Here is a 57,671-nt window from a genome sequence, read left to right as displayed (position 1 = left end):
GCGCCCCGTATAAAGCAATGCCGTAAATACAGAGGCCAACTCACGAAAGAGCGCCAATGCTGTGACAGTGCCCACAGATGCCTCTGCCCCAAAGCGCACTAAATTAACATAACCTTGAAACGCAAGCACCATACCAATGAACATGCCGCTCAATAAAATGATGGGTAACGACAAGATGCCCAATTGATACACTTGGCGTGCAAATAATCCTGGTTTTTGGAATAGATAACCGCTGTGGCGCATCACAGCAAAGAAAAACACCACGCTTTCCCCAAGGGCATTGACGCAATCAATGGTCTTTTGCCCGATTGTTTCAATCAATTTCATGACAATAACTCATCCTTCAATGCAACAGTGGGCAGATTAAATGGCATCGGACCATCGGCTAAACCATCGATGAATTGACGCACCTGCACATTCTCATCAGAGCGAATTTCATCGGCTGTGCCGTGCGCAATCACATGCCCACCACTGATGATATAGACATAATCGGCAATGCTGAGCACTTCATCGACATCATGGGAAACAATGATGCTCGTTAAATCGAGTGCATCATTGAGATCTTTGATCAAACGCATCAACACCCCCATCGAAATGGGATCTTGCCCAGTAAAAGGCTCATCATAAAGTAACAATTGTGGATCTAACGCAATCGCACGGGCTAAAGCCACGCGACGCGCTTGCCCGCCGGACAATGATGAGGGCTTTGCATCCTTCAATGCGCGAAGCCCCACCGCTTCTAATTTTAATAACACCAATGTATTAATGAGTTCTTCAGAGAGTTTGGTGTGCTCTCTTAAGGCAAAGGCAACATTGTCATACACCGTCATGTCTGTAAACAGTGCGCCACTTTGGAACAATAATCCCATCTGTTTACGCATCGCATAGAGTTCAGTGCGGGATAAGGTAGACAAATCTTTGCCCATCGCCATAATGGTGCCCGATTGTGGCACCACTTGTTTGGTCATCAATTTAAGCAGCGTGGTTTTCCCCGTGCCTGATGGACCCATCACGGCTGTGATCTTTCCTTTCGGGATCGAAAGCGTCATGCCATCAAAAATGACACGTTTCCCAAAGGAGAGGGACACATCTTGTAACTTGATCATCTCAGGCATGGCAACTCCTATTGATATGGCTGTAAAAATTGATTGAACAACTCAATAATGTGTAAAAACTGTAAGCGATATTCACAGATGGCGGCCGCATCATTCGCACTGCTGCACGTCATCGCTCGTTCTAAAGCAGCGGCAGCATGTTCAGCCTCTGTCAGCTTCATCAAGGCTGCATTGCCACGTAAAGTATGTGCAATGCGAATGAGGGCTTCATAATTGCGCGCATCCATCGGCATCACATCAATGGCCTCACTGAACTCTGACACCAAAGCATCAAAATCCTCTTTGCATGCCATGATCATCTCAACATCCACATCAGAATATTGGTTCAAAGCACGCGTCAATGCTTGATGGCGCTGCAAATGGCCTTTTGCCCCTTCAATCACTTGTGCAGAGACCTCACGATTTTCTAAATGCATGTTGCTGATGTATTCAACAGCAAGTGCCACTTCACCGAGCGCCTCTTGCGACAACTGACGGAGCATAAAATCATCGTTAAAATAACGCGTTAAACTGTGCACAATCGAAAGCATCCCTTCGGCTTTGACCAAATCATAAAGCACTTTTTGTAACTCTGCCAATTTCGCCGCATCTTTACTTTTCGCAATCGCATCACGCAATTGACCATATTGTGCCACAAATAACTTCAAGGCTCGATGTTTTGCATTGATGTATGCCCAATTTTGCGTTTCATTGTAGGACAAAGGTACCGGTTGCTCACGTGTGCCCCAAAGGTCTGCCAAATAGCTTTCAAGCACCCAATATTGGCTCACAAGCTCGTTAAATTCATTGCTTTCCATCGGTTCAGCGATGAGGCGCTCCATGGCATTGACCAAATCTGTCGTTAATACAGATAGGCGTTTTAAGCCCATAAAATCCAGTACTTTAATGAGTTTATGCAAAAATGGCATGAATTCTTCTAAGCGAATGCGCTGCGCTTGATCTAAATAAACACGCTCTAATTGCTCATGAATTTTGATCAAATCATCTTTCAAGGCTTGCCCAAAACGCTTATAAACCGCCGGTGAAATGCTGTAGACATTTTGCACTAAAATGCTCTTTTCAATGAAATGATCACCATTGGCTAACGTGCGCACTGTGGACAATAACGCCTCACTCACATCTGGCGTGATGGCTTGATGATCGAGCAATTGCGCCAAGCGTCCATCTAATTGCGCCAATAAACGGTGCGTTTCTACACTCAACGGGCGCTCGTGATTCAACAGTGCTTGTAAATAAAAAGACAGAAGCGACCAATCACGGCCATTGACTTCAGGCAATGAGGCAGAAATGTCACGACTCAACGCATTTAAAGCATTCAAAGGGCCTTCCATCGAATTTGTGCGAATGAGCTGCAATAATTGCTTTTGATACAAGGTGCGCAGCATTTTAATGAGGGTTAAATTGAGCTCTTCATTGACCTCTGCACCCGCATCAAAGCCTTCCACCACATCACTTTCTTGCATGCGCCCAAGGTCTGTGAAAATATCAATGCTCTGCTCTAACAACAAACAGTAACGGAGCACAAAATCTTCTGCATCCCCTTCCCCAAAGGCAGACAATGCTGCCACATGTTTACCCGCTTGCGTGGTGTATTGCGCGGCATGATCCCAAGACAATACGGTAAATATCCCGGCGATCTCTTCTAATGCACTGGCAATCGTGGCTTTTTCTTCCGCTTCATCCTCGGAATCTTCTAATAATGTTTCAAGGGTGTCACGCAATAACTCAGCGGCAACTTTTAATTCATCCACAACGTCTGCATCAGTTAGTTCAATGGTCTGTGTCATGCCTCTTCCTTCAATCCTCTATTTAACTGATCAATCTCAGATATGATCAACATCAATTCTTGTTCCACTTCGCGATACGCCACCACAGAATCATTGGTATTGCTCACAACGCTTGAGAAGAACGCTTCTATCATCCATGCGGTCTGTTTGACATCCGCAATTTTATCTTTACGCTCCGTAAAATACGCGAGCTGTTTTTTTAAGGTTGAACGCAGTGTCTCTAAGTGCTCATCACCACCTTTTTTCACGAGGGACAAATCGTGGGAAAAGGCTTGTTCAAGGTAATCATAAGTATTTTGCATCTCTTTGATGATGTCGCTGATGCTGTGTGAAGACTCTCGCACCTCGCGCCCTTTCGCTAAAATGCGATCGCTCTCATTGTTCAATGAAGCGACTAAATCTAATTGCGTCATCAAGCGCTCACGCAATGTCACAAAGTGATCGACCACCGCCATCACCTGAACAATGCGTTGATCTTTCACATCTTTTTCAAACAAAATGGATAAACGCGCACGGTTTAAACGCAAGAATAAGAAGGCAAAAATCAAGAAAAAGAGCACAATCCCACCGGCAGCAATCAGTGAAATTAAACGCACATATTGATTCATCGATTGAATGTAGGCTTGCTGACCTTCATAAGCGGTGTCGATCGTGGTTTGCAATAGGCGCTGAATGGTGTCCTTTTCATCTTGCAATTTAGTGCGCATTTGATTGAGGAGCACTAAGCCTCTGGCATCTTTAATGAGACTTGACACATCGCGTGCTAATTGATTGAACACAAATTGCGCCTCTAAAATGCTCTCTTCTTCTAACGAGCCACGAATGCTTTGTACGCCCTCTTGTGGCGAGCCCATCATCAAGACATTTAAGCCCTTTTGCACCACCGATAAACTTTCAGTCAATTCTGAGATGGTTTGAATGTCCACTTTCGCTTGGCTATTGATGACGCGCGTTAAATTCGCATGTAAACGCACCACCGCATTGGCCAATTGATCAATGTAGCGAATGGTTTCTAAACTCACGGAGCGCGCATCAGACAGCTGACTTGATACGCCACTTAAATCTTGATATAAGGATTGACTGGCCGCATCCGCGCGCTGCTTTAAGCGAATGGCATTATTGACAACGTTTAACGCATTGTTTTGTTCTGCCAATTGCTGCTGAAAGTTTTGCCAAATGTTCAGCACATTGTTGGCATCAATCCCTTCAACCTTTTGCAGATTTTCTGAGATGGTTTGCATGCGCGCTTTTAAAAACGCTTCCTCAATGTGCCCACCTTGGGCTTGAATGTCGATGTAATGATCAATGTCCCGCACGGCATCATACACGGTGGATAAATGCGCCACATCTTGGTTGCTCTCATATTTTGGTAACCGCATAAAAGCAAACACAATCAAACCCACCAAAAAGAGGCCGCAAATGAAAAATGCAATGGTCAATTGCTTGCGCTGTTTCTCATATGGTGTGGTGGTGATCGTCTTTGCTGCGCCCACATCCGCCATCACTTCACTCACAGTCATGATCCTTTAATTATTTATATTTTTCTATCACTTTAATTAAATCATCACGGGTAAAGGGTTTTGTAATGAACGCATCACAGCCCGCTAATTGCCCACGTGCCTTATCAAATGCACCATCTTTACTCGTGAGCATGATGACAGGGGTTTTAGAGATGTCAGAAGGCGAACCTTTAATGATTTGGCAAGTGTCATAGCCATCGAGATTTGGCATCATCACATCCATAAAAATCAAATTAGGACGCGCCTCTTCTAATCCTGACAATGCACTGAAGCCATCGACTTCAGAGATGACTTCAAAGCCCTCTTTGCTTAAAATCAACTCTGCCGTTTTACGCACAGTGCTACTGTCATCGACCACCATAATCTTAAAATTATCCGCCATTTTTATATTCCATTATCCCATTTGCAGAAAAACATGTGTAATGCGTCATTATATCGTTAAATAAAACTTTCACTACGGGTTTTGAGCAAATTTATCACGTAAATAGCGAAATAGTAATGTTCGGCTGCGGGATTTCCCACCTTTCTTGATCTCGGATAAGGAATTTCTCACCAATTGGCGCATGTGTTGGAAATCAATCTCGCCTAATTGCTCAATAATCTCATCGTGCACCGCAGGATCATTGTTCAATAATCGCTCAACTTTATTTTCCACCCATTTCTCGATGCCCTTTTGACGCTCACTGCCCGCTTGCATGGCATCTAAACGGCGCACCACCAATTCATAATCCTCATCATCTAATTGACGCATGAGTTTACCAATCAATTGTTTTTGACGCTTTAAGCCGCCGCCATGACGAATGGTTTTCGCAAGCAAAACAGCATCCACTAAAGTACCCGGTAAATCTAAAAGATCTAAATCACTTTCAGAGAGCGCCATCAAAGATTCACCAAAATCCTGCTTAGCTTCCGCTTCTCTTTTCAATTGGCTTTTGCTTGGGCCATCGTATTCAAATTCTTCTTCGTACATGTTAATTCTCCTCATAGCAAAAAGCCTGCAACAATGTGCAGGCTTTCTTTAAGATGGCGTCCCCACGGGGATTCGAACCCCGGTTGCCGCCGTGAAAGGGCAGTGTCCTAGGCCTCTAGACGATGGGGACAGATTTTGGTTAATAGATGTCTAGTCATCTCTCGCTAGCAACGAGTACTCTACCAAGGAGAGCTTTAACTGAATCGCTTCAGTTGCTATGTGTAATACGACAACCTTAAAAACTTCTTAAAGTTGGCGTCCCCACGGGGATTCGAACCCCGGTTGCCGCCGTGAAAGGGCAGTGTCCTAGGCCTCTAGACGATGGGGACATCGTATTGGTGGAGCTAGACGGTTTCGAACCGTCGACCTCTTGCATGCCATGCAAGCGCTCTACCAGCTGAGCTATAGCCCCAGATTTAACTGGTGCAGTTTACTTCAAAACCTAGCCAACTCATGAATCAAGTTGGCGTCCCCACGGGGATTCGAACCCCGGTTGCCGCCGTGAAAGGGCAGTGTCCTAGGCCTCTAGACGATGGGGACATTCCGTTTTGAAGTTAGTTCGTCTAACTGAGGTGTTGCATAATATCAAAAATTTTCAGGGTGTCAACTTTTTTTTGAAAATTTTTTAAATTTTTTTTAAATCACACCAGATTTCTCTTTTTGTTCTGCGATTTCTTTGCAATCAATACACAATTCAGCCGTTGGTCTAGCCTCTAAGCGTTTGATTCCAATCTCAATCCCACAGGTTTCACAATAGCCATAATCATCAATGGACAATTTGTGCAATGTTTTCTCAATTTTCGCGAGCAATTTTCTTTCACGGTCACGCGTGCGCAATTCTAAAGAGAATTCCTCCTCTTGGCTTGCACGATCATTGGGATCAGACAAAATTGTGGCACCATCTTGTTGCATGTTGTTCACAGTTTTTTCACTTTCCTGCATCAATTGAGCACGCCAACCATTTAAAATCTGACGAAAATGTTCTTTTTGGCGATCATTCATGTACTCTTCGCCATCTGCTAATTCGTAAGGCTTAAAGTTCTTAAAAACGGTTGGATTATTATTCATTTAAATATCTCCATACATATGTCTTAAATAGTGGCGTATCAAACCACAATTTTCAAAAAAATAAAAGATTTAAATGCATTTTTGATGCAATTTTACGCTCATTACAACTCTTTATACTCACCATCAATGATGTTGCGTTTTGTTGGTTCTGCTTTTGGGCGCATATTTTCATACATATGTTGTGCCTGTTGTGCTTGGGCAGCCTGTGCCGCTTGCATCATTTTTTTGATCTTGCGGACTTTGAAGTATAAATAGACATAAAAAATCACCGCAAGCACCGCGCCGACAGCTAAAATACCCAAGCCTAAAGGAATAATCAACAACAAAAAGCCAATTGAACCCAACGTGATCAAAATTTTCTGCCAAAGGCTTGCTTGTTTGCCATTAATATAGAGCTCTCTCATATGCCCTCCTATGTGCATTCCTATCCTAGAGAAGGCATAGTATAGTATGCAAAGGCTTTTTTAAAAAAAGCTTTTACAAAATTTACGACTTCCACCCGAATAGAAGGATTTTTCATGACAAATCAACTCACTATTACATTTCCTGATGACTGGCACATTCATCTGCGTGATCATGATGCACTGAAAACAACCGTTGCGCATGCGGCTCAAAGCTTTCGACGCGTTGTGGTGATGCCAAACACCAATCCACCCATTAAAACTGTGGACGATGCCAAAGCATACCGCGACCGCATTTTAGCCAATGTGCCCGACGGCGTTCCTTTTGAACCGTTGATGACGCTATATTTAACCCCTGAAACCACGCCAAGCATTGTGGAAGCCGCCAAGGCTTCAGGCATTGTCCATGCCATTAAATTATATCCTGCAGGCGTCACCACCAATTCAAGCGCAGGCGTCTCTTCCTTAAGCAACTTATATCCTGTCTTTGAAACCATGGCCAAAGTGGGTTTACCCCTTTTAGTGCATGGCGAAGCAAGCGACCCGAACATTGACATTTTTGACCGTGAAGCCATCTTCATTGAGCAAGAACTCAAGCCATTACATGCTGCAATTCCTGATTTACGCATTGTGATGGAACACATCACCACAAAAGATGCCGTAGAATTTGTACAAAGCACCAATGCCAACATCGCCGCAACCTTAACACCACAGCATTTGCTATTTAACCGCAATACACTACTTTCCGGCGGCATCAAACCCCATCTTTATTGCTTGCCCATTTTAAAGCGCGAAACCCATCGCCAAGCGTTGATCAAAGCGGCCACCAGTGGCAATCCTAAATTCTTCTTAGGCACGGACAGCGCGCCGCATGCCCAAAGCGCCAAAGAGAGCTGCTGCGGCTGCGCCGGTTGCTATTCCGCACTCACGGCAATGTCTCACTACGCAGAAGCCTTTGAAATGATGAATGCACTGGATAAACTCGAAGCCTTTGCTGGTCACTATGGTGCAGATTTCTATGGTTTGCCGCGCAATACTGACACCATCACTTTAGTGCGCGAAGATTGGACGCCACCGGAATCTTATCCTTATTTAGAGAATGATCGCCTCATTCCGCTCGGTGCTAAGCAAACCCTTAAATGGCAGGTTAAATAAGATGATCACGCGCCGACAAACTTTCATCGCACTCGCTGGCCTTGTGCTGTGGGCAGGATTGGCGCTGCTGATTTTAATGCAAGCATTAGGGCTCAAATTTCACACACAATTTAATGTGTTTTATAGTGCTTTGAGCCTCTACCATCATCGCATTTGGCCACTTTTAATTGTGATCAGCATTGTGATGGGTTTTTATGGGATTGTGGGCTTACGCATTCGGGCACTGCCCTACTCATTCAAGCTGCGCGCTGTCATTGCCTTGCCGCCTCTGTTGCTATTGTCGAGCTTAACGTATCTCACCATTTATGGGATTCAATTTTGGCAAGCCCTCAATGTGCCGCTTGATCAGGGTTTATTTGCCATGCGCCGCTTTGCTAAGAATTTTTCTGCCAAAGACATTGATGCCGCGCTCGCAACTTTGCCCCACCACATCGACACATTGATCTATCCAAGCTATGCAGCACTGACATTTCTTGTGCTCACCATGTTGCTTTTACTGATTCTGCCAAGGCGCCATGATTGAACGCTCGATTGTCTGGATCGCGCCGATTGTGGTGATCGGTTTACATGCTGCCATTGCGGCACTTTTTTTTCAGCATGAAAATCATCAATTGCAGCAAGATCATTCTGCAATGGCACAGGCCATCCATTCATCTGAACCTCAAAGCTCAAGCACTCAAACGAATGCTGAGCGTTACATCATCATGACGATTGACAGTGATTGGTTTTTTCCAAAAGCCATTGATCATGCTGTTCTCCTTGCCATCGAGCCAGAAGCGCCGCTCATCATTGCACCGCCGAACATCGTCAAATCCACCCCACAAAATTCACCACCCACCCCATCGCCTAAATCGCCCTCAAAGCCTGCTATTCATCAAAAAAGTAACGCAACAAGCAATCCCATCAAAACACCTTCTCATGGCGGCGGGCAAAGCTTACAAGATGGTCCTGCGGGCTTTATCAATGGCAACAGTCATGCCAGTATTGATCGCAACATTAACCGATGCTATCCCTTAATTTCTCGGCGCCGCGGCGAGCAAGGTCGCGTGATCGTGCGTATTTTTGTCAATGAAAAAGGAGAGCTTGTGAACAAAAAAGTGGTGCAATCCTCAGGTTTTTCCCGTTTAGATCGCTGTGCGCTTGATGCCATTACAGATTTAAAGGTCAAACCTGCCATCAAAGGCGGCAAAGCGGTGTCGAGCCATTTTGATCAACCCATTGAATTTAGGCTGCGTTAATCATGCTTGCGTTATCTGTGGATCAATTATCCGTTCGCTCTCATCACACCTTGCGTTTAGATCATCTCTCCTTTACGGTGCCACAAGGCAGCCGATTGGCCATCATTGGCCCAAATGGCGCGGGTAAAAGCACGCTGCTGCAAGCCCTCTTAAAACTCATTCCAAGTACGCATCAATCCTTAACATGTTTTGGGCAGAACATTGATCAACTCTCCCGCAAAGCGCTCGCTCAATTCATCAGCTATGTGCCGCAAATGCAGCCTGACCTTGCGGTTACCGTGTTTGATTGGTGCAGTTATGGGCGCATGCCCCATCAATCCCTTGGTTTTTCTTTGACGGATCAAGAGCAATCCCTCATCCATACTATGCTTGCACGCACAAATCTGACGCATTTTGCGAATACGCCGCTCAATCGTTTAAGTGGCGGTGAGCGTCAGCGCGCCATGATTGCCGCAAGCCTTTGCCAAGAAACGCCGCTCATTTTACTCGATGAAGCCACCAATTTTTTGGACCCCAAACAAGCCCATAAGCTTTTATCATTGATGAGGGATATTGCAACCTCACTCAATAAAACCATCATTGCTGTAACGCATGATGTCAATGAGGTGACCCATTATTTCACTCATTGCCTGGCCATTAAAGCTGGGAAAATCTGTTTTATGGGCGAAGTGCAGGATGTTGTCCATCAACAAAATTTAGAACGGCTCTATGATCGCCCCTTTATTCAAGCGTTGAGTGAGCAAGGAGTGATCTTTTGGTGAGTCGCCGTTGTTCTCTCTTACTCTTAGCCATATTGAGCGTATCTGTCCTCGTCATTGCCCCTTTTTTAGGGTTAGAGAATCTTTCACCGCGCGCAATCTTTGACGGTGATGCTAGCAGTGCCCAAATCTTTTGGCAATTGCGTGTACCACGTGTACTCACTGCATGGCTCATGGGTGCAATGCTTGCGTTATCCGGCTTAGTCTTTCAAGCGATTTTACGCAATCCCCTCGCCGAACCTTTCACTCTTGGAATTGCAAGCGGCGGCGCATTAGGTGCGGCCATCTATATACATTTAGGCTTATCGCTATCCTTGAGCCTATTTTCTGGGCTCTCTCTATTTGCCTTTATGGGCGCGATGGTGATCACCTTTGCCATTTACCTTCTCAATCGCCATGCGCTTGAATCTGTCACGCGCCTTGTGTTGGTGGGCGTCATTTTCAGCTTCTTTTGCAGCAGCCTTGTGATGGTGATGCAAGCCGTTGGCCGCCCGCAAGACAGTTACCGCTTAATGCAATGGATGATGGGCTCGATCAGCCATGTCACAGTGACAGAAATCCTGCCGCTTAGTATCATCATGCTCATCAGCACTGTCATCATTGCCCTATTGAGCCCACGTTTGAATGTCTTGAGTGCAGGACACATCATCGCAAAAACACGCGGCATTGAGCCAAAATACGTCTTCATTCCCCTCTTTATTTTGGTCAGCCTAATGATGGGGATGATGATCGCCATCAGCGGGCCGATTGGCTTTGTGGGCTTAGTGGTGCCCCATGTGGTGCGCCGCTTCATTGGGGCGGATCACCGTTATTTATGGATCGCGGCGCTGCTCCTTGGCGGTGCCTTATTGGTCATTGCTGATTGGATGGCTCGCGTGCTCTTTGCCCCTGCGGAATTGCCCGTTGGCGTCATCACTGCCCTATTTGGCGCACCTTTTTTCATCTTCATCTTGATAAAGGATAAAAAATAACTATGCTTATAGGTTTTTATTTGCCCATCAAGTAGGATCATCCATCACATGAAAACCCATCAATTGTGCGCAGCCTTAAGCGCCGCGTTACTTGCCCCCGTTGCCTTTGCCGACGATGCCATCAATGTCTCTTCTGAGGACAACACCATTGTCTTCACCGCCAATCGCGCAGATCAAGCCTTAGATACCGTGGGATCAAGCATCAATGTCATCACTGAAGAACAATTGGCTCGCGGCCAATATCAACGTGTGAGCGATGCATTGGCGACATTACCCGGCATCAATCTTTCGACCGCTTCTGCCAATGGTGAATCTAATGTATTCATTCGCGGACTTGGCAGCCAAAATATGTTGGTGATGATTGATGGCGTCATTGTTAATGATCTCTCCACACCTGCAGGTGGCTTTGACTTTAGCAGCTTAAACACCCTTGATATTGATCGCATCGAAGTGTTAAAAGGCCCACAAAGTACGTTATATGGCTCAAGTGCCATGGCGGGCGTGATTCAAGTCTTCACCAAAAAAGGTGGCCCACAACGTACCACAGTTACGTTAGAAGGTGGCAGTTATGAACATGTGAAAACAACCATACAAACGCAAGGCATGACCGATACATTGAGTTATGCCTTTGCCGCGGGGTTAGAACAAGAACATGGCGTTTCTGCGGCGGATGCTAAGCTTCCTGGTAACTCAGAGCGTGATCACTATAAAAATCGTAATCTTTCAGGTTATGTGAATTATGCGCCCACGGATTTCATCAATTTTGATGTCATGCTCCGTTATGATCGCAGCAAAACAGATCTAGACAATGGTGCAGGTGCTAACCAAGATAACTTAGATTACTATCAAAAAGCCGAGCGTTATTTAGGTCGCTTTGCCATCAATACCATCAACTTTAATGAGCAATGGTTAAGCTCATTGATTTATGATGCGAGCGAAACAAAACGTGATTATCATAACATGCCATTCACCAGGCATGCTCAAAGCAGTTTTAAAGGTACAAAACAGAGCATCACATGGCAAAATACATTGGCATTTATCCCGAACTTCCAAACATTATTAGGGGCAAATTTCACGAAAGAATCCATGAGCAGCACTTCCCCTTATGGTGATTTCCCTAAACGCCACATCACACAAAAAAGCCTCTATGTGGATCAACATTTAAACTTCGAAAATCGCTTTTTTAATACTGTGGGCATCCGTTATGAAGATCACTCAAAATTTGGGGATAAACTCACGTATCGTTTAACCTCTCGCTTTAATGTAAATGATTATTTAGCCCTCAAAGGCAGCTATGGCACAGGCTTTAAAGCCCCCACTTTATTTCAATTGTATGATGTGGAAAGTGGCAATCAACACTTAAAGGCAGAAAAAAGTAAAGGCTTTGATGCAGGCATCGTTGTGACGCCATGGCAAAACACCAGCCTTGAATTGACCTATTTCCAACAAAAAATTAATCAACGCATCACATGGGTCAGCAATCCTGTTACGTATAAAAGCACATACTTAAACCGCGATTATACAAAAACAAAAGGGGTTGAATTTTCAGCAAATACGACACTCAATGATCAATGGGCACTTGGGCTCAACTATACATATACTCATGCTCGCGATTATGCCACGGTCAATGGACACACATCAGATCAAAAAGCCTTACGAGTGCCTAAACACATGGTAGGTATGCATGTGAATTTTAAACCTTCAGAGCGCATGAACTTATTTGCAGAAGCAAAATATCATGGCAGCGCCACCAGTAATTTTAGCAATCCTGCTTGGGGCGTACAGCAACGCAATTTAAAAGCCTACTGGATGGTGAATCTTGCCGCAGATTATCAAATCAATGACGCCGTCAGCATTTATGGCCGCGTGAATAACTTATTGGACAAGCAATATTACAGCGTTTGGGGATATGGCCAAAAACGCATCAACGGTAATATTGGCGTGAAAGTGGCATTCTAATGAAACATTGGCGATCCTTTGGTTTATTGGCGCTTAGCCTTAACATTACATATGCTGATGTGAGTGAGCGCTGTACGCGCATTGTTTCCCTCTCGCCCACCATTACAGATACGTTGTTATCTCTAGGTTTAGCGAACAACATTGTGGGCGGCACGCGCTATGACTTAATGCCAAAGGATCAGCCGATTGCCAACATTGGCGGCACACTTGATCCAAATTATGAAGCGATTCTGCGCTTATCACCGTCGATTGTTTTTTCTGAATTGTCGGATGACAGCCCGCAATCCTTAAAACTTGCTGCCCTTCATTTGCCCACAGAACATTTATCCTTTCGGGGTTTAAATGAAGTGCGCGCCTCCACCCTTGCCATTGGCGAGATCTGCGGCATTCATGAAGCTGCTGAGAATAAAGTCAATGAACTCGATCAAGCACTCAATGAACAAAAAAGCCCGCCACATCGCACTTTGATTTTTTATACTTATCAAGGTCAAGCGCCCAATGCCTTGCCAGCGCAAGCGGTGGGCCCAAGTTTTCATGAAGAATTAATGCATGCGCTCGGCTGGCAAAATGCTTATCAAGGTGCGCTCAATGCGCCAATGCTTTCCACAGAAAGTGTCTTACAACTCCATCCTGATTTAATTGTGTTGATGAAAGGGGATGTGGGCACAGATTATGATCCTGCCCATACCATTACGATTGAGAAAATCGCGCCCGCTTGGCGTGCATTAGATGCTGTGCCTGCCCTTCACAATCAGCAGGTGTTCGAGATGACGGGCAATGCCACCTTTATGGCAAGCCCTGATGGCATCATTGCAACCCTCAAGGCATGGCGCATCATCTCTGAACGGATCAAATGATTAATGTTTGTGCTCTTTTTCCACCACTTTTTCAGCGATTTGATCGGCAATTTCTGCATCGGTTTCCAATACAACAGGTTTACCGCGCAATACTTTCCACACCACAGAGCGGAACATCCAGCAGTTGATCACCGCCACCGCTAACATCACAGCAATGTTAAAGTAAATGAGATAGAGCTGCCACATGGTTTTAGCATTCGCCATAAAATCCTCTTGCCCAAAATGCATGAAGACAATGACACCAAACGTCACCACATTGGTGAGTAAAAAGATGGACAACCAGAGTTTACGGACTTGTTCTTGCTTTAAAAAGATGGCGGATAATACATAAAATACAATCGCGCCTGCCACTAAAATAAATTCCATGGATTGATCTCCCTTGTTCGTTGTTGTTCAGTTGTCAGTTCGGTGATAACTGTATTAGGGTAATACATTATCTGGCTTTCTGTGTCATCCTAACAAATTAAAAGGCCAATATCTAATATTGATATTGGCCTTGAGCATTCCACCGAATTATGCAGGCGTTAGCCGATGCATTTTTCGGTAATTGAGCACCACAATCACTGCAACAACTAACATGCCCGCGATGTCTGTATAAGACTCCGGCACAATCAACATCAATGCGCCAATGGCCAATACAATGCGCTCAATCGGGTTCATTGCAGCTTTAAAATAGCCTTCCACTGCCGCACTTAAACTGATGACGCCCACAATGGAGGTGATGGAGATCAGTAAAATGGATAAAATGGGCGGTGCTGGGAACTCTGTCACATTCATGCTCGTTAAACCTGTGGTGTCGATGTAGAGCATGGCAGGATTGTAAACAAACATAAATGGCACAATGAAACCTGCTAATGCCAATTTAAGTGATTGCCAGCCTGTTTTCATCGGGTTCCCGCCCGCGATGCCAGCGCCTGCAAAGGATGCGAGCGCAACCGGTGGCGTGATGTTGGCAAATAAACCAAAGTAGAACACAAATAAGTGCGCCACCAACACAGGAACGCCCATGCCAGCAATGGCAGGCGCTGCCATTGTGGCCGTGATGATGTACGCGGGAATGGAGGGTAATCCCATGCCCAATACCATCGAAGCCAACATCGTTAAAAAGAGGGTTAAGAAGAGCGAATCTTTACCGATGCTGGTGATCATTGAGATCATTACACTGGCAAAGCCCGTTAAACTCACAGTACCGATGATGATGCCCACCACCGCACACGCAGCCATAACGGGTAACGATTGTTTGGCACCTGTGATCATGGCATCCATCACATCTTTTGGGCTCATGCGGGTTTCAGGTCTGAACTGACTGACGATGATGCTGATCACAATCGTATAAAATGCCGCAAAGTTAATGGGCACAGACTGAGACAAAAAATAGACCAAGGCAAAAATCGGGATCAATAAGTGACCGCGCGCGAGTAAAACTTCTTTCACGCGTGGCAAATCTGCTTTGGGAATGCCTTTTAGGTTATCGCGCCCTGCTCTGAAATGCACTTGAGCAATCACACCTAAATAATACAATAATGCAGGGAAAAAGGCGGCTAAGGCAATCGTGCTGTATTTAACGCCTGTGGTTTCTGCCATGATGAAAGCGCTTGCTCCCATAATTGGTGGTAAGATTTGTCCGCCAACGGATGCGCTCGCCTCAACCGCGCCTGCAAAGTTTGCATTGTAGCCCACGCGCTTCATCATCGGAATCGTAAATACGCCCGTGCCCACAACGTTGCCCACCGCAGAGCCATTAATGCTGCCCATAAAGCCACTGGAAATGACTGCAACTTTCGCAGGTCCACCTTGTTTGTGACCTGCAATCGCTAAAGCTAAATCATTAAAGAGCTGCCCCATGCCTGATTTTGCTAAAAACGCGCCAAACAAGATGAATAAGAAGATGAAGGAAACCGATGCCCCAATCGCCGTTGAGTATAAGCCTTCCATCTTCAAATACATTTGCCCAAAGATGTCGCCTAAATCATAGGGGCGCGTCAATAAGCGATCGGGCATAAAATCATAGTGACTAATGAATGGATAGAGTAAAAACACCAATGCCAAAATGGGCAGAATCCAACCCATCACGCGGCGCGCGCCATCAATCACCAGCGCCACTGTCATCATGCCAAAGGCGATGTCTAAGGTATTTGGAATGCCGCCGCGCGTATTCATGATGGCATCATATTCCACCCACAAATAGGCAAATGATGCGAGCGATGCTGCCGCTAATGCCCAATCATACAGTGGGATTTTGGTGCGATTTTGTGAAGGATACGCAGGATAAATCAAAAAGATCAATGCTAAACCAATCGCCACGTGCGCTGCGCGATACAAGAGCTGCGAAATCGGATAATAAGTGGTGACTAAGTGAAACAGTGAGTACGTCAGTGCTAAGAGCGCGATGAATGTGCGTATATTTTTGCTCGCGGGATTACGTACTAAAGACTCGCGATCAAATTTTTCTAAAATGCGCTGGCCATCATCTATTTGAGATGCTGAAGAGGTCATGGCAAGAATTTTCCTTTAATAATGTCCAAATGTTGTGTTGTGTCGTGGTGAGGGTAATTTCTGTGTAATCATCAAAATCCTGATGAATCGGCCACACTTGATGATTGACCTCAATGGTGGATGCCACATTGCGTGAAATCATCCAATAAAGCACTGGCAGCTGTACATTTGGCGCGGTTTCCACAAAGCCATCGCTCAGTGTGCTTGCTTCATTGTACGGCGTGCCTGCCCCAAAGGTTTTAAATTGTGATCGATACAGATGCAATGCCCCATTTTTCACTTGATACGATTCGCGCCACAATGCGCGTTCCACCGAGTGTATCCATGACAATGTGAAAGATTGTTCTGGCAATTGGCAATGCACATCACCAGATGAAATCATCACACGCGTAAAAAAAGGGTAAAAGTATAGGCTCAGCAGCACAGCTGCAAAGCCCATCATCATTGCTTTACTGTTTTTGAGCTTGCTCATCATAGAACTTTTGGGCACCCGGATGAATCGGTGCCACCATGCCTTGTTGAGCTTTTTCTAAAGAGACATCTTTCACAGCTTGATGTGCATTTTGTAAGTGATCTAAATTGTCAAAAAATGCTTTTGTTAATTTATACACATCATCATTGCTGAGTTTTTTATTCACCACCAACGCATTCATGATCACGGCCGTTGGTACAGCTTCTGCGTTGCCATAGGTATTGGCTGGGATTTCCATTGGCATGAAGTAAGGTTGATCTGCCGCGATCGTTTTGACCATTTCAGGATCAATGGTGACCAATTGCAAATCAAAGCCTTGTGCCAATTCCATCAATGCTGCGTTTGGCAAGCCACTTGTGAAGAAAGCCGCATCCACGCGCCCAGTTCTCAATGCATCGGCAGCTTCTGCAAAGCCTAAATAATCCACTTTCATATCATTATAAGTCATGCCGTGGCCATTGATTAAGGAGCGCGCATTGACTTCAACACCTGAGTTTTGATCCCCAACAGCCACACGTTTACCTTTTAAATCTGATAAATTTTTAATGCCTGATTTTTGTGAGGCTACCACTTGCACAAAGTTTGGATACAAGACAGCAATTTGTTGGACACTGTCAAATTTCTTTTGGAATGGTGCTTCACCATTGACCGCATTGCTCAATGCATCGCTCATCACAAATGCCATTTCTGCTTTGCCTTGATCGATGAGGTTAATGTTCTCAACTGAAGCGCCTGTGGTTTGAGTTTTAGAGTTCGCTTTAAATTGATCTGCGTACACTTCACCAAGTGTTGTAGCGATAATGTTGTATGGACCTGATGCACCGCCCGAGGCAATCGTCACAAAACGCGTCTCTAAACGGTTCGGATCACTCGCTTTAGCTGTCTCAGAAGTGCCTGTATTTGCTTCAGGTGCTTTGGCATCATCTGAACACGCCGCTAACAATAATCCACACATGGTTGCCATCGCAACCTTCTTCATTGAAAACATACTCCCCTCCGATTGTTTATGTATGCTTAATTGATATCTGATTTTAATCAGGTCGTCAATCAAAAGTTCAGCAACATTTTTTTGATTTTTGCAAATCCAATTTGATCTCAATGAGTTGATTCATTGATGAGCATCAAAAAACTTGCAATAATTGACCTACAATTATGATACTGACATGCAACATACTATGTCTAGATTTATTTCGTCACACAATGCGTCAAGAGGGTTTGATAGGTTTGTGAAAGTGCGGCTAAATATTGAGCCGCATCATCGTGATACATTAATGGCTCGCCAAGGATCACATCACAATTAAAAGGCACAAACAGCGCTTCTCCCTTTGGCAATGCTTTACTTAAACCACGCAGAATCACCGGATGCACCGCCACATCAGGCATCTTCTTAACCAAGCAATGAATGCCACGTTTTAATTTAAAGTCGCGATCCTCTGTTAAAGCACGTGTACCTTCTGGAAATAAAATGATGATCTCGCCGCGTTCAAGCGCACTCAACACATTTTTAAAGCTTTGTGCGCTGCCTTTTTCAGAGCGATCCATCGGAATAATGTCAATGCAATGGATGGCAAACCAACGAATCCAGCGATTACGTAAGAAATAATCTGCCGCCGCAACGGGGCGCACGCGATGAATTTGACTGAGTGGATATAAACTCATCAACACCAATGTGTCTAAATGGCTCGTGTGATTTGCCGCTAATATGGCGGCTCCTTCTTTAGGCAAAGGGCTACGTTTAACAATGTTTAACCCCAATCCAATCAACACCAAGGGTTTAACAAGCAATGCAAAAAAGAGCACTTTAATCAGGCGCTTCATACTACCCCCTTCGTTACGAAATAAAAGTAATGGAAAAAGAGCGGCGCTGTGTACATTAAGCTGTCAATGCGATCTAAAATGCCACCGTGCCCCGGAATCAATGCGCCGCTGTCTTTGATGCCTAAATCACGTTTAACGGATGAAAGCACCACGTCACCAATAAAACCAGAAATGGCCAATACAATGCCTGCCATCAATCCTTGTTGCCATGTCAAAATGGTTAAATAAGGCGCTAAACATGTGGCCAATAATGTCGTCACGATGAGCCCGCCAATGAATCCTTCCCATGTTTTATTTGGGCTCACTTTCGGAATGATTTTATGGCGCCCCCAAAGCTTACCGCACACATATTGGCTCACATCATTGAACTGCGTGATGAAAAGCAGATATAAAATCAAACCGGCAAAGCCAGCCGCTGGATGGACGCGATCTAAATTTGCTAAATAAGCAATGTGACTAAAGGCAAACACGCACAGCATCAAGCTCCATTGAATGGTGGCATTTGCTTTAATAAAGCCATCTGTTTCCCCAATCAAAACTGAGCGCATCGGCAACAGTAAAAATAAGTAGACTGGAATTAAAATAATGAACATGCCATACCACTGCACATACGCAAAATAGTATTGCAATGGGATGGCTAAATACGCCCAAAACACCAAACGACGATCCACCGCGCGCATTGGCGTAATGGAAAAGAACTCTTTGAGGGCGAGAAAGCTCATCAATGCAAAAAGGATCGTGATGGCTTTTTGCCCAAGGTACAACGCACCCACCACAATGATGATCATCCACCACCATGATTGCGTGCGCATGGCCAGCTCATTATGCTGCCCTTTTTGACGTTGGCATTTGAGCCAAACGATAAGGCTCGCCACACTCAATAAAGCAAAAAGTGCGATGATCATATGAAAACTGTGGGGTAAAAGATGCGCCATGATTCATTTCCTATGCATTGTTATTTTGAACAGTATTTAATTTAAACTAAACAATGTTTAAATACAACTTAAATTTTAAGCCATTTATATTTATGGCTTAAATTTAATGGCGTTGCTTTAGCCTTTTTTCACTTGAATGGCAAATTGAATCACATGGCACAAACCATTGTGTAGATCACCTTCTGAGCGGATCACTTCCCCTAAAAATAGATGATGAATGCGATCGTTAGCAAAGACGGTAAGAAAATCCTCAACGTCATACAACAATTCAGCCACAGGCGGCCCGCCCGTTTTATAAGCAAGTTGCGCGGTTGAATACACCTCGCCCACAAACCATCCCTCATGCTTTAAGCTCTCCCGAATGCCGCGCAATGTTTTATCTTTCAGTGCAGGTTCAAAATGCCCAAACACACAAAATATATTGTCATAATGCTGTGAAGGCCAAACGGCATCATTGAGATCAATGCATTGTGTCTCGATGGTCAATCCCATGGATTCAGCCCGCGCTTTAGCCTTGCTGAGCCCAACGCTTGAATAATCTTGTAACAGCATCGTCATCGGGCGATTATGGCGCATGGCATCTTCTAAAATATAGAGCGCATTTCGCCCTCCCCCTTCTGCAATTGCAAGTGATGTACCGGAAAACTCTAATTCTGCCACCATTTTGGCAATAAAGGCATTTGGCGCACTGCCATATAAATGCTCATGCGCTGCGTAACGGGCATCCCATTTTTCTTTCATTGTTTCCTCCTTTGCGTGCATCTTAACAAGATTCCTCGCCCACTAAAAATAAGCAGTGTTTATTTTATTTGACAGACAAATAAACATCGCTCAATATAATTAAACACTTCAGGAGAAAATAAGATGATCACCATTTATCAACTCAAACCTAAATTTCAAAATTTACTTCGCCCACTTGTTCATACACTGTATCAGCGCGGCATCACTGCCAATCAAGTGACGATCTTTGCCTGCTTAGGCTCCATTCTCACAGCTGGCATCATCGCTGTCAGCCTGCCCAATTTTACGATCTTATGGCTCATGCCCATTTGGTTATTTGTACGCATGGCGTTCAATGCGATTGATGGCATGCTTGCCCGCGAACATCAGCAAGCCTCGAAACTCGGCGCTTATCTCAATGAATTGTGCGATGTCATTTCAGACACAGCTTTAATGCTCGTTCTATTGCCCATTACAGGCATCAATAGTATTGCCGTATTCAGTGTGATTTTTTTAGCCTTATTGTCAGAATATGCGGGCGTTATGGCGCCCCTGATTGGGGAAAAGCGCCGCTATGATGGACCAATGGGCAAAAGCGATCGTGCCTTCGTGCTCGGCGCATTGTGTGTTGCACTGGCTCTAAACATCATGTCAATGACATTTCTCAATGGCATTTTATGGGCAATGGTTGCGTTATTGATGTTCACCATTTATCAACGCATTAAACGCGCGCTATAAAAAAGCCGCTCATTGAGCGGCTTTTAATGATCGATAGCACTATTGTGCTTCATTCCACGCTGCAGGATATTTATAACCAGCAAACACCTTATGGGCATACGCTTTAAAAGCTTCTGAATTGTAGGCATCCGTCACATCTTTGACCCATTGCGCATTTTGATCGGCAGTTTTAATGGCAGACCAATTGATGTACTCAAAGCTTGGCTCTTGAAATAAAGCTTCGGTTAAGGGGATTTTTGCATCCACAGCATAGTTCCCCGTAATCACTGCAAAATCCACATCCGAGCGCGATCTTGGCAATTGTGCGGCATCAATGGCAATGAATTTTAAGCCCTTAGGATTCTCTGCAATGTCTTTTTCAGATGCAGTGATGGGATTGACATCATCTTTTAACGTAATCCAGCCTAATTGACTCAATAATACAAGCGTGCGCGAAAAGTTACTAGGATCACTCGCCACAGAAATGGTTGAACCCTCTTTAACATCCTCTAAGGTTTTTAATTTACCAGGATACACACCAAGCGGCGCCGTTGGCACTTGGAACAATGGGATTAAATCCACTTTATTGTGGGCAATGAACTGCGTTAAATAGGGTTGATGTTGGAAGATATTGATGTCTAAATCGCCGCTCGCCAATGCATGATTAGGGCGCACATAATCATTAAATTCAATCAATTTAACGGTGTAACCCTTCTCTTCTAATTGCGGGCGCACAGAATCACGCACCATGTCCGCAAACATGCCTGGCGTCGTGCCAAAGGTGATGGTTTTTTTCTCAGAAGTTTGTGTGGTGTCGCTGTTACCGCAACCGGCCAAAATTAGGCTCAATGCTAAGGTTGCTGCCGTGATCAATCGTTTCCCTAATGCTTTCATGATGACTCCTTTAATTGCCTTGCGCCAATCTCGAGCCAACGTAAACATTCAATGATCGATTGCACTGTTTAGCTGTTTTCGCCCGCAAGTTGTGTAAATCGGCGCTATTGTTTAATAGTTCATTATTAATAGCGCGTTCTTCAGCGAGGGTCAATATTTTTTAATAAAAATTTGTCATATCAAATGAGAATGACTATCATTACCTAATTATTGACCAGAGACATCATGATCATGCGTTTTTTTATCCTGCTCTTTTGTGTGCTGATGCCCATCGGCTTTGCACAGCCCATCACCATTGGCAACATCACCACATTATCTGCCCCAAGCTTAAATGATGAGGCGCGTAAGGTACAAGTCTATGTGCCACCTTCGTATGCCGATTATCCCTCACAGACTTATCCTGTCATTTATTTGCTCGATGGCGAAAGTAATTTTCATTATTTAACGGGCATTGTGGAAAAGCTCTCTAAAGCACCCTATCCATCCTTGCCTGAAATGATCATTGTGGGCATCATCAATACCGATCGCACGCGCGATTTAACGCCATCTACGCCCAATATCCCCATCACATCTCATGCCATTGATGGTCAAACGGGTGGCAATGGTGCATTTTTTGATTTTCTAGAAGGCACCCTTCGCCCATTGATCGAACAAACCCATCGCACCAATGGTTATAACATTCTCATTGGCCATTCATTTGGTGGCATCACTGCCCTGAACCATCTATTGAGCAATCACTCCATGAATGCTTACATTGTGCATGATCCGAGCATTTGGTGGGATGATGCATTCATGCTGAAAAAATTTAAAGCCGCGCGCGGACAAGATTTTCACAACATTCAATTGATCCTCACACAAGTTGGGCACACTGAGCGCCGTGATCATTTAACGGATCATTATGATGCCATTGCAGCATTCAATGATTATCTACACAGCCAACCCTTTTCGCGCCTCAATTATCACTATGCGCAATATGAAGGCGAGGATCACGGCTCGATTGTCATCAAAGGCAATTTAGAGGGGCTACGCACACTGTTTGAGGGCATACAAGTCAACATTCGCGCCCTCAATGAAACGCCAACCTTAGTGCAAACCCATTATGAGGATTTAAGTGCCAAACTTGGCTTTACTCTGCAGCCAAGTGAGCCTTATTTAGCGGCTGTCTTGTCATATTTAAAGCGCACCGGCACACCCAAAACCGCGTTGGCGTTTGAAAAATACATCCTCACGCTTTATCCAAATGGCAACATAGCCCAATCACTCTTGCCTTAAGAGGCCTTGAGCTGTTGATACGCCGCTTGCACGCGCTGATGGCGCTTCATGATGTGTTCGGCTTTATCAATAAAATGCTGACGAGAAGCCGTCGCTTCCTCTTCTGCTAAATGCCCAAATTCAAAATGGAGCGCACGCTGCAAAGCACTCTCTAATTGTGAAGGCAGTGCTTCATGCATTGTAAGCAACTGCTGCAAATGTGCACTCGCCAGTAACGTTTCCATCACCTCACTTTGCAACAGTGCATCTAAATACTGATTGAGCCCATCTTGCATCGACAACGCCACCATCACTGCTAAAATCCCAGTGGTTTGCTCTGCATTCGTCATCTCACTGACGCGCTGCTGCACGCCCATAAAACTTTGCAACCCTTCATCAATATTGTTGTCCGTCAAAATGCCTACAGTGCCGGCGGCCAATTGCAGCTTAGCAATGTTCAAAAGGGGCGGATATTGTGGAAAGGGCGTCATCATCACGGCGTCTTTCGGGTACCACACCCATGTTTCCACAGGATGATTGGCAAACACTTCATCATACCGAGCGATGATGGCAGCATTGTCAGCCATGTTTTGCAACACGCGCGGCGCTTTTGCCAACACATCGGCTAAGCAATCGGTGTTTGTGGTGCGCCAACACAATGTCCCATTTTGCGTGACACCTTCATCTTTCACCCAAACCATGGCAGGTTCATTGGCAAGAGTTGCATAATGGCTCGCAATCTTTGTCATGGCATCTGTGCTTAAAAAAGGCTCCGCTAAAAAAGCAGCCTCTAGCGCATCATAATCTTGCCAATAAGCATCGTGCGCTTTTGTTGCATAATCACTGGCAATGAGTGGCGCGCCAAGCAGTGCTGTGTAACGATTACTGACAGATCGCTCATCAACTGCCCACGCGCTTGGCAACCATAATACCGCGCTTAACCACATCCATTTCATGCTGTTTACTCCGGAAACAATAAGCCTGCATCCACCACAAAATCTTGCCCCGTGCAACCACGGCTCTCTTCTGAGGCAAGGAAAAGTGCAATTTTCGCACAATCTTCCACTTCTAGGCGAAATTTCAACATCTGTTTATCTAAAAATTCTTGATGGGCTTTTTCTAAACCTTTCGGATCATCTGCCCACATTTGATCTTGGCGATCTGTACGAATCGCCCCCGGCACCAAACAATTGACGCGGATATTATCCGCCCCAAGTTCACGGGCTAAGGTGCGCGTCATGCCGAAAATGGCAGCTTTTGCAGTGGTATAACACACCATATTTGGTAAACCTTGCATCCATGACGTTGAGCCCATATTGATGATGCTGCCGCCGCCACGTTTTGCCATGATTGGCGCAATGCGCTGAATGGCAAAGAGCTGATGACGCAAATTGATGTTCATGCGATCATCCCAATAGGCCTCTGTCACCTCAAATAAGCTGTGGCGATCATCACGCGCGGCATTATTGATCAACACATCAATGCCACCAAAATGGTGCGTTGCTTGATCAATACACGCTTGATAGGCTGCAATGTCCCGCACATCACAAGGCTGAAAATAGAGATCCGGATGATTCAAGCGTGCCACTAATGCATTGCCCGCCGCTTCATCATAATCAATGAACGCAACCTTTGCCCCTTGCTGCAAAAACGCTTCCACAAAACCTTCCCCAATGCCGGATGCACCGCCTGATAAAAACAGTACTTTGTCCTTTAGGGAGTGATAAATTGCCGTTGTATAATTTTTATTCATGATCATGCTCCTAATGAAAAATAGTGGGCAGGCACCCCTTTAACAGGCGCTTTGCATTGATATAATTGTCCGCTGTGATTGTCTGATGCATCCGCATATTCGCGGGAACTTGTGACAAAAAGCGTGGTTAAATCCTTGCCGCCAAATGCCATCATGGTGGGATAACGACTGGGCACATTAAGGGTTTCGATGATGTTGCCATCCGTATTGCGTACCGTTAAACGCCCTGCGCCAAAATCTGCACTCCAATAGTGACCTTCTGCATCAAATTGCCCGCCATCGGGTTGTCCACCTTTGGCAAAAATACTGCGCTCGCCAATGATGTGGCCATTGCTTGGATCTAACGGATAGCGGTAAATCGTGGCCGTTTGGGTATCTGAATAGAGCATATGGGTGCCATCTGGCGAAAAGGCAATGCCATTGACGATGTGTAAACCAGTATCGATCACTTCAAGCGTACCGTTTGCATGCATGCAACAAAGTACCGCGCCCGCCGCTTCACTCTCAAACACTGTGCCGCACCAAAAGCGCCCCCAAGGATCGACTTTGCCATCATTAAAGCGGCTATGGGCATGATCACTTGGAATGTTCGCTAAATGTTCTATTTTCTCACCATAGGCATTCAATCGATACACACCTGTGCGCATCGCAGCAATGAAACCACCTTCTTTGATTAATCCAATACAACCAATGTTTTCAGCCACAGGCCATGATTGAAGCGCATCTTTGATTGGATCATATTGAATGATGGCATTGCCTAAAATGTCCACATAATAGAGGCATTGATCCCGCTCACTCCAAACGGGGGATTCACCGAGCAATGTTTTCACCATGTGCACTCCTTATTGTTGATTCATCTGGGCTAATTTTCTTATCAATTCATTCTCTTAGTGATCATTACTATAACAGAGATGAAAATTTTATAAAAAAATGGTTGCATTAAATCAAATCAATTGTACTATTATAGTAGTACAGTATTAAGATAATTCAAAAAACACCAAAGGAATGCCATGCAAAATCAACGTTTGAAAATTGCCATCCAGAAATCTGGTCGACTCAGCCAAGATTGCGAAAATCTCCTCAAGCAATGCGGCCTTAAAATCACCATTCAAAAAGATAAGCTCATTGCCCATGTGGAAAATATGCCCATCGACATTTTGCGTGTGCGTGATGACGACATTCCGGGGCTCATTTTTGATGGTGTGGTGGACATTGGCGTTGTGGGGCAAAACGTCCTTGAAGAAGTGGCTCTGAGCCGCGAAGGCAAAATGGACAATCAATACATTGCGTTAAAAGAACTGCCTTTTGGCGCATGCCGTTTATCCATCGCCATTCCTAAAGAACGCCCCTATCAAGATGTGACAGATCTCACAAATCTACGCATCGCAACCTCTTATCCTTATCTGTTAAAGCGCTTTTTAGATGAGAAAAACATCCCCTTTAAAACCTCAATGCTCAATGGTTCTGTAGAAGTTGCCCCGCGCGCAGGCCTTGCCGATGCCATTTGCGACCTTGTCTCAACCGGCGCAACATTAGAAGCAAATGGTTTACGCGAAGTGGATGTGATCTATCGCTCAACCGCTGCCCTCATTCAAACCACCGCGCCGATGAGTGCAGATAAGCAAGCGCTCATCAATAAACTCATGTGCCGCATTCAAGGCGTCACCCAAGCGATTGAATCAAAATACATCATGCTCCATGCGCCAAAAGATCGCTTAGAAGAGATTTGTTCATTATTGCCCGGGGCAGAAACCCCAACGATTTTACCCCTCACCAATGATCAATCGCGCGTCGCGATCCATATGGTGAGCACCGAATCCCTCTTCTGGGAGACGATGGAAGCCCTCAAGGCCAAAGGGGCCAGCGCAATTTTAGTGTTACCAATTGAAAAAATGATGGAGTAGTTGTGATGCGTACAGTTGTTTGGAATGAATTAACCACCGAAAAACAGGCCGAAATTTTACAGCGCCCTGTGCAAATGAGCGCCGAAAGTTTAGAAAGTCGTGTCCGCGCCATTGGCGAAGCGATCGAGACTGAAGGCGATGCTGCCCTGCTTCGCTTTACGGCACAATTTGATGGCACAGAATTAACTGAAGTGCTGTTGCCACAATCTGCCTTTGCCGCGGCGGAGCAAAATCTCTCTGATGAGTTCAAAGCTGCCCTTAAAAATGCGTATGACAACATCTATCAATTCCACAAAGCCCAACAAACGCCGCCGATTACAGTGGAAACGCAAAAAGGCGTGGTGTGCGAAGTGGTCACGCGCCCAATTGAAAAAGTGGGCTTGTACATTCCGGGCGGAACAGCGCCACTGTTTTCCACAGTATTAATGTTGGCCATTCCGGCGCAGATTGCAGGTTGCCAACGCATTGTGCTCGCCTCACCGCCAACGATTGCCGATGAGATCATTTATGCGGCCAAATTATGCGGCATTGACACCATTTACACCATGGGCGGCGCGCAAGCCATCTTTGCTTTAGGCCTTGGCACTGAACAAGTGGAAAAAGTGGATAAAATCTTTGGCCCGGGCAATAGCTATGTGACAGAAGCTAAACGCCAAGTGAGCCAACGCGTCAATGGTGCAGCGATTGACATGCCCGCGGGTCCATCTGAAGTGTTGGTGATTGCGGATGATTCCGCAGATCCCGATTTTGTGGCCTCTGATCTTCTGTCCCAAGCGGAGCACGGCGCGGATTCTCAAGTGATTTTAGTCACCACATCTCAAGAAATGGCTGAACGCGTCAATGCTGCGTTAGATTATTGGCTTGCGCGCCTCTCTCGAAAAGATGTGGCCACCGAATCCCTTCGCCACAGCACCACCATCATTGTGGATGATTTGACGAAAGCGGTGCACGTCAGCAATCAATATGCGCCTGAGCACTTGATTTTACAAACTCAAGCGCCGCGCGATTTATTGCCAAGCATTCAGCATGCAGGCTCTGTCTTTGTGGGGCAATATTCTCCTGAATCCATGGGTGATTATGCTTCTGGCACCAATCACGTTTTGCCCACATATGGCTATGCAAAAACGGTCTCAAGCTTGGGATTGGCAGATTTCAGTAAACGCATGACCATCCAAGAAATCTCCGAAGAGGGATTAAAAGCGTTAGGCCCCATCGTCTCTCTTTTGGCAGAGAAAGAGTTGTTAGATGCCCACAAATTAGCCGTCGATCTTCGTTTAGAGAAAGTGAAGGAGCGCGCATGAACATCGAAAAACGCAGCCTCAATACCTTAGAGCCATATTCTGTCGCGCCTCGTGATGAAGATCCGCGCGCCATCTATTTAGATGCCAATGAGAACCCTTATCCGCAAACCTTTACCCTAACCAATGCAACGTTTAATCGTTACCCTGAATCTCAGCCAACGGTATTGATTGAGCGCTATGCAAAATTTTTGGGTGTACAACCGGAGAATATTCTCGTGTCCCTTGGCGGCGATGAAGCGATTAAGCTCATCATTGAGGCATATTGCAATGGTGATGAAGATGCCATTCTCTGTTCACCACCCACTTTTAGCATGTATGCCATTGACGCTCAAGTGGTGGGTGCAAAAGTGCTCACAGCACCTTTGACACAAGATTTTCAGCTTGATGTGCCTGCCCTTTTAGAATCTATGAAAGATGCAAAAGTGGTGTTCATCTGCTCGCCAAATAATCCCACCGGCAATGTGATGAAGCTTGACGAGATGGAAACCATTTTGCGCGCTGCTGACCATGCCATTGTGGTGGTGGATGAAGCATACATTGAGTTTGCTGATCAACCAAGCTTTGCAAGCCGCTTAGCAGAATTCCCAAATCTTGCAATTATCCGCACATTGTCTAAAGCCTTTGGTTTAGCGGGCATTCGCTGCGGCTTTACGGTGGCCAATCCTGAGGTTATTCGCACCCTTAAAAAGGTGATTGCGCCCTATCCGATGCCTTCGCCCGTTGTGGCGATTGCAGAATCTGCGTTAACGGATGCCGCCATTGACCAAATGAAAGCGAATGTTGCGCGCATTCAAGCCACTAAAAGCCATTTCATCGAAGCGCTTGCCACCCTCGATTGCGTGACCAAGGTTTATCGAAGTGATGCCAACTTTGTGCTCATTGAAGTGACCGCCGCCGATGCACTGATGGCGCACCTTAAAAATGAACACATTTATGTGAAACGTCAATCGGGTGCGTTCAGTGATCTCATTCGCATCAGCATCGGGACAGATGAAGAGATGGCGCGCGTCATCACTGCCCTTAAAAATTTTGTTTAGGAGAAAGACATGCAAAATATTTTATTCATCGATCGTGATGGCACTTTAATTGATGAGCCAAAAACCGATTTTCAAATCGATTCCCTTGAGAAATTAAGTTTTGAGCCGAATGTGATTCCGGCATTGCTTGCACTACAAAAAGCCGGTTACCGTTTTGTGATGGTGAGCAATCAAGATGGACTGGGCACAGAATCTTTCCCACAAGAGACTTTTGATGCACCCCACAATAAAATGATGGCGCTCTTTGAATCCCAAGGCATTACTTTTGATGAAGTGCTCATCTGCCCACATTTTCAAGAAGATGACTGTCATTGCAGAAAGCCAAAATTGGGCTTAGTGCAACGTTATTTAGATGAAAAACTGTTTGATCCGAATCACAGTTATGTGATCGGGGATCGCCCAACGGATGTGGCATTGGCAGAAAACATGGGCATTGCTGCCATTCAATATCATCCTGAGCAACTGCCTTGGTCATTGATTGTGGAAAAATTGGTGCCCATGACTTTATGCAGCGGTGATCGCACCCCAAGAACCGCCAGCGTTACGCGCACCACAAAAGAGACGGACATCAATGTGACGGTTTATTTAGATGAAACCGGTCACAGCCACATTCACACAGGGTTGCCATTTTTTGATCACATGCTCGATCAAATCGCCACCCACGGCGGCTTTCGTTTAGAACTCAATGTGAAAGGTGACATTGAAATTGATGATCACCACACAGTGGAAGACACGGCGATTGCCCTTGGCGAAGCACTGCGTGAAGCCCTTGGCGATAAGCGCGGCATTGCCCGTTTTGGTTTTGTGTTGCCAATGGATGAATGTAAAGCCTCATGCACCTTAGATTTATCAGGCCGCCCGCATTTAGAATTTGATGCCAAGTTTAAACGTGATCAAATCGGCACATTCAGCACAGAAATGGTGTCACACTTTTTCCGCTCACTCGCCTATTCACTCGGCTGCACATTGCACTTGAAAGCCAAAGGCAAAAACACACATCACAAAATTGAATCACTTTTTAAAGTCTTTGGCCGCACATTGCGTCAAGCCATTAAAGTGGAAGGCACAGATTTACCCAGCTCTAAGGGATTATTATGATCATCATTCCAGCATTAGACTTAATCAATGGTCAAGTGGTGCGTTTGCAGCAAGGCGATTATGGCAAGCAAACCACGTTTACGGTTTCTCCCGTTGAACAATTTCAGCGCTACATTGCAGGCGGTGCGAGTTATCTTCATTTAGTGGATTTAGATGGCGCTAAAGATCCCCTCAAGCGCCAATTGACCACGATCGAACAACTGGTTAAATCCGTCAATGTGCCCATTCAAGTGGGCGGCGGCATTCGCACAGAAAAGGATGTCGAAAACTTATTAAAGATTGGCGTCACGCGCGTGGTGATTGGCTCAACAGCCATTCAATCGCCCGAGCTCGTCAAAACTTGGTTTAAGCGCTTTGGCGCAGATCGCTTGGTGCTTGCGTTAGATGTGCGCATCGAACACGGTGAAAAACGCATCGCCATCAGCGGCTGGCAAGAGACATCCCATAAAACGTTAGAATCCGTCATTGATGATTTTTTAACGGTGGGGTTAGAGCATGTTTTATGCACAGACATTTCTAAAGATGGCATGCTCAGCGGCTCAAATGTCGAGTTATATCAAGAAATTGCGGCTGATTATCCGTCCATTCAATTTCAAGCATCGGGCGGCATTGGTGGGCTCAGTGACATCAAAGCCCTTGAACCCACCAATGTTTTTGGCGTCATCGTGGGGCGCGCATTATTAGACAATCAATTTTCCGTACAGGAGGCAATCGAATGCTTGCAAAAATAGTGGCATGTTTAGATGTCAAAGATGGTGTGGTGGTCAAAGGCACACAGTTTAAAAACCATGAAATTATGGGCGACATTGTGGCACTTGCCAAGCGCTACAATGAAGAAGGCGCCGATGAAATTGTCATTTACGACATCACCGCGAGCACCAAAAATGATTTGGTGGATAAATCATGGATTCAAAAAGTCGCCGCGGTGATCGATGTACCATTATGCGTGGCTGGTGGCATTCGATCGATTGAGGATGCACAAGTGGTGTTTGATAATGGTGCACAGAAAATCTCCATCAACTCTCCTGCCTTAGCGAATCCTGATTTAATCAATGAACTGTCAGAAACCTTTGGGAAATCCCGCGTTGTGGTGGGCATTGACTCCTATTATGATCAAGCGCGCGACGATTATTTTGTTTATGCCTTAACTGGTGATCCTGACACCACATTAGAAACCGAATGGCGCACGGAAGATTGGATCAAAGAAGTAGAAAAGCGCGGCGCCGGTGAAATCGTTTTAAACATGATGAACCAAGATGGCGTTCGCCGTGGCTATGATTTGGTGCAATTGGCCAAATTCTCGGCATTGACTTCATTGCCCATCGTGGCATCGGGCGGCGCAGGCGCACCTGAGCACTTTTTAGAAGCTTACACCAAAGGCAATGCTGCGGGCACCCTTGGTGCATCTGCCTTTCATAAAAAAATCGTGCACATTGGCGAGCTCAAAGATTATCTACGCGCCAATGGCTTAACAGCCCACGGCAAAATCAATTGGGAGAAAGTGGGCGGCTTATTGCCCGTGATTGTACAGGATCATCAAACGGCGGAAGTGTTGATGTTTGGCGTGATGACGCCAGATGCCTTGAAAAAAACATTGACTGAACAGGTGGTGACGTTTTTCTCCCGCACAAAAAATCGTTTATGGACGAAGGGCGAAACCTCTGGCAATTTCTTAAAAGTGGTCAATTATACGTTAGATTGTGATCAAGATACGCTGCTCATTACCGTCAATCCCATTGGCAACACTTGTCATTTAGGCAATGCTAGTTGCTTTGATGGCGTTTCAAACCAATTGCCGTGGGTCTTTTTCAGTCAATTGGAAAAATTATTGGAATCACGTAAAAATAGTGACCCTGAAAGCTCTTACACCGCAGCACTCTATGCCAAAGGCACCAAGCGCATTGCGCAAAAAGTGGGCGAAGAAGGTGTGGAAGTTGCACTTGCGGCAACGGTGCAGGATAAAGAGGAACTCGTCAATGAAGCGGCGGATCTCTTATATCACGCAACGGTATTGCTCCATGATCAGGATTTATCATGGCAAGATGTGATTGCGGTCTTAAAGCGCCGCCATGGCCAATGATTGATCCAAATCGATCCCACTCTGATGAGTGGGATTTTTTTAACCCATTAATCTTTGTAATAGCTTTTTTGAAATGCCCGTCACTTCCAATAAACGATCACTGTAGCTGCTGTCGATCACAAATTGATTGATGTCGAGCATTTTTAACACAGGTGAAATCAATTCTGATTGTGAATACCCCAGTGCATCAGCATCTTCACGGGTGATGAGCTTTGGAAATTCCGCACGCAAATAGCTCATGCTTGCAGCGACAAACAACGGCGCAATGTGCAGTTTTGCATGCACGCGGCCAATGTTCCATAAAAAATCCACATACGCTTGATCAAAATTTTCCGTAAACAGACCTTGCAGCCATGCCAAATGCGTGGATTTTAAAGCATCAATGCGACCTTCTAAATAATGCGCCGTTGTCTCATTGCCCTGCAATTGCGCATAAAACTGTTCCGTCAGCTGCCCAAGCTTTGGCAAAACAAGCGGCTGCAATGTGCGCAAAATTTCCACATCTGCTTGTGTAAAATGGTTAATGTCCAGCAATACATCTAAATCTTCATTCGTAATGCCGAATGTATTTTTTATGCTCATCCTTACTCCTTCATTTTGTATTTATATTGGTCAGTTCAACTGACTTTTCTGAGAGTAGCAATGAAATTTTCTAAATTCAAGATTCTTATCATCAGAGAATTTTCTCACATCCTGTTTATTGATTAATATCAACAATATTGATCTCATCTACCCTTAAAAATATTGATAAATCATCATCTTAATTCATAAGATGGCAAGTATATAGGATCAATATGACAAGCACATGACAGGCATGAAATAAAAAAAGACCAGCGATGCTGGTCATTCAATCACCATTAAATAGGCATCAGCTCATTAAACGCTGTAACAATTTTTTCGAGATGCCTGTCACTTCTAATAGGCGCTCGTTGTAACTGTTGTCGATCACGAATTGATTGATGTCGAGCATTTTTAGAATCGGGGACACCAATTCAGATTGCGTGCATCCTAAAGTTTGCGCCGCTTCATAGCTGATTAATTTTGGAAACTCCGCACGCAAATAGCTCATGCTTGCCGCGACAAACAATGGCGCAATGTGCAATTTTGCATGCACGCGACCAATGTTCCATAAAAAATCCACATACGCTTGATCAAAATTTTCCGTAAATAGACCTTGCAGCCATGCCAAGTGCGTGGCTTTTAACGCTTCTAAACGCCCCTCTAAATAGTGAGCAGTGGTTGGGTTGCCTTGTAATTGAATATAAAATTTTTCTGTTAATTCTGGGAGTTTAGACTCAACAATCGGGCGCAATCGGTGGAGTGTCGCCACATCCGATTCAGTAAAATTATTAATATCTAATAAAACATCTAACTCTTCATTTTTAATGCCAAATGTATTTTTTATGGTCACGAACTTCATTCCTTACAATTCACGATTTGCTTAACAAGTTTATAATAGTTCTTTAATGTATGAGATCCATTGATTTACATAAATACGCCTTTCTCATCATTAATTGGGAGTGGTTAATCTTTTAATGCCATTTTATAGTAGCATAAAATTTTTTTATTGTGCCCACACTACTTACTTTTCATTACGCTCAAACCGAAACATCAAAGTTTGATGATAAAATTTGGTCAATTTTAAACAGTGCTATCATTTTATAAAAAAGTCTGTATAATTCACAGGCTTCATTGAATTCTAGAGTCTACATGCATATTTCTATATTTGCCTCACCCTCGCGCGTCAAGCCGCCACGTAGTATTCCGTGAACACCCTCCCTTTTTAATCAAGTTAAGGTGCCTCAAATCACTTTGAGGTAGATATATTATTTATGCTTTTTTCAGACTTAGATCTACATCCTATTTTATTAAACGCGTTAAATGAAATGGGCTATCAATCCCCGACGCCTGTGCAATCTGAAGTATTACCGATTGCATTAACCGGTCAGGATTTAATGGTGAGCAGCCAAACAGGTAGCGGTAAAACCGCTGCATTCTTATTGCCTGTCTTAAATATTTTATTAGACTTACCGGCTGAAAAGCGCCCGTTCCGTCCTAAAGGCGAACGTGGTTTTGGTAAGATGAAAGAGAACATTAAACCTAAAGCATTGGTGCTTTGCCCAACGCGCGAATTGGCGCAACAAGTGGCAAAAGAAGCCATTCGCTTAAAAGGTATGGCCAAAGGCGTTCGCATCTCCACAGTTGTGGGCGGCATGCCATATGGTCAACAAATCCGCGAATTAGAAAACGTGACCATTTTAGTGGCAACCCCTGGCCGTTTGTTAGACTTATACAATCAAAAAGTCATCAACTTGTCAGAAGTTGAATTCTTCGTGGCCGATGAAGCCGATCGTATGTTAGATCTAGGCTTTGCTGAAGACTTAGAACTCATTCACAAAGCTTGTACAAACTGCGAACAAAACTTAATGTTCTCAGCCACATTCCCTAAAAACATCATGCGCTTAGCTGAAGAGATGATGACAGAACCTCATAAAATTGAGCTCTCTTCAAAAAGCATCTTAAATGAAAACATCACACAACAAATCAACTTTGCCGATGACAGATCTCACCAAAGAGAATTGTTAATGCATTGGTTGCGTTCTCCATCTTTAGATCAAGCAGTTGTGTTTACCCCAACGCAAATCGAAAGTGAAGAAATCGCTGAATTGTTAGAAGATGAAGGTTTTTCTGTGACATTCTTACACGGTGGCATTCCACAAAAAGTGCGTAACCGTCGTTTAGAAACATTGCGTAAAGGCCGCACTAAAATCTTAGTGGCGACAGACGTTGCCGCTCGTGGTATCGACATCGCCACGGTGACACACGTCATCAACATTGGTTTACCAATGAAAGCGGAAGATTACGTGCATCGTATTGGTCGTACAGGCCGTGCGGGTCGTAAAGGTGATGCCATCAGCTTAGTGAATGTCCGCGATCATAAACGTGTGCGTGACATCTCTGATTACACTTCTTTCAAAATCGATGTTTTAACGGTTGAAGGTTTAGAGCCAACCTTAGATCCTAATGATTTTAGAGAAAGCCGCAACAAAAAAGGTGGCCGTTCACGCCGTGGTAATGGTGGTGGCAATGGTCGTTACGGTAAATCATCTGGCGGTGCACGCCGTTCTGATCGCGGTGGTGATCGTGAACGCGCCCCACGTGCTGAACGTGAAAACCGTGAACCTCGTGGTGGTGAAGCACGTGCTGAAAAACCAAAAAGAGAACGTAAATCCTCTTCTGAGTTTTTTGATGCACCTAAAGGTGATCGCGATTCTCGTGGCGCTGAAAAAAAACGTTTTAAGTCTGAACGATCAGACCGCCCTGCACGTCCTGCAGGCGACCGTCCTCGTGCCCCTAAAGCACATTCAAGACGCACTCGCTCAGAATAATCTCGAGCTCGTCTAGCCATCTCCTATGCTTTGTGTCTATAATGGGCACTTTAGCATAGGAGATTTTTTATGAAAAACGCTTTAAAAATCATCACACTTTCTGCTGCTGTATTGGGTTTAAGTGCTTGTGCAACCACAGAACCCTCTGCATTTAAAGGCTATGAAACAGCCACTGTAGAAAATTATGTATGCGGTGCGGATAAAGTGACAGCAACCTTCATGAACAATGATCAAAACAGCATTGCCCTAGTCTCTGTGAATGGTGAAGCACCCGTTTTATTGGCCAATGTCATTTCTGCAAGTGGCGCTAAATATGCCGGCGGCATTTACGAATTATGGACAAAAGGCAAAACGGCCACTTTCACCAATTTTATGGGTCAATCCAAAAATGGTGTGGCATGTAAATCTGCCTCTTAATATCAGCTGAATCATAAAAAAAGCATTGTGAAAACAATGCTTTTTTTGTTTCTGTTATTGAATATACTTATTCATCAATTTCAGGATGCTGTAAAATCAACTGTTCCCGACGCTTTTGTAAGCGGGCAATCTCTTCATCGATGCTTTCAATTTTGCCCTCAATGCGATCATAATGGGCTTGCAAAATTTCTTTCGCCTCACGTCGATTCGATGCCACGGGTGTTTCACCACTCAATGGGCGATTGGCCGTCTCTTTCATGTGATACACCGTGATAAAACCAACGCCAGCTATCACCATCAAATAATATGCGGGCATGTATAAATTGTGCGTGGTTTCCACAAGCCAAGCCGCAACGGTTGGGGTAAAACCTGCAATCAATACCGAGATATTAAAGGCAATTGCCATGGCACTGTAACGCACATGAGTTGGGAAAATCGCCGGTAAAATGGATGCCGTCACACCTGTAAAACAGCTCAATAAAGTTGCTAAAACCATCAAACCCAAAAAGATGAGCACAACATTACCCGTATTGATGAGGTAAAAAGCCGGAATGGCGCACATAAACAGACCAATGCTGCCCATCTGCACAAAAATACGGCGGCCAAAACGGTCACTCAACAAACCAATCACTGGCTGAATCACCAAAATACCAAGCATAATGGCAATGATGATCAACACACCATGATCCACGCTGTACTCAAGATTGTGAGACAGATAACTTGGCATGTACGTCAATAACATATAGTAAGTGACATTTGTTGCCATCACTAAACCGATGCACACCAAAATGCTTTTAAAATTATTACGGATGATCTGTAACAACGACTCTTTTTCTTCGCCTTCACCCTTTTCTAAACTTTCGGTATGCTTTTGGAAAGTGGGTGTTTCATCTAGGGCACTGCGTAAATACATGCCAATGATACCAAGGGGGCCTGCAATGAAAAATGGAATTCTCCAGCCCCATTCCTCAAAGCGCTCTTGCCCAAGCAACATCGTGATGACAACCACCACACCTGCACCCAATACAAAGCCTGCAATCGAGCCAAAATCCAACCAACTGCCCAAAAATCCGCGTTTACGATCAGGTGCATATTCTGCCACAAAAATCGCCGCGCCTGTGTATTCACCGCCCACAGAAAAGCCCTGTGCCAATTTAGCAATTAAGAGCAAAACAGGTGCCCAAATGCCGATGGTTGCATACGATGGAATGAGCCCGATGGAAAACGTACTCACGGACATAATGATGATGGTGATGGCTAGAATTTTCTGGCGGCCAAATTTGTCCCCAAGCACACCAAAAAAGATACCACCGAGCGGTCGCACTAAAAATGGAACGGAAAATGTGGCCAAAGATGCCACCAATTGCACGCTTGGGGATGCTTCCGGAAAGAAGACTTTACCCAGCACATAGGCTAAGAAACCATACACACCAAAGTCAAACCACTCAATGGCGTTACCAAGTGCGGCGGCTGTGATTGCCTTTTTAAATTGATCATCCTTGATGATGGTGATGTCTTCTAGCTCAAGGGGTTGAAGATTCTCTGTTTGTGTCGCCTCTGACATTGGTTCTCCTTTCTCATAGATCGGGTCGCCAATCGAAATGCCTTACATACATAATAACTAAAATTTATTATTACCTACATATACAGTGAACGTATCGTGCCATATAATCGGTTTTTATTCTCTGATAATACAACTCAATACTTAATTTTAATCAAAACTACCGATGGATCGTTAATTTTAGGTTACATTAAGATTGACAAACATAAATAATCGTCCATTAGGATAACAAATTTTAGCTCATTTATCATTTAAAATATCAATTAATCCTGTTTTGGCTGACAATTTGGGCACCAAAATGTCGAGCGCTGCGCCACCACACATTTTTCAATCAATGTGCCACAGGTTAAACAGGGTTCACCTTCACGCCCGTAAACAGAGAGCATTTGCGCAAAATAGCCATGCGTGCCATCGGGCTGAATAAAATCACGCAACGTAGTGCCGCCATCTTGAATCGAGCGCGCCAATACTGCACGAATATTGCTCACCAATGCGGTGCATTGCGCTTGTGTTAAATCTTGTGTGCGAGTCAAAGGATGAATGCCGCTCATGAATAATGACTCATTGGCATAAATATTCCCAACGCCCACCACAAAGCGCTGATCCATCAAAAATGCCTTAATCGGCTGCTTTTTGCGGACAATGATGGACTGAAAATAATCGACATTAAACTCATCACTCAAAGGCTCGGGGGCCAATTTTGTGAGATAATCTGGCGTCACATCTCCTTGATAGAGCTGTACAAAACCAAAACGGCGCGGATCATGATAACGAAGCTCCCTTCCATTTGAGAGATGAAACACCAAGTGATCATGCTTTTTTAAAGGCTCATCAGGCAAGCTCACGCGTAAACTGCCGGACATGCCTAAATGCACAATCAAATAAAAGCCTGCCGTGTGAATCATCAAATATTTGGCACGGCGCGTGACATCCGTAATGGTTTGATTTTCCATTAATAAAATGGCATCCTCCACAGGATAGCGCAATGATCGATGATGAATGTCGATTTTCGTGATCGACTCATTGAGCAAATATGGTGCAACGCCGCGCTTGGTGGTTTCGACTTCTGGTAATTCTGGCATGATGATCCCGCTCGTTTGAAAACATGGTAAAATCGCTTCATTGTACTCATAATGGATCTGTTATGCACCACCCTATTCTTCCTTTATCGCGCATTTTGACGCTCGCAGGCTATGCCATTTTATTCATCACACTGTTGCTTGGCATCGTGCTGAAAAAAATTCATTCAGAATTGCCGGAGGGCTTTTTGATCATCATTTGGATTGTGCCACTCCTCTTTCCTTTGCGCGGTTTACTGCAGGCAAAACGTTATACCCACGCTTGGGGCAGCTTTTTGGCGTGTTGGTATTTAGTGGTGGGCGTGGATTTATGGCAAGCGAATCCCGCGATCTCCGCAACAGTTTTAATGAGCACCACCATTTGGTTCACAGGCATGGTGCTCTTTGCACGCTTTTCACCCTTTGATTGGAAAGTGATTCCGCGCCCACGTGGTAAGTGATGACATCCATCCCCACGCATTAAAAAAGGTTGGCATTGCCAACCTTTTTACTTTCACTGTGTGAACATTAATGCATTATTCATACGATAAAGCCACAGCCACCAATTGATCCTCAAAATCAAAAATTTCATCCACAGAAGTGATCGGATGGCGTACACTCTCTTTATTTTCATCAAATGTTTCAATATATTTTTGAGCGCGATTAAAATGCAAACGACAAATGGGCTTACGATTATTGTCATCATACAAAATGCCAAAGTAGCTTTTGGTATCGCGCGCCACGATTTTATTCGGGTCAATGTGTTTACGCACAATTGCCTTCACAATGTTAAAGCCCTCAATCTCCTCTAACGTGGTGACGATGCCATCATCTTTATCCTGATCATCTTCTTGTGTCTCTGTGGCATCCGATGACAAAACCGGCTTCACTTCAACATCGCCCGCCATTGCTGATTTTAATCTTGCATTGATGCGATCATTGATGAATTGTGAAAAAGCTTTAATAATTAAAGGAGAAAACTGCTCACGCACTTTTTGAGTGATTTGCCCATCATACACACGCGAAATGAATACACGCATAAAATCATCTTCAGGTTCTTTTAACTGAGCACCTAAAATCTTTTTTATGGCATTGAGGTATTTCAACTCACCGGCTGAATTTAACACAGACTCCACATCAAAATTATTTTTAGCCAATTTACGCAATTCAGAAATGGCTAAATCATCTAATTCTAATAAATCAATTTCCAAAAATGGCTTCTCATCCATCTTATTTGGACTGTCTAGATCCGTATAAAACTTATAGATTTGACCATTGGTTAAAATGGCAAGTTTTGCAGTGGTTGTGGTGAAATATCTGAACAATTGGGCAGAATGATGCACACTTAAATCTTCATTGATCTTTTTCGCTTCAATCAAAATTTGTAATTCACCATTATGCATGATGGCATAATCGACTTTTTCACCTTTTTTAATGCCCACATCTGCTGTATATTCAGGGATCACTTCACTTGGATCAAAAATATCATACCCCAACACTTGCCCGATAAAAGGTAATAAAAATGCCGTTTTCGTGGCTTCTTCTGTTTGAATTGAATCTTTTTGTTGTCTGATCTTGCCTGACAATGCGGTGAGTTTTTCTGTAAATTCCATATTTATACCTTTATCATTATTTATCATCTTTTTTATGCTGCTTCTAGTGATCATATGAGGTTATCGCATCGATTTCAAGACCGAATGCTCAAGCTTTGTGATCTTCAAAGTGCCGGTGTTTGCAAAGGCAGCCATTGCCCGTGTTGAGTTATTAGGATAAATCCGACTCGACAATGCCGCAATGCCATCATTGACAAACACCTCAATGGAGGATGCATCCATCAATATCCTCAATGTCAGCGCATCTCCTATGGGTAAAGGAATGGAGCGCTCATCATCGCTGCCCGATGCCATATGACTTAAATCCAAAAATAAACGCCCACAAGATTGATCTATATACAACGCTGCATATTCAGAAAAATCACCGGAGGCTGCCAAATACAGCCCTGCTTTGTCTGCGGTTGTTTGCGTCAAATCAATTTGGCAAATGATCTCTGCACTTTTAGTCGAGAGATAGAGATTTTCAATGCCATTCGTTAGATTAATGTGCGTTCGCGTTGTGGGCTCACTTCGTAGCATAGACAATTCCCGTATAGGATTTTGTGTGAGCAAACCTGCATCATTAATCTCAATCTCCCGCGGCACCGTCAACACACCTGCAAACCCATCGGCCGCGCTTGGCATATTCGCCTCCCACATGTCCATCCATCCGATCACAATGCGCCGGCCATCCGCGGACACAAAACTTTGAGGCGCATAATAATCATGCCCGTGATCGAGCTCCTGAAAATCCGCGGTCGCTGTAAATACCCCTGCTGCATATTTGCCAAGCCAATAACCTGCTTGAAAAAGATTACGATAATCATAACCTTTCGCTTGCATGCCTTGAGGCGAACACATCAATACCGCATGATCATCCACAAACATTAAATCCGGGCATTCAAACATATAAACATCCGTACGATCCGTTTGCCAAAAAATTCGCTCAAAGTGCCAAGTATGAAGATCATCCGAGCGATAGAGCAACAGCTCTGCCCCGCGGGATTCATGTGCTGCCCCTAAAATCATTTTATAATCTTTGGCATCTTGCCACACTTTTGGGTCACGAAAATGCATGTAACCTTCAGGGGGTTCAATGATGATGCCTTGTTTATGAAATTTTATGCCATCTTCACTGGTGGCCAAGCACTGCACTTGGCGAATGATGGGCGGCTCCACCGAATCATTCACAATCACATGACCTGTGTAAAACAGATAAAGTAGATCATCCTTCACCAACGCCGAACCTGAAAAACAGCCATCTTGATCATAAGGCTCTGAAGGCGTCAACGCGATCGGCTGAGGCTGCCAATGCACCATGTCATCACTCACCACATGCCCCCAATGCATCAATCCCCATTTTGGCGCATCCGGATGATGTTGAAAAAAGACATGATATTGCCCTTTGAAATACACCAAGCCATTGGGGTCATTGAGCCAACCGCGCTCTGGGGCAATGTGATAATGAGGATACCAACGTTCGATGTTCATGCGTTCTCCGACAAATGATGGATCATACCTTTCATCTTAACAAGGATTCTCACAAACGTCAGGCAATAAAAAAGACCGCAAAACGGTCTTTTTACATTAAGATCCTATCATTTAGATCAATTTTACATACTCTTGCGCAATCAATGCTGAGTTGGCACTGGCTTTGGCTAAATAGGTTTCAAAGTCCATATCGTTGCCTTCATTGTGCGTCACATCACTCAATGAGCGCAGCACAATCCATGGCGTGCCCAATTTTTCACACACGCAGGCAATCGCTGCCGCTTCCATATCCACCGCAACCGCTTGGTCAAATTTGGCCTGAATGCGTTTAAATGCTTCTGAATCTTTGGTCACAAATTGATCACCGGATACAATCAATCCAATGTGATGCGGCACATTCAACTCATTGAGCACAGTTTCAATGCCCGTTAAATCGGCATGACCTTGCTCAAAAATAAAGCGCGGATCCGTGGGCGTATTTGGCCCAATGTCAAAGTCATGATATTGCAAGCGATTGGCAATCACCACATCGCCCACAGATTGACCCAATTTTGTGCCGCCTGCGCTGCCAATATTGATCACTTGCTTAGGTGCAAAAGCTTTGATTAAAGTTGTGGCCGTATAAGCGGCATTGACTTTACCAATGCCAGATTTTGCCACCACAACTGCTTGACCACCGAGTAAACCCTCATGAATTTCAATGCCATCGATCGTTGATGCCACAACATTTTCCATGCGCGCCACTAAAGCACCCACTTCTTCATCCATTGCACCAATGATCACGTGTTTATCATTTGCCATGTTTTTGTCCTTTATATAAAAAAAGCTTTAGTGAAGACTAAAGCTTTTGTTGAATCTTTAAATCTTATTCCGCGCGATTACGCATGTGTGGGAATAATAACACATCACGAATGGAGGCAACATCTGCAAAGATCATGACCAAGCGGTCAATCCCGATGCCTTCGCCTGCTGTTGGCGGTAAGCCATATTCCAATGCTGTGATGAAGTCTTTATCTAAATGCATCGCTTCATCATCGCCTGAATCTTTCTCAGCCACTTGCGCCATAAAGCGTTGGTATTGATCTTCTGCGTCATTTAACTCAGAGTAACCATTGCCCACTTCGCGGCCGCCAATGAAGTATTCAAAGCGGTCAGTGATGAGTGGATTGTCATCATTTTTACGCGCCAATGGTGACACTTCTGATGGATAAGCGGTGATGAATGTTGGCTGCATCAAGTTTTCTTCAACTTTTTCATCGAAGATTTCCATCAAGATTTTACCCCAACCATCTGAATCTTTGAATTTAATGCCGATGGATGTCGCCAATTGTGCAACACCTTCACGGGTATCTAAATCAAAGGCTTTCGCTTCAGGATAATAATGAATGATGGATTCTTGCACCGTCATGCGCGTGGCAGGTTTGCTGAAATCTAATGTCAAACCTTGATAAGGCACTTCGGTTGAACCTGTCACTTCCATGGCCAATGTGGTCATCAACTCATCAGTGAAATTCATCATGTCTTGGTAATCTGCATAAGCCCAATACCATTCCACCATGGTGAACTCAGGATTATGACGAGTAGACACGCCTTCATTTCTGAAGTTACGGTTCACTTCGTACACTTTTTCCATGCCGCCCACAACCAAGCGTTTGAGATACAACTCAGGCGCGATGCGAAGATAAAATTCCATATCTAACGCGTTGTGATGCGTGATGAAAGGTTTGGCATTTGCCCCACCCGGAATCGGATGCATCATTGGCGTTTCTACTTCTTCAAAACCTTTGCTGTCAAAGAAGTTACGAATCGTGCGCATGATTTGCGTGCGTTTACGGAACACTTCACGGGCTTCCATATTCACAATCAAATCCACATAACGCTGACGATAACGCGCTTCAATGTCCGTTAAGCCATGGAATTTATCTGGCAATGGACGAAGAGATTTAGTCAATAAGTCAATCTCTGAGACACGAACCGTCAATTCACCTTTATCAGAGCGCGACACCACACCTGACACACCGATGATGTCACCAATGTCCCAATGCGTGAACTCTTCAAACTTCTCTTGACCGATCAAACCTGTATTTAAGAAAAGTTGAATGTCGCCCGTCTGATCACGAAGCACAACAAAGCCACCTTTGCCGAATAAACGCTTAGACATGATGCGCCCAGCCATTTTTACGTGAATCGCTGCTTCTGCCAACGCTTCCTTATCCATGTTTTCTGCACGCTTGTGTAAATCTTTCGCGTGCGTATCCTTACGGAAATGGTTTGGGAACGCAACAGGCTTTTCCTTTCGAATGGCAGCCAATTTTTCACGGCGTTCGGTAATCAAATGACTTTCGTTTACTTCTTCGGTTTTAATATCTTGACTCATAATTCTTTGACATAAAAGTTAATAAAAAGAGAGGAATCAGCTTGAGTAGTTCGGTGCTTCTTTTGTAATGGTTACATCATGCACGTGTGACTCACGCATCCCTGCGTTTGTAATTTGTACGAATTGTGGTTTCACATTCATTTCAGCAATTGTACCGCAACCCACATAACCCATACCTGCGCGAATGCCGCCCATCAATTGATGCACGATGGGCACCAATGAGCCTTTATACGCTACGCGGCCTTCAATGCCTTCAGGTACGAGTTTATCGGATGTGGTGCCTTCTTGGAAATAACGATCCGAAGAACCTGCACCCATTGCGCCTAATGAACCCATGCCGCGATAAGATTTATATGCACGGCCTTGGTAGAATTCGATGTCGCCAGGTGCTTCATCTGTACCGGCTAATAAACCACCAACCATGATGCAAGATGCACCTGCTGCCAATGCTTTAACCATATCACCTGAGTAACGTACGCCACCATCAGCGATCACAGGAATGTTGCGGCCTTTTAAAGCTTCTGCAACGTTGGCAATCGCACTAATTTGTGGCACACCGATACCGGCAATGATGCGTGTTGTACAGATTGAGCCAGGGCCAATGCCCACTTTAACGGCATCTGCGCCAGCTTCTGCCAAGGCAATCGCAGCATCAGCAGTTGCGATGTTACCAGCAACGATTTGAATGTGAGGATATCTTTCTTTTGTCCAACGCACGCGATCAATCACGCCTTTAGAGTGACCATGCGCCGTATCGATGATGATCACGTCAACACCAGCGGCTGCGAGTGCTTCGATGCGCTCTTCTGTGCCAGCGCCTGCGCCCACAGCAGCACCTACGCGCAATTGCTCATTGGCATCAACACATGCATTTGGGAAAGATTGAGAGCGAGAGATGTCTTTCACCGTCACTAAACCACGAAGTTCATTGTTGTCATTGACAATCACTAAACGCTCAACGCGGTGTTGTTGTAATAAATCTACGATCTCTTCGCGGCTTGTGTGTTCTTTCACTGTGATTAAACGATCACGTGGCGTCATCACATCTTTCACGCGAATGGCTAAGTTATCATGGAAGCGAACATCACGGTTGGTCACAATGCCCATCACTTTGCCCGCATCGATCACCGGTGCGCTTGAGATTTCAAACGTGGTGAACATGTGGCGAAGTTCGGCCAATGTCATATCTGGTGTCACAGTCACGGGATCTGAAATGATGCCGTTTTCGAATTTCTTCACTTTGCGCACTTCGGCGGCTTGTTCTTCAATGGTTAAGTTCTTATGAACAATACCGATACCACCTTGTTGTGCCATCGCAATGGCTAAACGGCTTTCGGTCACTGTGTCCATCGCAGCCGATAGCAGTGGAATGTTTAAACTGATGGATTTGGTCAGTTGAGTCTTTAAAGATACATCTTTAGGAAGGACTTCTGAGTACCCTGGAACGAGTAAAACATCATCGAAAGTTAGCGCTTGCTCAATAATTCGCAACATATATTAGATCCCCTGAAAGGTTGGTTTGCCAAAAAAGATTGGCTCGGGATTTTAACACAGATTGCCGCGAATTGGCTATTAGCTTTCCATCTCAATGTGGTCAATGAGCAATTGTAAAGATCGTCGTCCGCGCCATTCATTGACATCGAGTTTATATAAACATCGTACTTTTTGCGTCTTTTCCTGCCAATCTGAGGCTTTAAAGAAGGCAATCCCATCAAAATAGAGATTGGCCTCAAGATGCTTTAGGGTCAATTTAAGGTGCAGATTTTTTAAAATCTTAACATCCACCACTTCAAAAGTATTGTCAAAAAGCGGTTCTGGAAACATTTGCCCCCACGGCATCGCTGTTTTTAGGATGCCTGCATGTTCAATGGTCAGATCACTTGGGAATAAAGGACCATCGGTATACATCACTTTTTGATCTAAACCGCCCCATAATTTCTCAACTTTTTGATTCAACGCCGCACGAAAATCCTCTAAACGAGATTCATACAGCGTTAAACCTGCCGCCATCGCATGGCCACCAAATTGTTTAATGATGCCTGGATTTTCTGTGGCAATCTCATCGATCACATCACGTAAATGAATGCCTGCAATCGAACGCCCCGAACCTTTTAACAGCTCATCGCTCTCTTTTGCAAAAATAAACGTGGGGCGATCAAAACGCTCTTTGACGCGGGATGCCACAATGCCAATCACGCCTTGATGCCAAGAAGCATCATATAGCGCCAATGCACTTGGCAATGCATCCGCATTTAAAGTGATGGCATCTAAAATGTGTTGGGTTTCTGCCGTCATTGAGCGCTCAATCTCTTTGCGCTCTTGGTTAAACTCAAACAATCGTTCGGCATAATATGCCGCTTGCTGCCTTGAATCTGTCAATAAACATTCAATACCAACGCGCATATCATCTAAACGCCCCGCCGCATTGAGTAAAGGCGAGATGCCAAACGCAATGTCTGTGGTGGAGAGCTCAGATTGATTTTTACCCGACACGGCCAATAATGCCTCAATCCCAACACACGTGCGCCCACGGCGAATGCGTTCAATGCCTTGCTGCACAAGGCAACGATTGTTGCGATCAAGGGGCACTAAGTCTGAAATTGTGCCCAGCGCCACCAAATCAAGATAATCACCGAGATTTGGCGCAGTCTCTTTTGATAAATATCCATGGGTTAAAAGCGCACGGCGCGTTGCAGTGAGCACATAAAATGCAACGCCCACGCCACACAACGCACGACTTTCAAATGTGCTGCCCACTAAATTAGGATTGACGATCACCGCGGCATTTGGCAATACATCGCCCGGCAAATGATGATCTGTGACAATCACCTCAATGCCATATTGATTCGCGCGCTCAATGGCTTCAATGCTTGAAATGCCATTATCCACCGTGATGATGAGCTCTGGCTGATCTTTTGCCACGATCTCTTCCAGTAAAGGCGTTGTTAATCCATAACCATCTAACATACGATTAGGAATGCGATAACGCACCGACTCAGCGCCAAAGGCACGCAGTAAACGCATCATTAAAGCAGTTGAGGTTGCGCCATCCACATCATAATCGCCCACAATCAGAATGCTTTGCTGATGCATCACAGCTTGAGCAATGCGTTCCCCAGCTGCTTCACAGCCTTCTAAAGTAGAAGGCGGACACATATCCTTAAGACTAAAGGTCAAATCTTCGATGGATTGAAAATTTCGGCGCTGCAAGACGCGATTTAATAACGGCACAGTGCTTAAAGTCGCCGCTGTGCTCACAGTGCGTTCAGTAATGATCATTCGGCTAAATATCGATAAGTGAATTTCGGGCGGATCAAGACAAATTTAAATTTCTTATTATAAATAAAACGTTCACCATCCACCGTATCGATGATGACATTTTGAATCAAGCCTTGATCAACCGCCGCAAGTGTTGGCGCTAAGAGCATATTCGCAATCTGTGTGCGGGCATCTAGCCAGCCTAAAATATCATTGTCAGACACTTTGCTGACCAAGCGATCATCCACCACGCAGATGTTTGGATGATTATGCACCATTTGTGAAAAATCAGCCGTTGAGTTGCGAAGCGGAAAATAGGATAAACCTGCGGCATTACCAACACCACGGACAATGGCACTGTCTGAGAAAATGGCAGAATACTCAATCTCTTGGCGATTGAATGCATGCTCACCACCATTGCCCCATGGCCAAAAATCCACAATCGGATCATATTTTTGGCGCATGCGTAAACGATTATACGAATAAGTTTTCAGCCACTGCTGCGCATTGATGAATTGCTCTTGCCAATAGGCGGCATCTTCCCCACTTAAACCATAACTGCCTGAATCGCGATCTTGCGGTGTGATTTTCCAAAGGGGCGTGGAGGTCACTTGATTGTGCTGCTTTAACGAGATGAACCAGTCGCCGCCTGTTGTGACAATCGAGTCTTCAGCAAAGGAGAAATGATGGGCAAAATCCTCTGCCATCTTTTGTACCATGTGCCCACGCAATGCTGTGGGTCCAACTTTTGTGAGCAATGTTAATTTAAACCAGTTGTTTGAGCGCACACGAATGCCACTGGCATCTAAGCCGCAGCGCGCCCACGCCACATTGTCTGGCAAATGTAGATACGTATCTAATGCATCTTTAATCGTATGATGATGAGTTTTATGTGATGTGGATAAACGTAAAAATTTCTCGTACGCACCATCAAGCGCCACAGAGGCAATGTTGCTGCTCCAGGCTTTTGGTAAACGATTTGTTAAACACGGTATGATGAATAAAACTGTACTCATTATTTAGCGACACCACATAAATTCACGAAAGATCATCTAAGTATATTTTTACCCATTAATCTTCTTAATGATAAAGAAATACTCACCATCTTTTACCCAAAATTTCATTAATTGATTAGAAGTTTTGCCTAAAAATGCCTTAAAGTCAATTTCCGAGTGCGGATCTGTGGTCACAACTGTGATTTCTTCGCCCTCATTCATTTTTTGCAATGCCTGTTTTGTTTTCAAAATGGGCATCGGACAGTGTAAATTTTTTAAATCTAAAATTTCCATAATCCTTCAACTGTTATAACGAACACGCCATAATGATGGCATCTTCTCGCCCTTTGGCGGTGGGATAATAGTTTTTGCGCACATCAATCTCATGAAACCCTTCGCTTTCATATAAACGACGAGCCGGAGCATTGCTCATGCGCACCTCTAAAAATAGACTGTAAATACCTTTATCCTTGAGGATCGCTTTGAGGTATTGTAATAATTGTCGGCCATAACCGTGACCTTGCTCATCGGGATCGATGGTGATGTTCAATAAAGTGGCTTCATCTAACACCGTCATCACAAAAGCATAGCCTAAAATCTGTTGATTGCGCAAAATTTTAATTTTTTCATCATGCCCATCGACCATATTGCGCATCACTTTTTCTTGCCAAGGGATCGGATATGCCCTGCGTTCAATGGCATAAAGGGCGGCAAAATCTGCCGGTATAATGGGCTCAAAGCATAGTGTTTGCATGGATTATCCTATCAGCCTTTTCATGTCTTGCCAGGCGTTGCGTTTCTCTTCAGGGAATTTTAATAATTGGTAAGGATTATAACTGACTTGCACCGGTATCGCCCGCCCATCCACCTTCAGGTGAAATTGCCCAGTGCGCAGTTGTTCAAATGGCAATTGCACATTCAAGACCGCGCGCGCAGCATGACGGCCTAAAATCAAAATGCGCTCAGGCATCTGTGCGATCATCTCATTGAGTAAATGCCCCGAGCATTCTGCCTCTTCAGCGGCGCTGATCAAACTTTGCAAAGGGGCACATTTTACATAAGGCGTGATGAAAACATCATCGCGCGAATATTTAACTGCTTTGAGCATCTCATCAAAGAGCTGCCCAGCGCGCCCGGCTAAAGGCTGACCGGCAATGTCCTCTTGAAGCGTCGGCGCTTCTGTAATGACCATCAATCGCGCCTTTGCATGCCCCGCGCCTTTGACCACTCGCGTGCGTGCTTTCGACAATTGACAAGCGCTGCACATTGCCGCATCGATGTGTATCGCATGCGTACTGTGGCTGATGGCCTCAGCAATGTATGGTTCAGCGGCACTGATTGTCGGCTGTGGTTTTGCCACTGGTACAATCGGCTGACTCTCTGGCATCTCCACAGGCTTAGGTGCGCGCATGACCTCAGCAGGCGGTGCAACAGGTGCAACTTCAGGCAATGGTGGCAATGAGACTCGCGCGCGCTCTTCAATCTCAGCGGTGATTTCAATCTCATAAGCAGGATCACCACTGGTGCGTGAATGCCACAGTGGGATCTTTAATAATCGAAGGTATTGAGCGTGTTGATCAGTCATTCTTTTTGTTACGCTCACCGCGCGCTTTGATCAATGCCAAAAAGCGTTTTTTGCGAATGTGACGACGATAGAACCAATAAATCGGTGATGAAATTCCGTATAAAAATGCCGTTAAGAAAAGCACAATCGAAGGTGATGCAATGAGCATGCCAGCATACAACACCACAATGATCAAGGTCGTAAAGCGCACACGTTTAATGGCAACCGTTTTAAAACTGTAGAACAAAAAGTTCGACACCATCATTAAACCGGCATACAACGTAATGATCACCATTAAACCTGTCACATCATGACCGGTATAACTTAAATCCGTGCCAATAGCAGCCCCAAGCTTTTTAAGCCCAACTTCCCCTGCCCACACAGCACCTGCAACAATCGCCGCAGCTGTCGGACTTGGCAGCCCCACAAAATAACGTTTATCCACAGAGCCAATTTGCACATTAAAGCGCGCCAAACGAAGCGCCGCACAGGCTAAATACACAAATGAGGCAAACCAACCGATGCCAATCACTTTAGAGACTTCACCTAAACCTTGAAAGGACCACATATAAACCAAAATGGCAGGCGCAGCACCAAAGGCGATCACATCGGCTAAGGAGTCATATTGCTCACCAAAACTGCTTTGTGTATTGGTCATGCGTGCAACGCGCCCATCCATACCATCTAACACCATGGATACAAAAATGAGCACAGCGGCTTGGGCAAAACGCCCTTCTAAAGCTAAGAGAATCGAGCTAAAACCCGTCATCAAAGATGCCGTTGTAAATAAATTCGGCAAAATATAGATGGCATTTTTTGAAAGATTGCCCGCAATCTTTTTATTATTCATTCAAATTGCCTCAAATGTGAAAAGAAGTATTATACATCCTAGCGTGTATGAATCTAGCGCAGATAACGTGCGACCATTATACCCATTTACCACGCATCTCACAGCATCTGTTTACGCCGCTTTGAAAAAATTTTACATTTTTGATTGACAAAAAAAACTTTTTGACCGTAATATCTAAGCTCAATTTACGAATAAGGACACAACATGACGCATTTGACGCAATATTTATGGTGGCACATCTCCTCCTCGCGGGAGATGGTGCTGTGCGTTCAATAAAGACGTCATCAGTCGATCAAGCCCGCGCAAGCGGGCTTTTTTTGTGCATGCACATTGGTCCGCAAACGCACTTTTCAACAGACAATCATATTTCAAACATCAAAGGACCACACATGACACATTCAGCATCTTACACAACCGCCGCGCTCTCTTTCCCACGTGATCCGCTCGGTTTATACCAAGCTTTAACGCAAAATCGCAATCATCATCTATTGTATGAATCGGCGGATGTGGATCATCAACATGCCCTCAAAAGCTTTTTATTGACCGATGCCGCCATTAAGATTGAAGGCTTTGGGCAAGAGGTGATTCTAACAGCGCTCACAGATAATGGCACGGCCCTTCTTGAACTCATTAGCAACGCGCCCATTCACATCAACTTAACGGCAAAAACGGCAACGCAACTCATTTTCACCTTCCCTAAAGGTGGGCAATTCTCCCCAATGGATGTCCTTCGCACTGTACAAAGCTTTGCTGATCGCACCCATGATAATGAATACACCTATTTCATGGCAGGTTTACTTGGCTATGATTTAGTGGGTTATTATTATGATATCCCTGTGCCTGAAACCAACCGCGGGCATGATCTTTTAGTCTATGTGGCAGAAACATTGATCATCATTGATCATGTGGCAAAAACTGCCGATGTGCAGCACAATCAATTTGGCCGTCATCAAAATACGCCGTTTGACATCGATGCAGCCGCTCAGCAAATCAATCAACACGCCGAACAGGTTTTCACGCCAGAAACGTATGATGCCAATGTGAACCATGACATTGTGGAAGTGGATGATCCGAATGAGTTTTTAAACACTGTTGCCACTTTGATTGAGCGCGTGAAAGCCGGTGAATTTCAACAAATCGTACCTTCTCGCCGTTTTCAAGTGGCTTGTCCTTCTGCCATTAATGCGTATGCTGCCCTAAAAACTGCCCATCCTAGCCCCTATCTTTTCTATCTACAAGATGATGCATTCACCCTCTTTGGCGCATCCCCTGAGCGCGCATTGAAGTTTGATCACACCTCGCGCATTGTCGAGCTTTATCCGATTGCAGGCACACGCCCACGTGGACGAGTGAATGATGTCATTGATCCGGTACTCGATTTAGAACTGGAGCAAGATCTCCTCAATGATCCGAAAGAAGTCAATGAGCATATGATGCTCGTGGATCTTGCAGAACGTGATTTAACGCCGATTGCTAAACCTGGTTCTTTTCATGTTAAAGATTTAATGAAAGTCGATCGCTATGCGTATGTGATGCATTTGGTTTCAAACGTACAAGCGCAATTGCAAGATCATCTCGATGCCTTTGATGCTTACATTCACACCATGAACATGGGCACATTAACCGGCGACCCGAAAATTGCGGCAATGACTGCCATCTATGAATATGAATCTGTCGCACGCGGCAGCTACGGCGGTGCCATTGGTTATCTCAATAGTTTTGGCGATTTAGACAGCTGCATCGTGATTCGTTCTGCCAATGTACAAGATGGCATGGCCACCATTCAAGCTGGCGCAGGCATTGTGCATGACTCTGTGCCAGAACGTGAATTGGCAGAAACGCGTCACAAAGCCAACAGCGTCATTCATGCCATTTTAAACAGCCACTGAACCCCACAAAAGTTGTGGATCAATCCACGTAACCTGTGGATAACACTGTGCGCAACTTGCATAAAACCCATTTAATCCATTGAAATTAAATATTTTATGTCAGTTGCGCATTTTTTTAGCTTTTTGCCTTTTTTCGCGGTTTTTCTGGCAAGAGAGATTGATAATGCGTCACAAAATAAAGATACCCCATCACTTCTTTTAAGGTGACCACCGGCACAAATCGCGCCCGCATCGCATCATGCACGGACTCTAAACTGGCCCAATAACGCTGCACAATTTTGGTATTAAATTCATGATTGTCAGATTGTGATAAATATTCATGTGCCACCGTTTCATTGTAATGATGATACATTTGATCAATGAAATGTTGATGCGGCTTGATGATTTTTGCACCCGTTTTAAGATAATCCTTCGAAGCAATGAGTAAAAATGGCGTCTGTTGATTTAACGTATAACCTTCAAAGAAGGTTTCTAAATGTTGCCTTGCCATCTCGGGCGTGATGCCTGAAATCTCAAAATGCCCCACGCTCTCCTCTAAATAAAAAATGTGCGAATGAATCGGTTTGCCCAGCGCCATCACATTCAATAAATGAGTGATGAATGCTTCAAATTGACGATGCAGCGTCCATTTACCCACAAATACTGTGGTTTGCTGCACATCCTGCACGCCATCAATGGTACCCTCAATGGTGCAGTTTTCCAATGCCACCTGCACTTGTTGCTGCGCGCCATATTGGCAACCTTGTGCCTTACCTGCAAGCACAAGTTGTACAATTGGTTCTGCAAAATCTTGCCAATCAATCTCTGCAAAGGCAAATTTAGGCAATCGCCCTTCCGCTTTATAACGATGAAACAGCGTATGATGGGCATAATCCGATAAATCATCGGCGGGCAGATCATTGTAAAAAAGATCCTCAAGCAGCTGCACGCGTGCCACATAAGCCTCTAACCCATTGTATTGAGCAAGGCTAAAGAGCTCATCATCGGGCAATTCATCCTCTTGATCATTTTGATAATGAATGCCAAAGTGCTTTAGACTATAAGCTTTGATGGGATTTTTAAAGGTATCTATGAGCTGCTTAGGTGTTAACGTGGTCACCTCAACAGGCGCTGGCACAAATGGCGCATCATTGATCACTGCGGATGTGGGCAACCAAGGCTTTTGAAAAGAACGAATCGGGCTGTCTGCCTTAAACAGTGTCGGGCTAAAGGGTGACAAAGGATGGCGATGCGTCAATGCTTCACTCACGGATGCCCCAGATGACATGACAGCCAGTTCATCTAAATAATATTGCAACTCATTGACAAACAATGAGGGAAACATCTCACTGTTGTTATGAATATTGCGCCCAATGTAACTGATGTACAGCTGCGTGCGCGCCGATAAAATGGCTTCTAAAAAGAGATAACGCTCATCATTCGTAACCGAGCGATCCCCACGCGCAGGATGCGCCTGCATCAAATCATATTCTGGGTATTGACGACGATGCGGGAAACTGTCTTGATTCATGCCCAACATACAGACAATCTTAAAAGGGATCGAACGCATTGGAATGAATGTACAAAAGTTCACAGAACCGGTTAAAAATCGTGATTCTGGGCGGAAAGATGAGAGGTGCTCATTTAGATGACGATGCATCAAATGAATCGACACTTCATCATGAAAGGTTGTGTCTAATCCTTCATCGATGAAGGTATTCCAAATGGTTTGTAGATGCTGTAAACGCAGTTGCGTCGCCTGATTGTCCACATAAAAAGTGTTCCAAATCTCTGGCAATAATGTGCGCCACTCTATGAGTAAATAGGACTGAGAGAGCTTTTCTTTCAAAGCAATCAACGCATCAATGAAATCGGCTAAATGCCCGAGCACTTCAGCATCCCCGCCTTGTACATAAGGCAGCGCTCGCACACCTTCTAACGAATAGTGGTCATTGACAGCATACCCTAACAACAGACGTTTTAAGCCCCACAACCAAGTATTGGTGAAATCATCACGGATGTGCATGTCATCTAAGTGTTGATCATCAATGGCAAAGCGAATGTTTGAGGCATCAATCCAACGTTTGATGAGGGCTCGATCCTCAATTTTGATGTGAAACTTCTCACCAATTTCAGGGATGTCCAACAGCGTTAAAATCTCTGAGACAGTAAACTGACTCTCAGACATCGACAGCAGCAGTAAAAATGCCTCTAAAATGGGCTCATGCTTCCCTAAAGTAAAATCCGAAATGGTGAATGGGATTTTCGCGCGCGGCTCAAAGGGTGAACCAAACACTGCTTCAATCATGGGGCGATAGCGGTCAATGTCTGAAACCATCACAATAATATCTTTAGGCGCTAACGTGCGATCCTCATTGAAGGCCTTTAACAGCTGATCATACAACCCTTCCACTTCTCTGCGCTCGCTGTAATGGGCATGAAAAGCAATGGTGCCATCATCTTCAGCCACACAATATTTCGGAGCATCGGCCTGAATGGGGGCTAAATGATAAACCGCGCGCTGCACTTCACCTAATAAACCTGGCGTTGTGGGCTCGGTGAATGCTTCAATTTCATTTAAATCATCATATTGTGACAAAACATGTAGGAAATCACGCCCAATTTTACCAAAGTTTGCCAACAATGGATTGCCATGGAACTCAAGCCAATGTTCTTCTTGATCTGGCTGAACGGCCTGTGCATTCGGTGCTAAATAATCGGTGCGTGCATCTTCTGTTTTAAAATTGATGCGCGCGATGGTGCGCTGGCGATATTGCGTTAAATCCCCCCAATAAAATTGAGATGGATTCGTGAAAAACAGATGCACATCAATGTGTTCACTCAACACGTGCAACAATTCAATGAACAAAGGGGGCAACGTTGAAATCCCGATGATAAAAAGGCGTCGTGGAATCGTGGCAGCTTGATAGCGCTCGCTTGGTAAGGTTTTTAAATGCGATAAAATATTGGCTAAATAATATTTTTTAATCACTTGTGAACGTATGATTTGCCAGAGCTGCTGTTGCCATGATTCATACGGAGAGTCTGGGAAAATGCGTTGATGATTCTCCCACGCGGCAAACCAATCGGGACGATAGGCTAAATATTTATCGAACAATCCTGCAATCTCTTCAGCGAGCCCCATCATGCGCACATCATCGGATTGCGCCCCTTTATCATTCAAATAACTGGCAAGTTCTGGCAAATCCGATAAATCGAGTTGATTGAGGGCATCATACACTGCCCATGTCAGCGTCAAGCGCGACATGCGAAGATTGGTTTGCGCGCGCTCTTCTGGGCTCAATAGATTTTCAAGGATCGTGACAATCTGATTGATGGGGAATTCTAGGCGCGTATTGGCAAAAATATTGTGCTCTGTCGCCAGTGCACTTTTGAGCCAGTTGGTCATGCCTGCACTGTGGATGATGAAATATTCAGGTGCAAGCGGATCATCTAACGGATTATTTTTAATGATGTAACTTGCCATGAATTGCAAGTCATCTAAATGATTTGAATGATAAATTGTAAACGCCATAATTTGTTCTTTTAGTCATCATAATGGTTCTTAATGCGTCATTGTAAGCTACAATGAGCCATTTTAGAACCATAGGACATTTTGATGATTAAAGTTTTATTTGTCTGTCTTGGGAACATTTGTCGTTCCCCAATGGCTGAAGCACTCTTTCGCGCAAAAGTGATCGCACGCGGTTTAGATGATCGCATCGAAATTGCATCGGCGGCCACCGGTGACTGGAATGAAGGTAAGCCCCCTCATGCTGGCACACAAAAAATTTTGGCAGATCATCACATTACCTGCGATGGCATGATTGCAACCCGCATCACGAGCGATGATTATGATCATTATGATTATATTTTAGCCATGGATCACAACAATGTGCGTGACCTTAAAGCTCTACCGCCCACCGATCAATATGATGAAAAAATTCATCTATTTTTAGCACCCCTTGAGCATCCTGAGCACAATGAAGTGCCAGACCCTTATTACACAGGTAATTTTGAATTGACCTATGAATTGGTCAATCAAGGTTGTGATTATTGGCTCGATCATTTGGTTAATGTCCATCAACTCGCTGACTGATGCAGTCACAAGATTATAAAAAAGAGAACCTTAGGTTCTCTTTTTTATTCAGTGCAACTTCGCCAGCACCATGCCCCAGCCTTCTTGATCTGGCGCATCATACGCCCATAATGCTTCGGCTTGATCATCTAATACAGATAATTCTTCATGAAACTGATTGGATAATTCCATGCGCGTTTTATCAGAAATTGTGCTCAAGCGTTCATCGGCCACAGTAAAACGGGGATTGAGAAGAAAATTTAAATGATCGTGAAAATGGTCTGCCACATTGAGATCTGTTGGATCAAATGGAAACAGTGTGAGCAACTGCTCAAAATGATGAGCCATGTCTGTCAAACCCATTGCAGTTAATGCAGGCACGACATGAGGCAACAATTGATTATGCTCTAACACCCCGCCCCAACCATCGCCTTTCCAAATGCCAATGACATTGGTGGCAATGAACAAATTAAAAGCATCCTGATCGAGCTTTTGTGCAATGGTGGCCAAATCCCCCATCGCCCAAACATCATCAGACAGGTTTACCAAGTCATCCTCATTCTTTGGTCGTCGATCTTTAATCAGATCTTGTAAAGTTATTTTAGTCATCACGCTCACACGAGAAAAGTTAAACGGCCATTTTAGCGCCTTTTTACTGAGATTAAATGGCATTTAGCATTTATTTCACTCTGTTTTGACCAACTTCAGTAAATGGTGAGATGCGCAATTTTTCCATACAAATGAAAAAGCCCTCTTCGCTTGAAGAGGGCTATTCATGTTAGGCCCTGGAGATGACCTACTTTCACATGGGGAGGCCCCACACTATCATCGGCGCAGCTACGTTTCACTTCTGAGTTCGGAATGGGATCAGGTGGTTCCATAGCGCTATTGTCTCCAG

56 protein-coding genes, 4 tRNA genes, 1 rRNA gene and 1 pseudogene (1 of these 62 running past the window's edge) are annotated in these 57,671 nt (G+C 44.6%); 21 read left to right on the top strand and 41 right to left on the bottom strand.

Annotated elements, in window-relative coordinates:
* The 12 genes from mlaE to B9T10_RS00250 all read right to left on the bottom strand — a co-directional run.
* Positions 1-327, bottom strand: partial view of a lipid asymmetry maintenance ABC transporter permease subunit MlaE gene (gene mlaE, locus B9T10_RS00305; protein WP_008314128.1) — the beginning only. Its footprint begins 450 nt before the window's first position; only the first 327 of its 777 coding nucleotides appear in the window; its start codon is at positions 325-327; its stop codon lies beyond the left edge, outside the window.
* Positions 324-1,115, bottom strand: coding sequence for an ABC transporter ATP-binding protein (locus B9T10_RS00300; protein ID WP_008314127.1), 792 nt, complete (start codon positions 1,113-1,115; stop codon positions 324-326). The genes mlaE and B9T10_RS00300 overlap by 4 nt, the downstream gene beginning before the upstream one ends.
* Positions 1,116-1,123: 8 nt before the next feature.
* Positions 1,124-2,902 carry a FimL-related protein gene (locus B9T10_RS00295; protein ID WP_094537525.1) on the bottom strand — a complete coding sequence of 593 codons (1,779 nt, stop codon included), beginning with the start codon at positions 2,900-2,902 and terminating at the stop codon, positions 1,124-1,126.
* Complete coding sequence (locus B9T10_RS00290; RefSeq protein WP_094537524.1) at positions 2,899-4,422, bottom strand: hypothetical protein; 1,524 nt, start codon at positions 4,420-4,422, stop codon at positions 2,899-2,901. The genes B9T10_RS00295 and B9T10_RS00290 overlap by 4 nt, the downstream gene beginning before the upstream one ends.
* A gap of 10 nt (positions 4,423-4,432) precedes the next feature.
* The gene (locus B9T10_RS00285) at positions 4,433-4,804 is read right to left on the bottom strand and encodes a response regulator (protein ID WP_008314124.1); all 372 of its coding nucleotides are present in this window, start codon (positions 4,802-4,804) and stop codon (positions 4,433-4,435) included.
* Positions 4,805-4,876: 72 nt separating this feature from the next.
* Positions 4,877-5,392 carry a ribosome biogenesis factor YjgA gene (gene yjgA / locus B9T10_RS00280; protein WP_008314122.1) on the bottom strand — a complete coding sequence of 172 codons (516 nt, stop codon included), beginning with the start codon at positions 5,390-5,392 and terminating at the stop codon, positions 4,877-4,879.
* 54 nt (positions 5,393-5,446) lie between these two features.
* A tRNA-Glu gene (locus tag B9T10_RS00275) sits at positions 5,447-5,522 on the bottom strand.
* Between the two features lie 123 nt (positions 5,523-5,645).
* A tRNA-Glu gene (locus B9T10_RS00270) sits at positions 5,646-5,721 on the bottom strand.
* Between the two features lie 7 nt (positions 5,722-5,728).
* A tRNA-Ala gene (locus B9T10_RS00265) sits at positions 5,729-5,804 on the bottom strand.
* A 52-nt stretch (positions 5,805-5,856) separates the two neighbouring features.
* Positions 5,857-5,932, bottom strand: a tRNA-Glu gene (locus tag B9T10_RS00260).
* Between the two features lie 96 nt (positions 5,933-6,028).
* Entirely contained in the window at positions 6,029-6,460 is a 432-nt protein-coding gene (gene dksA / locus B9T10_RS00255) for an RNA polymerase-binding protein DksA (RefSeq protein WP_008314120.1), read from the bottom strand.
* A 101-nt stretch (positions 6,461-6,561) separates the two neighbouring features.
* Positions 6,562-6,864: a hypothetical protein gene (locus B9T10_RS00250; RefSeq protein ID WP_063455706.1), complete on the bottom strand. Its 303-nt coding sequence runs from the start codon at positions 6,862-6,864 to the stop codon at positions 6,562-6,564.
* Between the two features lie 114 nt (positions 6,865-6,978).
* Between B9T10_RS00250 and pyrC the strand changes: the two genes are divergently transcribed.
* Genes pyrC through B9T10_RS00215 form a run of 7 tightly spaced genes read left to right on the top strand, consistent with a single transcriptional unit; the run spans position 6,979 to position 13,799 of the window.
* The gene (gene pyrC, locus B9T10_RS00245) at positions 6,979-8,016 is read left to right on the top strand and encodes a dihydroorotase (protein ID WP_094537523.1); all 1,038 of its coding nucleotides are present in this window, start codon (positions 6,979-6,981) and stop codon (positions 8,014-8,016) included.
* Position 8,017: 1 nt separating this feature from the next.
* Positions 8,018-8,539 (top strand): hypothetical protein, encoded by a 522-nt coding sequence (locus B9T10_RS00240; RefSeq protein ID WP_094537522.1) that lies wholly within the window; start codon positions 8,018-8,020, stop codon positions 8,537-8,539.
* Positions 8,532-9,254, top strand: a complete 723-nt coding sequence (locus B9T10_RS00235; RefSeq protein ID WP_094537521.1) for an energy transducer TonB — start codon at positions 8,532-8,534, stop codon at positions 9,252-9,254. Before B9T10_RS00240 ends, B9T10_RS00235 begins: the two co-directional genes overlap by 8 nt.
* Positions 9,255-9,256: 2 nt before the next feature.
* Entirely contained in the window at positions 9,257-10,015 is a 759-nt protein-coding gene (locus tag B9T10_RS00230) for an ABC transporter ATP-binding protein (RefSeq protein ID WP_094537520.1), read from the top strand.
* Entirely contained in the window at positions 10,012-10,983 is a 972-nt protein-coding gene (locus B9T10_RS00225; RefSeq protein ID WP_246782129.1) for a FecCD family ABC transporter permease, read from the top strand. Before B9T10_RS00230 ends, B9T10_RS00225 begins: the two co-directional genes overlap by 4 nt.
* Before the next feature lie 48 nt (positions 10,984-11,031).
* On the top strand, positions 11,032-12,942 hold the full coding sequence (locus B9T10_RS00220) for a TonB-dependent receptor plug domain-containing protein (RefSeq protein WP_094537518.1): 1,911 nt from the start codon (positions 11,032-11,034) through the stop codon (positions 12,940-12,942).
* Complete coding sequence (locus B9T10_RS00215) at positions 12,942-13,799, top strand: ABC transporter substrate-binding protein (RefSeq protein WP_094537517.1); 858 nt, start codon at positions 12,942-12,944, stop codon at positions 13,797-13,799. Before B9T10_RS00220 ends, B9T10_RS00215 begins: the two co-directional genes overlap by 1 nt.
* On the opposite strand, the gene B9T10_RS00210 is transcribed toward B9T10_RS00215, so the two are convergent.
* The 7 genes from B9T10_RS00210 to B9T10_RS00180 form a co-directional block, all read right to left on the bottom strand.
* Positions 13,800-14,165, bottom strand: a complete 366-nt coding sequence (locus B9T10_RS00210) for a hypothetical protein (protein ID WP_008314104.1) — start codon at positions 14,163-14,165, stop codon at positions 13,800-13,802.
* A gap of 147 nt (positions 14,166-14,312) precedes the next feature.
* Complete coding sequence (locus B9T10_RS00205; protein ID WP_094537516.1) at positions 14,313-16,295, bottom strand: TRAP transporter permease; 1,983 nt, start codon at positions 16,293-16,295, stop codon at positions 14,313-14,315.
* Positions 16,267-16,770 (bottom strand): DUF1850 domain-containing protein, encoded by a 504-nt coding sequence (locus B9T10_RS00200; RefSeq protein WP_094537515.1) that lies wholly within the window; start codon positions 16,768-16,770, stop codon positions 16,267-16,269. Before B9T10_RS00200 ends, B9T10_RS00205 begins: the two co-directional genes overlap by 29 nt.
* Positions 16,745-17,746, bottom strand: coding sequence for a TAXI family TRAP transporter solute-binding subunit (locus B9T10_RS00195; RefSeq protein WP_026165786.1), 1,002 nt, complete (start codon positions 17,744-17,746; stop codon positions 16,745-16,747). Before B9T10_RS00195 ends, B9T10_RS00200 begins: the two co-directional genes overlap by 26 nt.
* Before the next feature lie 206 nt (positions 17,747-17,952).
* Positions 17,953-18,585 (bottom strand): lysophospholipid acyltransferase family protein, encoded by a 633-nt coding sequence (locus tag B9T10_RS00190; protein WP_063503313.1) that lies wholly within the window; start codon positions 18,583-18,585, stop codon positions 17,953-17,955.
* Positions 18,582-19,520: a phosphatidate cytidylyltransferase gene (locus B9T10_RS00185; protein ID WP_094537514.1), complete on the bottom strand. Its 939-nt coding sequence runs from the start codon at positions 19,518-19,520 to the stop codon at positions 18,582-18,584. The genes B9T10_RS00190 and B9T10_RS00185 overlap by 4 nt, the downstream gene beginning before the upstream one ends.
* A 117-nt stretch (positions 19,521-19,637) precedes the next feature.
* Positions 19,638-20,261, bottom strand: a complete 624-nt coding sequence (locus B9T10_RS00180) for a class I SAM-dependent methyltransferase (protein WP_094537513.1) — start codon at positions 20,259-20,261, stop codon at positions 19,638-19,640.
* Between the two features lie 123 nt (positions 20,262-20,384).
* On the opposite strand from B9T10_RS00180, the gene B9T10_RS00175 reads away from it, so the two are divergent.
* A complete protein-coding gene (locus B9T10_RS00175; protein WP_094537512.1) occupies positions 20,385-20,978 on the top strand; it encodes a CDP-alcohol phosphatidyltransferase family protein in 594 nt (197 codons plus the stop codon).
* Positions 20,979-21,017: 39 nt separating this feature from the next.
* Here the strand turns inward: B9T10_RS00175 and B9T10_RS00170 are convergent, their stop codons facing one another.
* Complete coding sequence (locus B9T10_RS00170) at positions 21,018-21,851, bottom strand: MetQ/NlpA family ABC transporter substrate-binding protein (protein WP_094488756.1); 834 nt, start codon at positions 21,849-21,851, stop codon at positions 21,018-21,020.
* 225 nt (positions 21,852-22,076) lie between these two features.
* Here B9T10_RS00170 and B9T10_RS00165 point away from each other — a divergent pair, with 225 nt between their 5' ends.
* Positions 22,077-23,123 (top strand): alpha/beta hydrolase, encoded by a 1,047-nt coding sequence (locus tag B9T10_RS00165; RefSeq protein ID WP_094537511.1) that lies wholly within the window; start codon positions 22,077-22,079, stop codon positions 23,121-23,123.
* Here B9T10_RS00165 and B9T10_RS00160 read toward each other — a convergent pair.
* The 3 genes from B9T10_RS00160 to B9T10_RS00150 are packed head-to-tail and all read right to left on the bottom strand — an operon-like array spanning position 23,120 to position 25,688.
* Positions 23,120-24,058, bottom strand: coding sequence for a hypothetical protein (locus tag B9T10_RS00160; protein ID WP_094537510.1), 939 nt, complete (start codon positions 24,056-24,058; stop codon positions 23,120-23,122). The two genes, B9T10_RS00165 and B9T10_RS00160, sit on opposite strands and share 4 nt — an antisense overlap.
* Positions 24,059-24,063: 5 nt before the next feature.
* Positions 24,064-24,861, bottom strand: a complete 798-nt coding sequence (locus B9T10_RS00155; protein WP_425528734.1) for an SDR family NAD(P)-dependent oxidoreductase — start codon at positions 24,859-24,861, stop codon at positions 24,064-24,066.
* A complete protein-coding gene (locus B9T10_RS00150) occupies positions 24,858-25,688 on the bottom strand; it encodes an SMP-30/gluconolactonase/LRE family protein (RefSeq protein ID WP_094537508.1) in 831 nt (276 codons plus the stop codon). The genes B9T10_RS00155 and B9T10_RS00150 overlap by 4 nt, the downstream gene beginning before the upstream one ends.
* Before the next feature lie 177 nt (positions 25,689-25,865).
* Between B9T10_RS00150 and hisG the strand changes: the two genes are divergently transcribed.
* From hisG to hisIE, 7 genes and pseudogenes are all read left to right on the top strand, one after another.
* A complete protein-coding gene (hisG, locus tag B9T10_RS00145; protein ID WP_008314075.1) occupies positions 25,866-26,759 on the top strand; it encodes an ATP phosphoribosyltransferase in 894 nt (297 codons plus the stop codon).
* Positions 26,760-26,764: 5 nt separating this feature from the next.
* On the top strand, positions 26,765-28,060 hold the full coding sequence (hisD, locus tag B9T10_RS00140) for a histidinol dehydrogenase (protein WP_094538013.1): 1,296 nt from the start codon (positions 26,765-26,767) through the stop codon (positions 28,058-28,060).
* On the top strand, positions 28,057-29,097 hold the full coding sequence (gene hisC / locus B9T10_RS00135) for a histidinol-phosphate transaminase (RefSeq protein WP_094537507.1): 1,041 nt from the start codon (positions 28,057-28,059) through the stop codon (positions 29,095-29,097). Before hisD ends, hisC begins: the two co-directional genes overlap by 4 nt.
* A 9-nt stretch (positions 29,098-29,106) precedes the next feature.
* Positions 29,107-30,195 carry a bifunctional histidinol-phosphatase/imidazoleglycerol-phosphate dehydratase HisB gene (gene hisB, locus B9T10_RS00130; protein ID WP_063503302.1) on the top strand — a complete coding sequence of 363 codons (1,089 nt, stop codon included), beginning with the start codon at positions 29,107-29,109 and terminating at the stop codon, positions 30,193-30,195.
* A complete protein-coding gene (hisA, locus tag B9T10_RS00125; RefSeq protein ID WP_094537506.1) occupies positions 30,192-30,926 on the top strand; it encodes a 1-(5-phosphoribosyl)-5-[(5-phosphoribosylamino)methylideneamino]imidazole-4-carboxamide isomerase in 735 nt (244 codons plus the stop codon). Before hisB ends, hisA begins: the two co-directional genes overlap by 4 nt.
* A pseudogene (gene hisF, locus B9T10_RS10345) lies at positions 30,911-31,666 on the top strand (imidazole glycerol phosphate synthase subunit HisF); the annotation flags it as partial. The gene hisA and the pseudogene hisF, both read left to right, overlap by 16 nt.
* 15 nt (positions 31,667-31,681) lie before the next feature.
* Entirely contained in the window at positions 31,682-32,275 is a 594-nt protein-coding gene (gene hisIE / locus B9T10_RS10340; RefSeq protein ID WP_343287107.1) for a bifunctional phosphoribosyl-AMP cyclohydrolase/phosphoribosyl-ATP diphosphatase HisIE, read from the top strand.
* 39 nt (positions 32,276-32,314) lie between these two features.
* Here the strand turns inward: hisIE and B9T10_RS00115 are convergent, their stop codons facing one another.
* Both B9T10_RS00115 and B9T10_RS00110 read right to left on the bottom strand, forming a co-directional pair.
* A complete protein-coding gene (locus B9T10_RS00115) occupies positions 32,315-32,857 on the bottom strand; it encodes a protoglobin domain-containing protein (protein ID WP_008314062.1) in 543 nt (180 codons plus the stop codon).
* Positions 32,858-33,143: 286 nt separating this feature from the next.
* Positions 33,144-33,695, bottom strand: a complete 552-nt coding sequence (locus tag B9T10_RS00110) for a protoglobin domain-containing protein (protein ID WP_246781954.1) — start codon at positions 33,693-33,695, stop codon at positions 33,144-33,146.
* A 412-nt stretch (positions 33,696-34,107) separates the two neighbouring features.
* On the opposite strand from B9T10_RS00110, the gene B9T10_RS00105 reads away from it, so the two are divergent.
* The gene (locus B9T10_RS00105) at positions 34,108-35,664 is read left to right on the top strand and encodes a DEAD/DEAH box helicase (RefSeq protein ID WP_008314058.1); all 1,557 of its coding nucleotides are present in this window, start codon (positions 34,108-34,110) and stop codon (positions 35,662-35,664) included.
* 69 nt (positions 35,665-35,733) lie between these two features.
* Positions 35,734-36,081, top strand: coding sequence for an MliC family protein (locus B9T10_RS00100; protein ID WP_094490915.1), 348 nt, complete (start codon positions 35,734-35,736; stop codon positions 36,079-36,081).
* A gap of 67 nt (positions 36,082-36,148) precedes the next feature.
* Here B9T10_RS00100 and proP read toward each other — a convergent pair whose 3' ends face one another.
* Positions 36,149-37,645 carry a glycine betaine/L-proline transporter ProP gene (proP, locus tag B9T10_RS00095; RefSeq protein WP_094537504.1) on the bottom strand — a complete coding sequence of 499 codons (1,497 nt, stop codon included), beginning with the start codon at positions 37,643-37,645 and terminating at the stop codon, positions 36,149-36,151.
* Positions 37,646-37,905: 260 nt separating this feature from the next.
* Positions 37,906-38,724 carry a bifunctional DNA-formamidopyrimidine glycosylase/DNA-(apurinic or apyrimidinic site) lyase gene (gene mutM, locus B9T10_RS00090; RefSeq protein ID WP_094537503.1) on the bottom strand — a complete coding sequence of 273 codons (819 nt, stop codon included), beginning with the start codon at positions 38,722-38,724 and terminating at the stop codon, positions 37,906-37,908.
* Positions 38,725-38,786: 62 nt separating this feature from the next.
* On the opposite strand from mutM, the gene B9T10_RS00085 reads away from it, so the two are divergent.
* Positions 38,787-39,161 carry a DUF2069 domain-containing protein gene (locus B9T10_RS00085; RefSeq protein ID WP_018122998.1) on the top strand — a complete coding sequence of 125 codons (375 nt, stop codon included), beginning with the start codon at positions 38,787-38,789 and terminating at the stop codon, positions 39,159-39,161.
* 75 nt (positions 39,162-39,236) lie between these two features.
* Here B9T10_RS00085 and B9T10_RS00080 read toward each other — a convergent pair whose 3' ends face one another.
* The 11 genes from B9T10_RS00080 to pssA all read right to left on the bottom strand — a co-directional run bounded on the left by B9T10_RS00080 (position 39,237) and on the right by pssA (position 50,827).
* Positions 39,237-40,313 (bottom strand): type I restriction endonuclease, encoded by a 1,077-nt coding sequence (locus B9T10_RS00080; protein ID WP_063503296.1) that lies wholly within the window; start codon positions 40,311-40,313, stop codon positions 39,237-39,239.
* 60 nt (positions 40,314-40,373) lie between these two features.
* Complete coding sequence (locus B9T10_RS00075; protein ID WP_094537502.1) at positions 40,374-41,783, bottom strand: glycoside hydrolase family 32 protein; 1,410 nt, start codon at positions 41,781-41,783, stop codon at positions 40,374-40,376.
* 111 nt (positions 41,784-41,894) lie between these two features.
* Positions 41,895-42,584 (bottom strand): 5'-methylthioadenosine/adenosylhomocysteine nucleosidase, encoded by a 690-nt coding sequence (locus B9T10_RS00070; RefSeq protein ID WP_018122995.1) that lies wholly within the window; start codon positions 42,582-42,584, stop codon positions 41,895-41,897.
* A gap of 64 nt (positions 42,585-42,648) precedes the next feature.
* Positions 42,649-44,160 carry a lysine--tRNA ligase gene (gene lysS / locus B9T10_RS00065; protein ID WP_094491942.1) on the bottom strand — a complete coding sequence of 504 codons (1,512 nt, stop codon included), beginning with the start codon at positions 44,158-44,160 and terminating at the stop codon, positions 42,649-42,651.
* A 36-nt stretch (positions 44,161-44,196) separates the two neighbouring features.
* Complete coding sequence (gene guaB / locus B9T10_RS00060; RefSeq protein ID WP_008314046.1) at positions 44,197-45,654, bottom strand: IMP dehydrogenase; 1,458 nt, start codon at positions 45,652-45,654, stop codon at positions 44,197-44,199.
* Positions 45,655-45,732: 78 nt separating this feature from the next.
* Entirely contained in the window at positions 45,733-47,439 is a 1,707-nt protein-coding gene (gene recJ / locus B9T10_RS00055; protein WP_094537501.1) for a single-stranded-DNA-specific exonuclease RecJ, read from the bottom strand.
* Positions 47,436-48,434, bottom strand: a complete 999-nt coding sequence (locus B9T10_RS00050) for a hypothetical protein (RefSeq protein WP_008314044.1) — start codon at positions 48,432-48,434, stop codon at positions 47,436-47,438. Before B9T10_RS00050 ends, recJ begins: the two co-directional genes overlap by 4 nt.
* A 48-nt stretch (positions 48,435-48,482) precedes the next feature.
* Positions 48,483-48,707, bottom strand: coding sequence for a sulfurtransferase TusA family protein (locus B9T10_RS00045; protein ID WP_094488772.1), 225 nt, complete (start codon positions 48,705-48,707; stop codon positions 48,483-48,485).
* 13 nt (positions 48,708-48,720) lie between these two features.
* Positions 48,721-49,167, bottom strand: a complete 447-nt coding sequence (gene rimI, locus B9T10_RS00040; protein WP_008314041.1) for a ribosomal protein S18-alanine N-acetyltransferase — start codon at positions 49,165-49,167, stop codon at positions 48,721-48,723.
* Positions 49,168-49,170: 3 nt separating this feature from the next.
* Entirely contained in the window at positions 49,171-49,998 is an 828-nt protein-coding gene (locus B9T10_RS00035; RefSeq protein WP_094537500.1) for a uracil-DNA glycosylase, read from the bottom strand.
* Positions 49,991-50,827: a CDP-diacylglycerol--serine O-phosphatidyltransferase gene (gene pssA / locus B9T10_RS00030; protein WP_008314037.1), complete on the bottom strand. Its 837-nt coding sequence runs from the start codon at positions 50,825-50,827 to the stop codon at positions 49,991-49,993. The genes B9T10_RS00035 and pssA overlap by 8 nt, the downstream gene beginning before the upstream one ends.
* Before the next feature lie 389 nt (positions 50,828-51,216).
* On the opposite strand from pssA, the gene B9T10_RS00025 reads away from it, so the two are divergent.
* On the top strand, positions 51,217-52,716 hold the full coding sequence (locus tag B9T10_RS00025) for an anthranilate synthase component 1 (protein WP_094538012.1): 1,500 nt from the start codon (positions 51,217-51,219) through the stop codon (positions 52,714-52,716).
* A 115-nt stretch (positions 52,717-52,831) separates the two neighbouring features.
* On the opposite strand, the gene recC is transcribed toward B9T10_RS00025, so the two are convergent.
* Positions 52,832-56,230: an exodeoxyribonuclease V subunit gamma gene (recC, locus tag B9T10_RS00020; RefSeq protein WP_094537499.1), complete on the bottom strand. Its 3,399-nt coding sequence runs from the start codon at positions 56,228-56,230 to the stop codon at positions 52,832-52,834.
* An 84-nt stretch (positions 56,231-56,314) separates the two neighbouring features.
* Between recC and B9T10_RS00015 the strand changes: the two genes are divergently transcribed.
* On the top strand, positions 56,315-56,794 hold the full coding sequence (locus B9T10_RS00015) for a low molecular weight protein-tyrosine-phosphatase (protein ID WP_094493252.1): 480 nt from the start codon (positions 56,315-56,317) through the stop codon (positions 56,792-56,794).
* A 48-nt stretch (positions 56,795-56,842) separates the two neighbouring features.
* Here the strand turns inward: B9T10_RS00015 and B9T10_RS00010 are convergent, their stop codons facing one another.
* Positions 56,843-57,382 (bottom strand): hypothetical protein, encoded by a 540-nt coding sequence (locus B9T10_RS00010; RefSeq protein ID WP_246534939.1) that lies wholly within the window; start codon positions 57,380-57,382, stop codon positions 56,843-56,845.
* 174 nt (positions 57,383-57,556) lie between these two features.
* Positions 57,557-57,671 (bottom strand): 5S ribosomal RNA (gene rrf / locus B9T10_RS00005).

The sequence above is a fragment of the Wohlfahrtiimonas chitiniclastica genome, assembly GCF_002252325.1.
Classification (GTDB): Bacteria; Pseudomonadota; Gammaproteobacteria; order Cardiobacteriales; family Wohlfahrtiimonadaceae; genus Wohlfahrtiimonas; species Wohlfahrtiimonas chitiniclastica.
Note: the sequence above shows the minus strand (reverse complement) of the source record. Positions and strands in the feature narration are given on the sequence as shown.

What these genes read in the sequence shown, in the direction of transcription:
- B9T10_RS00300 (WP_008314127.1), bottom strand. Translation starts at nt 1,115, where the DNA reads ATGCCTGAGATGATCAAGTTACAAGATGTGTCCCTCTCCTTTGGGAAA.
- B9T10_RS00295 (WP_094537525.1), bottom strand. Translation starts at nt 2,902, where the DNA reads ATGACACAGACCATTGAACTAACTGATGCAGACGTTGTGGATGAATTA.
- B9T10_RS00290 (WP_094537524.1), bottom strand. Translation starts at nt 4,422, where the DNA reads ATGACTGTGAGTGAAGTGATGGCGGATGTGGGCGCAGCAAAGACGATC.
- B9T10_RS00285 (WP_008314124.1), bottom strand. Translation starts at nt 4,804, where the DNA reads ATGGCGGATAATTTTAAGATTATGGTGGTCGATGACAGTAGCACTGTG.
- yjgA (WP_008314122.1), bottom strand. Translation starts at nt 5,392, where the DNA reads ATGTACGAAGAAGAATTTGAATACGATGGCCCAAGCAAAAGCCAATTG.
- dksA (WP_008314120.1), bottom strand. Translation starts at nt 6,460, where the DNA reads ATGAATAATAATCCAACCGTTTTTAAGAACTTTAAGCCTTACGAATTA.
- B9T10_RS00250 (WP_063455706.1), bottom strand. Translation starts at nt 6,864, where the DNA reads ATGAGAGAGCTCTATATTAATGGCAAACAAGCAAGCCTTTGGCAGAAA.
- pyrC (WP_094537523.1), top strand. Translation starts at nt 6,979, where the DNA reads ATGACAAATCAACTCACTATTACATTTCCTGATGACTGGCACATTCAT.
- B9T10_RS00240 (WP_094537522.1), top strand. Translation starts at nt 8,018, where the DNA reads ATGATCACGCGCCGACAAACTTTCATCGCACTCGCTGGCCTTGTGCTG.
- B9T10_RS00235 (WP_094537521.1), top strand. Translation starts at nt 8,532, where the DNA reads ATGATTGAACGCTCGATTGTCTGGATCGCGCCGATTGTGGTGATCGGT.
- B9T10_RS00230 (WP_094537520.1), top strand. Translation starts at nt 9,257, where the DNA reads ATGCTTGCGTTATCTGTGGATCAATTATCCGTTCGCTCTCATCACACC.
- B9T10_RS00220 (WP_094537518.1), top strand. Translation starts at nt 11,032, where the DNA reads ATGAAAACCCATCAATTGTGCGCAGCCTTAAGCGCCGCGTTACTTGCC.
- B9T10_RS00215 (WP_094537517.1), top strand. Translation starts at nt 12,942, where the DNA reads ATGAAACATTGGCGATCCTTTGGTTTATTGGCGCTTAGCCTTAACATT.
- B9T10_RS00210 (WP_008314104.1), bottom strand. Translation starts at nt 14,165, where the DNA reads ATGGAATTTATTTTAGTGGCAGGCGCGATTGTATTTTATGTATTATCC.
- B9T10_RS00205 (WP_094537516.1), bottom strand. Translation starts at nt 16,295, where the DNA reads ATGACCTCTTCAGCATCTCAAATAGATGATGGCCAGCGCATTTTAGAA.
- B9T10_RS00200 (WP_094537515.1), bottom strand. Translation starts at nt 16,770, where the DNA reads ATGATGAGCAAGCTCAAAAACAGTAAAGCAATGATGATGGGCTTTGCA.
- B9T10_RS00195 (WP_026165786.1), bottom strand. Translation starts at nt 17,746, where the DNA reads ATGAAGAAGGTTGCGATGGCAACCATGTGTGGATTATTGTTAGCGGCG.
- B9T10_RS00190 (WP_063503313.1), bottom strand. Translation starts at nt 18,585, where the DNA reads ATGAAGCGCCTGATTAAAGTGCTCTTTTTTGCATTGCTTGTTAAACCC.
- B9T10_RS00185 (WP_094537514.1), bottom strand. Translation starts at nt 19,520, where the DNA reads ATGGCGCATCTTTTACCCCACAGTTTTCATATGATCATCGCACTTTTT.
- B9T10_RS00180 (WP_094537513.1), bottom strand. Translation starts at nt 20,261, where the DNA reads ATGAAAGAAAAATGGGATGCCCGTTACGCAGCGCATGAGCATTTATAT.
- B9T10_RS00175 (WP_094537512.1), top strand. Translation starts at nt 20,385, where the DNA reads ATGATCACCATTTATCAACTCAAACCTAAATTTCAAAATTTACTTCGC.
- B9T10_RS00170 (WP_094488756.1), bottom strand. Translation starts at nt 21,851, where the DNA reads ATGAAAGCATTAGGGAAACGATTGATCACGGCAGCAACCTTAGCATTG.
- B9T10_RS00165 (WP_094537511.1), top strand. Translation starts at nt 22,077, where the DNA reads ATGATCATGCGTTTTTTTATCCTGCTCTTTTGTGTGCTGATGCCCATC.
- B9T10_RS00160 (WP_094537510.1), bottom strand. Translation starts at nt 24,058, where the DNA reads ATGAAATGGATGTGGTTAAGCGCGGTATTATGGTTGCCAAGCGCGTGG.
- B9T10_RS00155 (WP_425528734.1), bottom strand. Translation starts at nt 24,861, where the DNA reads ATGATCATGAATAAAAATTATACAACGGCAATTTATCACTCCCTAAAG.
- B9T10_RS00150 (WP_094537508.1), bottom strand. Translation starts at nt 25,688, where the DNA reads ATGGTGAAAACATTGCTCGGTGAATCCCCCGTTTGGAGTGAGCGGGAT.
- hisG (WP_008314075.1), top strand. Translation starts at nt 25,866, where the DNA reads ATGCAAAATCAACGTTTGAAAATTGCCATCCAGAAATCTGGTCGACTC.
- hisD (WP_094538013.1), top strand. Translation starts at nt 26,765, where the DNA reads ATGCGTACAGTTGTTTGGAATGAATTAACCACCGAAAAACAGGCCGAA.
- hisC (WP_094537507.1), top strand. Translation starts at nt 28,057, where the DNA reads ATGAACATCGAAAAACGCAGCCTCAATACCTTAGAGCCATATTCTGTC.
- hisB (WP_063503302.1), top strand. Translation starts at nt 29,107, where the DNA reads ATGCAAAATATTTTATTCATCGATCGTGATGGCACTTTAATTGATGAG.
- hisA (WP_094537506.1), top strand. Translation starts at nt 30,192, where the DNA reads ATGATCATCATTCCAGCATTAGACTTAATCAATGGTCAAGTGGTGCGT.
- B9T10_RS00115 (WP_008314062.1), bottom strand. Translation starts at nt 32,857, where the DNA reads ATGAGCATAAAAAATACATTCGGCATTACGAATGAAGATTTAGATGTA.
- B9T10_RS00110 (WP_246781954.1), bottom strand. Translation starts at nt 33,695, where the DNA reads ATGAAGTTCGTGACCATAAAAAATACATTTGGCATTAAAAATGAAGAG.
- B9T10_RS00105 (WP_008314058.1), top strand. Translation starts at nt 34,108, where the DNA reads ATGCTTTTTTCAGACTTAGATCTACATCCTATTTTATTAAACGCGTTA.
- B9T10_RS00100 (WP_094490915.1), top strand. Translation starts at nt 35,734, where the DNA reads ATGAAAAACGCTTTAAAAATCATCACACTTTCTGCTGCTGTATTGGGT.
- proP (WP_094537504.1), bottom strand. Translation starts at nt 37,645, where the DNA reads ATGTCAGAGGCGACACAAACAGAGAATCTTCAACCCCTTGAGCTAGAA.
- mutM (WP_094537503.1), bottom strand. Translation starts at nt 38,724, where the DNA reads ATGCCAGAATTACCAGAAGTCGAAACCACCAAGCGCGGCGTTGCACCA.
- B9T10_RS00085 (WP_018122998.1), top strand. Translation starts at nt 38,787, where the DNA reads ATGCACCACCCTATTCTTCCTTTATCGCGCATTTTGACGCTCGCAGGC.
- B9T10_RS00080 (WP_063503296.1), bottom strand. Translation starts at nt 40,313, where the DNA reads ATGGAATTTACAGAAAAACTCACCGCATTGTCAGGCAAGATCAGACAA.
- B9T10_RS00075 (WP_094537502.1), bottom strand. Translation starts at nt 41,783, where the DNA reads ATGAACATCGAACGTTGGTATCCTCATTATCACATTGCCCCAGAGCGC.
- B9T10_RS00070 (WP_018122995.1), bottom strand. Translation starts at nt 42,584, where the DNA reads ATGGCAAATGATAAACACGTGATCATTGGTGCAATGGATGAAGAAGTG.
- lysS (WP_094491942.1), bottom strand. Translation starts at nt 44,160, where the DNA reads ATGAGTCAAGATATTAAAACCGAAGAAGTAAACGAAAGTCATTTGATT.
- guaB (WP_008314046.1), bottom strand. Translation starts at nt 45,654, where the DNA reads ATGTTGCGAATTATTGAGCAAGCGCTAACTTTCGATGATGTTTTACTC.
- recJ (WP_094537501.1), bottom strand. Translation starts at nt 47,439, where the DNA reads ATGATCATTACTGAACGCACTGTGAGCACAGCGGCGACTTTAAGCACT.
- B9T10_RS00050 (WP_008314044.1), bottom strand. Translation starts at nt 48,434, where the DNA reads ATGAGTACAGTTTTATTCATCATACCGTGTTTAACAAATCGTTTACCA.
- B9T10_RS00045 (WP_094488772.1), bottom strand. Translation starts at nt 48,707, where the DNA reads ATGGAAATTTTAGATTTAAAAAATTTACACTGTCCGATGCCCATTTTG.
- rimI (WP_008314041.1), bottom strand. Translation starts at nt 49,167, where the DNA reads ATGCAAACACTATGCTTTGAGCCCATTATACCGGCAGATTTTGCCGCC.
- B9T10_RS00035 (WP_094537500.1), bottom strand. Translation starts at nt 49,998, where the DNA reads ATGACTGATCAACACGCTCAATACCTTCGATTATTAAAGATCCCACTG.
- pssA (WP_008314037.1), bottom strand. Translation starts at nt 50,827, where the DNA reads ATGAATAATAAAAAGATTGCGGGCAATCTTTCAAAAAATGCCATCTAT.
- B9T10_RS00025 (WP_094538012.1), top strand. Translation starts at nt 51,217, where the DNA reads ATGACACATTCAGCATCTTACACAACCGCCGCGCTCTCTTTCCCACGT.
- recC (WP_094537499.1), bottom strand. Translation starts at nt 56,230, where the DNA reads ATGGCGTTTACAATTTATCATTCAAATCATTTAGATGACTTGCAATTC.
- B9T10_RS00015 (WP_094493252.1), top strand. Translation starts at nt 56,315, where the DNA reads ATGATTAAAGTTTTATTTGTCTGTCTTGGGAACATTTGTCGTTCCCCA.
- B9T10_RS00010 (WP_246534939.1), bottom strand. Translation starts at nt 57,382, where the DNA reads ATGACTAAAATAACTTTACAAGATCTGATTAAAGATCGACGACCAAAG.